Origin of the sequence: Bifidobacterium pullorum subsp. gallinarum, from assembly GCF_000741215.1 — a bacterium.
Classification (GTDB): Bacteria; Actinomycetota; Actinomycetes; order Actinomycetales; family Bifidobacteriaceae; genus Bifidobacterium; species Bifidobacterium pullorum_B.
This window is the reverse complement of record NZ_JGYX01000005.1, coordinates 170251-227921: the sequence shown is the minus strand read 5'-3', so window position 1 is coordinate 227921 and position 57671 is coordinate 170251. Positions and strand designations below refer to the sequence as shown.

Sequence of the window (57671 nt, the reverse complement as noted above, 5' to 3'; positions counted from 1 at the left end):
TTGCCGCCGGCCGCAGGGCCGCCGAACCCGGGGATGCCACCCATGCCGGCCTTGTTGGACATGCGCTTCATCATCTTGGCGGCCTGCTCGAAGCGCTGCAGCAGCGCGTTGACCTGCGAGACCGTCACACCCGAACCGTAGGCGATGCGGGCGCGGCGCGAGCCGTCGATGATCTTCGGATTCCGTCGCTCGGCCGGGGTCATCGAACGGATGATCGCCTCGGTGCGGTCGATCTCACGCTCGTCGAACTGCTCCAGCGCCTGACGATGCTGCGCCATACCCGGAATCATGCCGAGCAGGCTCTTCATCGACCCCAGCTTGCGCACCTGCTGCAGCTGCTCAAGGAAGTCGTCCAGACCGAACTCGCCCTCGGCCATCTTCTGGGCGGCCTTGCGGGCCTCCTCCTCGTCGAACTGCTTCTGCGCCTGCTCGATCAGGGTCAGGATATCGCCCATATCCAGGATGCGCGAAGCCATACGGTCCGGATGGAAGACCTCGAAATCCTTCAACCCCTCGCCGGTCGAGGCGAACAGGATCGGCTTGCCGGTCACGCTCGCCACCGACAACGCGGCACCGCCACGGGCGTCGCCATCCAGCTTGGAGAGCACCACGCCGGTGAAATCCACGCCCTCGTCGAAGGCCTTGGCGGTACGCACCGCATCCTGGCCGATCATCGCATCGATCACGAACAGGATCTCATCGGGCTGCACGGCGTCACGGATATCGCGAGCCTGCTGCATCAGCACCTCGTCCACACCCAGACGGCCGGCGGTATCGATGATAACCGTGTCATACAGCTTCTGCTTGGCCAACGCAATCGAATCGCGGGCCACCTTCACCGGATCACCGGTGGTCAGGCCGGGGGCGGAGACCTCGTCGCCGCCATCCGACTGCACGCCCTTCTCCGGCGCATACACCGGCACGCCGGCGCGCTCGCCGACCACCTGCAGCTGCGTCACCGCGTTCGGACGCTGCAGATCGGCCGCCACCAGCAGCGGCGTATGACCGGCATCCTTGAGCCAATAGCCGAGCTTGCCGGCCAACGTGGTCTTACCGGCACCCTGCAGACCGGCGAGCATGATGATCGTCGGCGGGTTCTTGGCGAAGTTCAACGGACGGTCCACACCCTGACCGAGCACGCCGGTCAGCTCGTCGTAGACGATCTTGACGACCTGCTGGGCCGGGTTGAGCGCCTCGGACACCTCGGTGCCCAGCGCGCGCTCGCGGATACGGCCGGTGAAGGAGCGCACCACCTCAAGCGCCACGTCGGCGTCGAGCAGGGCGCGGCGAATCTCGCGGATGGTGCCGTCGATGTCCGCCTCGGAAAGCTTGCCTTTGCTCTTCAAGTGCTTGAACGCATTCGAGAGCCTGTCTGTCAAAGAACTAAACGCTGCCATAATGTCCCCCAGTCTAGCCGTGCATAGGGAGAAGCGGGCGCGCGGTGTTGGCCGGTGCGCTCGCCGGATGGACCGTCAGCCGCCGGCATAATCCGGGCGTGTCGCATCTGGTACAATGGGAAGGCCAGTTTTTCAGGAGAATCCCTGGACACCCCTATCGCAGACATGCCATGCGCGCGGCCACAGTCTCATGAACAAGACGGGCACAATCCGGGCCCGGCAACACGGACCGAACCAACGGCGGTGCGACGCGTGACTGCCATGCAATACGGAAGGACCATCGATGCAGCATAAGCAAATCGAACGCAAAGCCCTTGGCGTGGGCATCATCATCAACATCCTCATGGTCGTCGCCGGTGCGATCGTGTTCTTCATGACCGGTCTGAAGGCCATGTTCCTCGATACCACCTTCACTGTGATCTCCGTGGTCTCGGGCCTGGTGGCCACCTATCTCTCCTCGCGCACCGTGCGCACCACCGAACGGTTCCCCAACGGCATGTTCGCGCTGGAGCCGATCTACGCGATCTGCAAGGCGATCTTCACCCTCTCACTGCTCGTGTTCTCGTTCCTGGACGTGGCGCAGGTGGCCTGGGACTACTTCGTGCTCGGTGTGGGGGAGCGCGCATCCTTCGGCCCCGTGGTGATCTACCAGATCCTGACCGTGGCCACCTGTTTCGGCCTGCTTATGTACTACCGCCGCCAGAACGCCCGCATCGGCGATTCGAGCATGATGCTGCGTGCGGAGGCGCAGAGCACCCTGGTGGACGGCATGATCTCGTTCGGCATCGGCCTGGCCGCGGTGGTGCTGGTGCTGCTGCCGGCCGGCGGGCCGCTCGACTTCCTGCACTACACCGGCGACTTCTTCATCACCACGGTGATCGTGATCCTGGCCGTCAAGGAACCGGTCGAGGTGCTGCGCGACGCGTTCGTGGAACTCGTCGGCGGCGTGCATGACGACGACGAGACCAATACCTTCGTGGAACAGGCTGCGCAGCGGCATCTGCCGGCCAACACCGAATACGAGAAGACGATGATCTTCAAAACCGGCATGAACTACACGGTAGACGTGTACCTCGCCGGCACCGGCGAATCGATCGACGTGGCCGACCTGGTCGAATGCAAGCGATCGCTGGAGCGGGAACTGAAACACAGGCTGCACATCGTGGATGTCGATCTCGTGTTCGACTGAGCATGCGCCCGCCCCGTTCGGTAGTCGATCGGCACCCGTGCGTAATGGGAGGGGCAGGACACGGCCGGGTGGTTCGCCGGTGACGGCTCCCTCCCTTGAGGGAGCCGTCACGCTGTGTGCGCTACTTCAGCGACCAGGTGGAACCCTGCGGGGTGTCCTCGATGATGATGCCGGCCTCGCCCAATGCATCGCGAATCGCATCCGCGGTATTAAAGTCGCGGGCCTTGCGCGCCTCGGCGCGACGGGCCAGCTGTCCGGACACCAGGGCGTCGAGCGCCGCGTGCTCGGGGGACGCCTCCCCATCGGCCGCACCCGCCGCGCCGCCATTGACCCACGGTTCGGCCAGCGGGTCGAGACCGAGCGTGTCCAGCATCGCACGCACCGCAACCAGGACGCGGCGCAGCATCGCCTTCACGTCGTCGGACGTCGCCGCGGCGTCGCCCGCACCCCAAGCGGCCGTGACCGCGGCGGGCAGATCCGCGCAACGGCCGGTGCCCACGGCCTCGACCAACGTGTTGCCCTCGCGGATCGCGGTGAAGATCGCGGCAGTGGCCCCGGAAACGTTGAAATCGTCGTTCATCGCGCCCACGAACGCGGCGGGCAGATCGTCGGCGCCCACGGCCTCGATCTCGTCGCGCGTCGGCTGCTCGCCGATCGCCGCGGCGGCGCGTTCGATGAAATTCGTCACGCGATCGTACGCGGCTGCGGCCTCAGCCAGCGTCTGATCCGACCATTCCAGCATCGAACGGTACTGCACCGAACCCAGCGCATACCGCACCACCCACGCCGGGTGCTCGGCAAGCACCGCCGGCACCGACAGGCCGTTGCCCAGCGACTTGGACATCTTCTCGCCCTTGGCCGTGACCCATGCCGAGTGCATCCAGTGGCGCGCGAACCCCCATCCGGCGGCGCGCGACTGCGCCATCTCGTTCTCATGGTGGGGGAAGCGCAGATCCAGACCGCCGCCGTGGATGTCGAACTCGTCGCCCAGGTAGCGGTGGCTCATCGCCGAGCATTCCAGATGCCAGCCGGGACGGCCCACGCCGAACGGCGTCGACCAGCGTGCGGTCGGCGGGTCGGTCGGCTTCGGGCGCTTCCACAGCGCGAAGTCGCGCGGATCGTGCTTGTCGGGCGAGGCGTCGGCGGGGTCGACCGGATTGTATTTGTCGTCGCCCGTGTTATCCACGCTCGGACCCATGCGGTCGGCCACGGCGGCGGCCTCATCACCGGTTTCGGCGCCGGCCACGGTCTGCTTCTGGTGGGTCAGCTCGCCGTACCGCGGCCAGCTGGGCACATCGAAGTACACGTCGCCGGTCGGGTTGCCGGCCTCATCGAGCACCATATAGCCGTGGCCGTTGTCCAGGATGCGCCGGATCAGGTCGATCATGTCCAGCATGTGGCCTGTGGCGCGCGGCTCGTAGGTGGGCGGCAGCACGCCCAGCGCGTCGTACGCCTCGGTGAACTCGCGCTCGTAGATGTAGGCGCGCTCCCACCACTGCTGGCCGGCGGCCGCGGCCTTGTCCAGGATCTTGTCGTCGATGTCGGTCACGTTGCGCACGAACGTGACCGTATAGCCCAGACGCAGCAGCCAGCGGCGCACCACGTCGAACGCCACGGCCGCGCGGATATGGCCGATATGCGGCGAGCTCTGCACGGTCGCGCCGCACACGTAGATGCCCACATGGCCCGGCTGGACCGGGACGAACGGTTCGACCGCATGCGAGGCGGTGTCGTACAGCTTGAGGTTCGCGGCGGCGTCGGACAGCATGCGGCCATCCGCGTCGACGGTGGGATTCGTGGTGTCGGTCATAGTTCGAGCGTATTCGCTTTGCCAGACAAGGTCGGGTGGCGCAAACCGCGCTTTTTCCGCGCCTTTTGCCGTGGTGCGGCGTGCTTTCTACGGTGCCGGTGCAACAATGGAATCTATGACGTCACCGCAAGTGCTTATTCTGCAGCACGTCCCGTGGGAGAAACCGGGGCGGATTCTGGCGAATCTTGAGGATCTGGGTCTGGAGACGCTCACGCTCAACGTGGCCAGGAAAAAGAAACCGGACATGCCGGATTTCGACGAGCTGGCCGGCGTGGTGATCATGGGCGGGCCGATGGGGGCCGCCGACTACGACCAATACCCGGGGCTGAAGGCGGAGGCCAAGCTGGCCAAGGCCGCGATCAGCGTGGGCAAGCCGGTGCTGGGCATCTGCCTGGGGCATCAGATCATCGCCACGGCGTTGGGGGCCAAGCTGTGCAAGGGCGAGGAGCCGGAGATCGGCGTGGGGCCGATCAAGCGCGTGGACAGGCACGATTACTTCTCGATGTGGGGCAAGCAGCTGGACGTGCTGCACTGGCACTGCGACACGGTGGGCCTGCCCGACGGCGCGCAGTTGTTGGCGCGTTCGCCGCAGACCAAGGTGCAGGCGTTCCGGTTCGGTTCGGCGCTGGGGTTGCAGTTCCATTTGGAGGTGACCGCCGCCATGCTGGAGGAGTGGCTGGAGGAGCCCTCGATGGTCAAGGAGCTCAAGGCCGCCGGCGGTTCGAAGTCCAAGCTGCGGGAGGCGTTCGCGCAGGCCGATGCGCAGATCCAGCCGCTGGGCGAGCAGGTGTTCTCCAGCTTCGCCGCCCGGTGCAGCACCTACGCCAAGACCCTGAACTAACCGTCCCTTCCCCATCCCGGGTCCTTTTCCCGTCCCGGGTCCATCCGGCGCGTCTCCCGCCACGCCCGGATTCTCCGGACTCTGACATATTCGTGACTCTGACACAATTCAAGAACCTTGTAAAATCAACGATTTTGGAGATGGATCACGGTCACGATGCATCAGAGTCCGGAGAAGCCGGGCGTGGCGGGGCGGGTGGTAGATTAAGGGATTATGCCGATTTACGATATTGGGTTGGAACAGGTGTCGCTTGCGTTCGCGACCAAGACGATCTTCACCGACGTGACGCAGGGTGTGTTCGAGGGCGACCGCATCGGCATCGTCGGCCGCAACGGCGACGGCAAATCCACGCTGCTGCACCTGTTCAACGGCACGCAGGAGCCCGATTCGGGCCGCGTGACCAAGCGCGGGGGATTGAGCTTCGGCATGCTCGACCAGCGTGACCCGCTCGACGACAACGCCACCGTCCGCCAGGCCGCGCTGGAGGGACGCGAGGACTACGAGTGGGCGTCGGAGACGCGCTCGCGCGAGATCGTGGAGGCGCTGCTCGGCGGCATCAGTCTGGACGCGCGCATCGGCTCGCTGTCCGGCGGCCAGCGCCGCCGCGCCGATCTGGCCCGCCTGTTGCTCAAGGACTGGGACATCCTGGCGCTGGACGAGCCGACCAATCATCTGGACGTGGTCACGATCCACTGGCTGGCCGAACACCTGAAAACCCGCTGGGGCAAGGGGCAGGGCGCGTTGCTGCTGGTGACGCACGACCGCTGGTTCCTGGACGAGGTGTGCGAGTCGATGTGGGAGGTGCACGACGGCACGATCGACCCGTTCGAGGGCGGTTACAGCGCGTACATGCTGCAGCGTGTGGAACGCGACCGGCAGGCCGACGTGCGCGAGGCCCGCCGCCGCAACCTGGCGCGCAAGGAGCTGGCATGGCTGAGCCGTGGCGCCCGCGCGCGCTCCACCAAGCAGAAGTTCCACGTCAAGCAGGCACGCGAGCTGATCGCCGACGTGCCGCCGCTGCGCAACACGCTGGAACTGAAGCAGATGGCGACCTCCCGTCTGGGCAAACAGGTGGTGGACCTGATCGACGTGACGCAGGTGTTCGCCGCCGAGAACGGCGTGACCGTAGACGGCACGCCGCATCCCGATGCCGTGCGGCCGGCGTTCATGGGCGACGCCGACACTGCCGGTGCCGCCGCGATCGACCCGGATGTGGCCGAGATGGCGGCCTCCGCGTCCCGCGTGGACGTGGTGCGTCCGATGTATGCGGAGCCGCAGGCGTACGGTGCCGTGGAGTTGGCAGTTGACGACCTGTCAACCGACCCGCGCCTGCGCGATGCCGGTGTCGCCTTTGCCCCGACTGTCACCTCCGACTCTTCCGCAGAGAGACCCGACGCCCCGAGTGTGACCGGGGGAGAGCCCTCTGCTCGCTCCGCCTCTTCTGGCGAGGGGGCTACCCTCCAGGACGCGACCGGGGAAGCGACAACGCTCCCCGCCACCTCCGCCGCGCACAAGGTCTCCGTCACCGGCCGCAAGGTGCTGGACGACGTGACTTGGCTGATCGGTCCCGGCGACCGTTTCGGCATCGTCGGCGCGAACGGCGCCGGCAAGTCCACGCTGCTGAAGATTCTCGACGGGTCGATCACCCCGACCGCCGGCCATGTGAACATCGGCAAGACGGTTCGTTTCGCGGTGCTCTCGCAGCGGCTGGACGAGCTGGAGGCGCTCGGCAAGTACAAGGTCAAGGAGGTGCTGAGCCGGTACAAGCCCAGCTACATCGTGGACGGCAAGGAGGTGACCCCGGGGCAGCTGATGGAACGGCTCGGCTTCGAGGCCGCGCAGCTGATGACCCCGATCCGCGACCTGTCCGGCGGACAGAAGCGCCGCATGCAGCTGCTGCTGATCCTGCTGGATGAGCCGAATGTGCTGATCATGGACGAGCCCGGCAACGATCTGGACACCGACATGCTGGCCGTGATGGAGGATCTGCTCGACACCTGGCCGGGCACGCTGATCGTGGTCAGCCACGACCGCTACCTGCTGGAGCGCGTGACCGACCAGCAGTTCGCGCTGATCGGCGGCAAGATCCGCCACCTGCCGGGCGGCGTGGACGATTATCTGGCGATGACGGAGGCGATCAAAGCCGGCCGCGACCCGTTCGCCGGCGATGCCGCGTCGAATCGGAGGAAGGGCTCTGCGGGGGCGACCGGCACTGCGACGCCCGCGGACGACGCGGCCGGCATCGCGGATGACGCCGCTGCTCCGGAACACGGGACACAGTCCGGGAACGGCGGGGCGACCGGTACCGCGACCGTCGGGGGGACGCCGAAGCTGACGGGCAAGGCGTTCCACGAGGCATCCAAGCGCGTCTCTCAGATCGAGCGGAAGCTGGCCAAGCTGGAGGAGGAGAAATCCGAGCTTGAGACCCGGATGGCCGAACACGACCCGAGCGACTACGCCGGTCTCAACGAGATGAACGTGCGCCTGCAGGCCATCGCCGAGGAGGCCGAACCCCTCGAACTCGAATGGATGGAGCTTTCCGAGCAGTTGGAGTAGCCGTCACCCCTCCCACGGGTTGAACAGCTTGACGCCGGTGTGCTCGAAATCCTTGACGTTGCGTGTGGCCAGCGTGGCATCGCAGGCCAGTGCAATGGCGGCGATCATCGCATCCTGAGGGGTGACGGGTCGTCCTGCGGCGCGGCGTTGGGCGTAGACGGCGGCATAATGTGGTGCCGCAGCTGCGTCAAACGGCAAGGTGCGAGGAAGGTAGAGGTTTATGAACTGCTGCACGGAGTCGCCAAGCCGCCGCTTCCGTGTTCCTTCGGGCAGCAGGGCTATACCCGTCAGCAATTCGGCCGTGGTGACGGATGTCGTGTAGGCTTCATTCAGCGGAACATGGATGAACCAGTCGACGACACGGCGGTCGGCGTGGTCCTTCTTGAGAATCTCGCTGATGACGTTGGTGTCGAGGATGATCATCGTCGTCACCCCAGTTCAATCGGACGGGCGTCGTCGGTACGCGGGGGAGCGAGCTCTTCGTCGGACTGAAGGGATTCGTCTCCGAGCAGGTCCCACATCTCCTGCACCAAGTCAGAGTTGGACATGATGTCATGCGCCAGAACGCCAGCGGTGAAATCCTCGATGAGCGAGCGTGCCTGGGCCTCCGCCGAACGGTTGTTCTTCTTGGCGATGCGCTTGAAATCCTCGACGACCTTGTCGTCAAGCTTGCGGATGGTAAGCGTTGCCATGATGTGCCCCCTTTGATTGATGATTCAATGATAGCACAATGCTAGCATATCTTCCGCTGTCAGACTGTGCGTGTCTTCGTTCTAGGAAGGAAGGGGAGAGAGGGTGCACGATACCCCTTGTGTAACCTCATATGTGATTGGTTGCGAATCCGCAACTAAACACATAGTGCGCAACCATGCACGATGGGTCGGCCGGTCAGGACGAATCATACGCTAAACCGGGAGAGTTCTAACGGAACGGGTTCCCGTCGTCATGGTGCGCCTGACACCCCCCCGGGAGAAGAGAACAAGAAAGGGGCGGCACTTGTGTGCCACCCCTGCAATGGATACCGATGTTGCGTCGCCGCAACGCACGGTGCACGGTTCCCGGAGGCTCAGCGCCCCTTGATCTCGGAGCCGATGACCTTCTCGCTCAGCGCCTTCGGGCCGCGGGTCAGCGCCACGGAGCCCGAGCGCACGATCTCGATGATGCCGTAGTCCTCAAGCAGCGCCAGCATCGAATCCAGCTTCGCGCCGGCACCGGTGGCCTCGATGACCAACGATTCGGGATGCATATCGACCACGCGCACGCGGAAGGTCTGCACGATCTCCAGCACGTCGGACCGGGTCTTGGCGTCGGCCGCCACCTTGACGAGCACGAGCTCGCGGTTCACGGTGTTCTCATCGTCCAGATCCACGATCTTCAGCACGTGGAGCAGCTTGTTGAGCTGCTTGATGATCTGCTCAAGCGGCACGTCCTCCACGTCCGCGGTCACCGTGATGCGCGAGATGTCCGGACGCTCGGTGGGGGAGACGGACAGCGAGTTGATGTTGAACGCACGACGTGCGAACAGGCCGGCGATGCGGGACAGCACGCCCGGGCGGTTCTCGACGAGCACCGACAGCGTATGGCGCTGCGATGTGGGCCGTGATGCGGGATACAAAGCCATGATTATCGCTCCTCTTGCCTGAAATTCCGTCAGTTCTCAGCGTCCGCGGCGGCGTCCGCGCCGTCCGTGTCCTCGTCCGGATCCATGTCGGCGTTATGCCCCTTGAGCGGCTGGATGCCGGGCATGTAGACCACGTTGTTGTTGGACTCGCCGGCGGCGACCATCGGCCACACCATCGCATCCTTCCACACGCGGAAGTCGATGAGCACCGGACGGTCGTTGATCTCGTTCGCCTTGCGGATGCACTCGACGGCCTGCTCCTTGGTGAACGCGCGCATGCCGACGCAGCCGTAGGCCTCCGCCAGCTTGACGAAGTCCGGCACGTCGAAGAACCCGTCCGTCGGTTGCCCGTCGTTCGCGTAGTCCTCGGCCTTGCCGTCGCCGTCGTGCAAGTTGGTGGCCGAATAGTGGTGGTCATAGAACAGCGTCTGCCACTGGCGCACCATGCCGAGGGCCGAGTTGTTCAGGATCGCGATCTTGACCGGCGCATGCTCCAGGAACGCGGCCGTCATCTCCTCGCTGGTCATCTGGAAGCTGCCGTCGCCGTCGATCAGCCACACCGGCTTCTTGTCATCGAAGAAACGCTGCGCGCCGATTGAGGCGCCAATGGCGGCGGGCAGGCCGAAGCCCATCGTGCCCAGACCGGAGGAGGACAGCCACGAGTGCGCGTTCTCGAAGTTCAGGAACTGCGAGGCCCACATCTGGTGCTGGCCGACGTCGGTGACCCAGATGGTGGACGGGTCGGCGTACTTGCCGAGCTGCTGCACCACCCACTGCGGTGCGAGCGTGCCGTCGGTCGGCTCGGCGTACGTCATCGGGTACTTGTTGCGCCAACGGTCGATCGCGGCCCACCACGGCTTCAAATCCGGCTTGCCGTGCTCGGCCTGCAGCTTCTCGATCTGCGGGATCAGGTCGTCCAGCACCGTGGCCACATCGCCGACAATCGGCACGTCGGCCACGCGGTTCTTGCCGATCTCCGCCGGGTCGATATCGATGTGGATGACGCGCGCGGTCGGCGCGAACGCGTCGAGTTTGCCGGTGACACGGTCGTCGAAGCGAGCGCCGATGGCGACGAGTAGGTCGGAACGCTGGATGGCGCCGGTGGCGGCGATGGTGCCGTGCATGCCCGGCATGCCGAGATTCTGCGGATGTGAATCGGGGATGATGCCGCGGGCGGGCAGCGTGGTCACGACCGGTGCGCCGGTGACTTCGGCGAGCTTTTCGACCTGCTTGCGGGCGTCGGAACGCACGGCGCCGCCGCCGACATACAGCACCGGTCGGTACGAACGCTCGAACAGGCGGGCGGCGTCGGTCAGGACGCGGCCATGCGCCTTCATGGTGGGGTTGTAGCCGGGCAGGATCATGCGCTGCGGCCACGAGTAGTACATCTCACCGACCTGCGCGGTCTTCGTCAGATCGACGAGCACCGGGCCGGGACGGCCGGAGTTGGCGATGTAGTAGGCCTCGGTGAGCACGCGCGGGATGTCCTGCGCGTCGGTCACCAGATACGAATGCTTGACCACCGGGTAGGTGGCGCCCACAATGTCGGCCTCCTGGAAGGCGTCGGTGCCGATGGCGTCGGTGCCGACCTGGCCGGTGATGACCACCATCGGCACGGAATCCATATTCGCGTCGGCGATCGGGGTCAGCATATTGGTTGCGCCCGGGCCGGAGGTCACGATGCACACGCCCACGCGGCCGGTGGCTACGGCGTATCCCTCGGCGGCGTGTCCGGCGGCCTGCTCATGGCGCATCAGCAGGAAACGGAACTTCGAATCGTCCTTGATCGCGTGGTAGACGGGCAGAATCGCGCCGCCCGGGATGCCGAACACATCCTGGACCCCCAGATCCTCCAGAGAACGGACCAGCGCTTCGGCGCCGGTCATCTTCTCGCCGTCTGCAATGGTCTGTTTGTCGGTGCCGGCAGCGGCCTTGGGCACGCTGCTGAACGCCTGCAGAGGTGTCGGTAGTACCATGATTCCTCTCTCAATCGTCGTGTGCTCGGGTAGGTTCGCGGTCCACGGGGCGCATCGGTGGGCGCCGCGGGGCGCGACGTCGCGCCGGGGCCGGCTGCCGCTGATGGCGGCATGGCAACGGCGCATACTGCCACCATCGTAGTAGCAAAATATCGCGGAGTGCTAGCCGCGCCCACATACTGGCGTACCGCCGGTGTCCAGCGCATGCCATGCGGCTTCGGCCGCGGCCAGCTGCGCCTTGCGCTTGCTGGATCCGGTGCCGGTGCCGATCACCGTGCCCGCGTCACCGAGTATGGCCCGGGCCGTGAACACCTGCGCATACTCCGGGCCGGACACCTCCATGCGGTACCGCGGTTCCTCCAACCCCAACTCATGCGCCTTGACCACCAGCGAGGTCTTCCAATCCAGCGCGGGGCCTTCGGTGGCCACCTCGCGCAGCGTGTCGTCGATCAGACGGTGCACGACCTCGCGCGCCGTCTCGATGCCATGCTCCACGAACGTGGCGCCGATCAGCGCCTCCACAATGTCGCACAGGATCGAGCTCTTGTCGGCGCCGCCGTCGTCGGATTCGCCGCGGCCGAGCAGGATGTACGGGCCCGCGTGCAGCCTGTTCCGGGCTATGGCGGACAGCGACTCCTCGGAAACGGCCTTGGCCCGCATCTTGGCGAGCTGGCCTTCGGTCATATCCGGGTGCGCCGCGAACAGGGTTTCGGTGACGACCAGTTCGAGCACCGCATCCCCCAGGAACTCCAGCCGCTCGTAGTTCGCCGTGCCCGGGTGCTCGTGCGCGAACGAGCGGTGGGTCAGCGCCTCCACCAGCAGATCCGGGGTGATGGTGGTGCCAAGCGCCTCCAACAACGCTCCGGACGGCACCGGCAATGGCGCCGATGCGGTGTCGGTGTGCTGCGGCGTGGCGAATTCGCCCGATCGTGTGCCGTGATGATGACTCATATCACCGCTTCCCTCGTGGTCGTGTTGACCGGCTGCGCTGGCGCCCCGCCCTGCGTGGCCGGTCCGTATGATTCGCCGTCCCATTGTAGTCCGACGCCTCGGCGGGAACCGATGGCGTGGGCTGTGACGCGGAGAAGGGGATAAACAAAGAACCCTGCCGTCCGTCGACGGCAGGGTTCTCGGAATGCCTATGCAATCAGCGACTCACTTGGTGTGGGCCGGCTGGATGGCGCTGCGGTAGGTGCGGCCGCGGAAGGAACCGCAGCTCGGGCAGGCCATGTGAGGCAGGGTCGGGGCGCCGCAGTTCGCGCAGGTCACGGTCTGCGCGGCGGTCGCCTTCCAGTTCGCGCGACGCGAATGCGTGTTGGCGCGCGAGGTCTTGTACTTAGGCAGTGCCATTGTTGTATCCTCTGTTTCGTTCGAACAATTGAGCTTAAGCGTTCAGTATCCTAGCGCAACCGTGGTACAAAGTCACATCGGCGCGCTCAGCCCCGACGTTCCTCCGCTTCCAGACGGGCTTTGAACTGCTCAAGCGCGGCGAACCGGATATCGGTGACGTCATGGTGGTGGTCGGGGTCCTCGTTGAGATCCACGCCGCACTGCGGGCACAGTCCGAGGCAGTCCTCCTTGCACAGCGGCTGCAACGGCAGCGCCTCCACCAGCGTGTCGCGCAGCGGCGATTCCATGTCGGCGAACGCGCCGTCCGAGCTCAGCGGGTAGACGTCCTCGGCCTCGTCCTCGCCGGCGATGATCTCGACCTCCCCGGTGCCCCGTCCGTCGTCGGCTCCGGGCGCGTCATACGGGAAGAAGAGGGTCACGTTCACGGTCCAGTCGGGGTCGATCGGCTTCAGGCAGCGGGTGCACTCGGCGGTCAGCGGGGCTTCGATCCGTCCGGTGAACACCAGTCCGTCCACAATCGAGTCGAACGAGCCGACCACACGTACATCGGCACCCTCCCTGACGCCGACGATGTCGTCACCGATGCCGCTGGGCGCGGGGAATACGGTGTCGATCGGCTTGCTCTGGCCGGGCCTGGACGCGACCTGCGCCACGGATACGGCCCACTGGGAATCTTCGGGACGGGGCATCGGCTCACTCCTCCGTAGTGGTTTGGGGACGGTTCATGTTCTGCGCCGCGGTGTGCTGGCGATCATACAGTACGTTCAGCCCGGCTTTGACGTCATGGTCGAGCTTGGTGATCTGCTGCTGCAGGCCTTCCATCACCGTGATGCAGTACTGGTCGGCACCGCGGGTGAGACGGTCGGCCTTGGCCTGGGCCTGATCCATGATCTCGCGCGCCTTCTGCTTGGCCAGCGCGGTCACGTTCTCCTGCCCGGCCAGGAACTGCGCCTGCTCCTCGGCCTCGCGGATCGTGTCGGCGGCGCGGCTCTGCGCCGAGGCCACGATGGCGTTGGCCTGCGTCTGGGCGTTCTCCAGGCGGCGCTCGGCCTCGCGCATCAACGCGGACGCGCGTTCGAGCTGAACCGGCAGCATCTTCTTCAATGTGGCCAGGTGATCGGCGAACTCATCGCGATCCACCTTGATCAGCCCCGGTGCGAACAGGGCGCCCTTGGCCTGGTCGAGCGACTGCTCCATCTGATCGATGACGTCATAGACCGTGGTGAATTCCTCGCGGCTGCGCGCCTCCTCATCATCGGTCGCATCCTGGCGTAGGTCGGGCAGCGGGAACAACGGCTTGACCTGGGGCGCGACCTCGTGCTCGTCGGTCACGTCGTTCATGTTCTGGGTTTCGTCGGCCATCATCGACTCTTTTCTTGCTGCAGTGCCTCCACAAGCATCGGCGCCACGCAATCCGGCACCATGCCGGTCACATCGCCGCCGTGCCGGGCAACGTCCTTGACAATGGAGCTGGAGATGTGCTCCAGCACGGGGTCCGCGGGCAGGAACAACGTCTCGACCCCGGAGAGTTTGCGGTTGACCAGCGCCATGCCGAGCTCGGCCTCATAGTCGCCGTTCTGGCGCAGCCCCTTGACGATGACGGTGGCGCCCACCTGCTTGCAATAATCGGTGATCAGCCCATCGGTCGATGCCACCTTGACGTCGGTGAACCCGTCCTTGTCCAGGGCGCGGCGGATCACGTCCACGCGGGTGTCGGGGGAGAACATCGGCTGCTTCGCCGAATTCACCGCCACCACCACATGCACGTCATCGAAGAATCGGGCGCACCGTTCGATGACGTCCAGGTGCCCTGCGGTAACGGGATCGTAGGATCCCGGACATACTGCGATAGTCATGCCTCAAGAGTACCGCGTGCCCGGCCGGCGTGTGTCCAATGCGCCGCGGTGTCGCGGCCGCGCGCGGGTGGACGTTGCCGTTTCGCCGCTTTCGGCTCTATGATGGTGGGCAACCGCAGGCAGTGATATATGAGGTGTAGGGAGTTTCGATGATGACCGATGCGATGTGGAACGACGCCGACCCGGTTTCCCCGCTGTCGAGCCCCGACGAGGGGACCGGCACCGCGGTGCTGGAGCGGCCGGAGACCCGCGAACAGTCCGACATGACCGACAACGGCGATGCCGACCGGTTCGCGCATTACGTGTCCAAGGACCGCATCCAGGAATCGAAGCTGACGGGCCGTCCGGTGGTGGCCCTGTGCGGCAAGGTGTGGGTGCCCAAGCATGACCCGTCGCAGTATCCGGTGTGCCCGGACTGCAAGCGCATCTACGACGAGATGCGCAACTGGTGACGGGCGGCGTGCTCGTTCATTGATCGCCGTGCGCGGAACCATGTCGTAAAAAGAGCCGGTGACAGGCGGAGTACGGATAGAGTCATCTGTACTCCGCCTGTCACCGGTTTGAAACGAGTCCCAGGCCATCGGACACGGTACCGATGGCGGTAGTGTGCTCGGACTTGGGCTTGCTCGAATCAGGCCAGTGAGATGAACTTGATGACGCTGAGTTCGCGGTCGGTGAACTCGGTATTCTCCAGTGCCTTGAGGTTGGCGAGGAGCTGCTCCGGCTTGGAGGCGCCGACCAGCACCGAGGTCACCGCGTCGTCGTGCAGCAGCCAGGCCAGCGCCATCTCGGCCAGCGTCTGGCCGCGCATGGCCGCGATGTTGTTCAGGTCGTGGATCTGCTTGAGCTTGTCCTCGGTCAACGCGCCGGCATGCAGGAATCGGCCGTCGGTGGCGATACGGCTGTCGGTGGGGATGACGCCGTCGAGATAGCGGTCGGTCAGCAGGCCCTGGTCGAGCGGGGAGAAGGTGATCAGCCCCAGACCCAGGCGCTGCGATGTCTCCTTGAGCCCGTTGCGCTCCACGGTGCGGTCGAAGATGTTGTAGCGGTTCTGGTTGATGATGAACGGCACATGCATCTCATTAAGGATGGCGGCGGCCTTCTCCAGCGTCGGCCCGTCGTAGTTCGACAGTCCCACGTACAGCGCCTTGCCGCTGGCCACAATCTGGGCGAGTGCCCCCATCGTCTCCTCAAGCGGCGTCTCCGGATCCATGCGGTGATGGTAGAAGATGTCCACATAGTCCAGTCCAAGCCGCTTCAGGCTCTGGTCCAGCGAAGCGATCAGATACTTGCGGCTGCCGAGGTCGCCGTACGGGCCGGGCCACATCTCATAGCCGGCCTTGGTGCTGATGATCAGCTCGTCGCGATGCGCGGCGAAATCCGTGCGCAGCAGCTGACCCACGTTGCGCTCGGCGGAACCGGGTTCCGGCCCGTAGTTGTTGGCCAGGTCGAAGTGGGTGATGCCGTGGTCGAACGCGGTCCGGGTCAGCTGGCGCATGGTCTCGAACGGCGTGTGGTCGCCGAAGTTGTGCCAGCAGCCCAACGAGATGGCCGGCAGCTTCAGCCCGCTGCTGCCGCAGCGGTTGTAGGTCATCGCGTCGTAGCGCGTGGGCGAGGGCGTGTAGGCGGAGGTCGGTTCCATCATGGTGGTTCTCCTTCGAACATCAGGTGTCGGTCATCGGTCCGCGGGCCTGGCGGACGGTGCCGTCCGGGCCTTCCGGGGTCATCGTCCGACGCGGTGTCCCCGAACGGCCCGTCGGACCGGGCCCTGCGGGCTCACAGCACGGTGGTTTCGGTCGGGATCACCGGCTCGCCGCGCATCAGGCTCTGCGCGGTGATGGGCAGCTCGGCCAGGGCCTGCGCACGGTAGTCGTGGGCGGCCATGATCGCGTCATGCCCCTGCCAGGTGGCGTCGATCTGGCCGTGGTCCACGAAGTCGACCAGCAGGTCCTTCCACCCCTCTTCGGGGCGGAAGGCGGCCAGCTGATCCTCCGAGCCGGAGATGACGTGCTCGCAGTCGGCCAGGTTGTATTCATAGGAGCGGAACGCCAGCTTGCGGCCCGGCACGGTGGCCTTGTCCTTCGACTTCTTGGCCACCGGCTGCATCACGCCGTCGGCGTTCTCACGCTCGGTGAGCTTGTAGACCATCGCGCAGGTGGGAGCGCCCGAGCCGGTGACCAGCCGGGTGCCCACGCCGTACGAATCCACCGGAGCGGTCTGCAGGGCGGCCAGCGCGTACTCGTCAAGGTCGTTGGTCACGGTGATCTTGGTGTTCGTGGCGCCCAACGCATCCAGCTGGTTGCGCACGCGCTGGGCGAGCGCGGCCAGATCGCCTGAATCGATGCGCACGCCGCCGAGTTCCGGTCCGGCGACCTCCACGGCGGTCTTCACGGCCTCCTCGATGTTGTAGGTGTCCACCAGCAGCGTGGTGTTCCTGCCGAGCGCATCGATCTGCGAGATGAAGGCGTCGCGCTCGGAATCATGGACGAGCGTGAAGCAGTGCGCGGCCGTGCCGATGGCCTTGAGCCCGTACAGCTGCGCGGCCAGCAGGTTGGCGGTGCCCTGGAAACCGCCCACCACGGCGGCGCGGGAAGCCGCCACGGCCGACCACTCGTTGGTGCGCCGGCCGCCCATGTCCATGCACGGGCGGTCCTTGGCGGCGGTCACCATGCGGGAGGCCGCGGAGGCGACCGCGCAGTCGTAGTTGAGGATCGACAGCAGCAGCGTCTCCAGCAGCGTGCACTCGCCGAACGTGCCCTCCACCTGCAGCACCGGCGAATTCGGGAAGAACATCTCGCCCTCGCGATAGCCCTTGATCGATCCGGAGAAGTGGAAACGCTCCAGCCACGCGATGGTTTCGGCGCTCACGATCTTGCGGTCGGAGAGGAAGCGCAGATCATCGTCGTCCAAGTGGAAACGCTCGAGCGCGTCAAGGATGCGACCGGTGCCGGCCACCACCCCATACCGGCGGCCCTCGGGCAGATGCCTGGTGAAGATCTCGAAGACGCATTTGCGGTTGGCGGTGCCGTCCTTGAGCGCGGCGTCCAGCATCGTGTATTCATACATGTCGGTCATCATGGCCGGCGAATAATCAACCATCGTTGCCCCTCCTTCGGTGAGGAATATTACCCAGAAGCGTAGTGAATCGGGGCGACGGCCCCGCAACCCGCGAATCGGCAGCCGCGCAGGCGCGGTCGGGGCGTCCGTTGGCGTCCGGGACGGCGAACGGGTCGGGGCCGCACCTGCATCCGGAGCTATGCCCCAGGTGCTAGGTTGGGTGGCATGGCTGAAATCAAGGATCTGCTGAACAATGTGGTGCTGCGTCCGGATGGGCGTGCGGCCGACGAGCTGCGCCCGGTGCGCATCACCCGCAACTTCACCGACGCCCCGGAAGGCTCGGTCCTGATCGAATGCGGCTCGACGCGCGTGATGTGCACGGCCACGTTCACCACCGGGGTGCCGCGATGGCGCAAGGACTCCGGGCTGGGGTGGGTCACCGCCGAATACGCCATGCTGCCGCGCGCCACCGCCGAACGCACCGACCGGGAGTCGGTGCGCGGCAAGATCGGCGGCCGCACGCATGAGATCAGCCGCCTGATCGGGCGCTGCCTGCGCGGCGTGGTGGATATGAAGGCCCTGGGCGAGAACCAGATCCAGCTGGACTGCGACGTCCTGCAGGCCGACGGCGGCACCCGCACGGCATCGATCACCGGCGCGTATGTGGCGCTGGTCGACGCCCTGCGCTGGGCCGAACGCAACCGCAAGATCAAGCGCGCTGACAAGGTGCTCAAGGACTGTGTGTCCGCCGTGTCTGTGGGTGTGATCAACGGCACGCCGATGCTGGACCTGCCGTATATCGAGGACAGCCAGGCCATGACCGATATGAACGTGGCCATGACCGGATCGGGGCAGTTCATCGAGATCCAGGGCACGGCCGAGCATCGTCCGTTCAGCCGCGACGAGCTGAACCAGTTGCTGGATCTGGCCGAAAAGGGCAACAAGGAGCTTCAGGCCGCCCAGCGCGCGGCGCTGGCCGAATGATGAGGTTCGCACTACCTCGGGGTTCCGAATGAGAACGGTTGGAAATGGCCGCCTCGGAATCCGAAAGGCGAGGTAGTGCGAACCACCGAAAGGAACGACTCATGACCACCACTGACCTGACGATCGTCGTCGCCACGCATAACGAGGGCAAACTGGCCGAGATGCGCCAGATCCTTGAGGAGTGCCTGGGGGAGCGCGCCGCCGGCGTGCGACTGGTGTCCGCCGGTTCGATGAATCTGCCGGACCCGGTTGAGGACGGCGTGACCTTTGAGGAGAACTCGCTGCTCAAGGCCCGCGATGTGGCCGAACGCACCGGACTGCCGGCCGTGGCCGACGACTCCGGCCTGATCGTGGACGTGATGGGCGGCGCCCCCGGCATCCTGTCGGCCCGCTGGTGCGGCCGCCACGGTGATGATGCGGCGAACAACGCATTGCTGCTCGCCCAGATCGAGGACATCCCGGACGCCAAGCGTACCGCCCGGTTCTGCTGCGCCGCCGCCCTGGTGGTGCCGGCTGCCGAGGCGGATGGCAACGGACGCCATCGCATCGCCCGGGAGATCGTCCGTACTGGCGAGATGCCGGGCGTCATCCTGCGCGCCGCCCGGGGCGAGCACGGCTTCGGCTACGATCCGCTGTTCGTGCCCGACGACCAGCCCGGCCGTACGAACGCCGACGGCGAGCCGCTTACCAGCGCCGAGATGACCCCCGAGGAGAAGAACGCCATCTCCCACCGCGGCAAGGCCCTGCGCGCCCTGATGCCCGAGCTGGCCGCCGCACTCCTTTGAGCCCAACCTTGCCGTCTTCGTCCCCCGTTCTCGGACTCTGATCTATTCCCCTCGTCGGCCGTGGGGTAAATCGTTGAAATACCGCGGTTCTGTGAGATGGATCAGGGTCACGATAGATCAGAGTCCGTAAACGGGGACCGGGTTGGAGGGGCGTCAGGACAGCAGGAGGTGGGCGCCGGTCATCAGCGCCATCGCAATGACCGCGCTCAGTGACAGCGTGAACCCCGCCAGCCGCGCGTTGCCCAGCACCTTGTCGGTGTACAGCGTGGCGAAGATCGCCGTCGGCGCCAGGCAGCACAACGCCACGGCCTCGCGCGTGACGGCATCGAATGGCAGCAGGAACCATGCCGCCGCGGCGAAGAGCACTGCGAACGGCACGCGCCAGCCCAGAATCTCCAGCACGTCGCGCACATCGTGGCGCGAGGCGGGCAGATCCATCAGCATGCCGACCATCAGCATCGAACAGAACGCGTTCGCATTGGAGAACGGCTGGCAGAACGTGCCCAACCATTCCGGCAGCGTCACGCCGGCGATCATCAGCACGATCATCAGCACATAGGTGTCGAACGACGGCGATGAAGCGAACCCCTTGACCACGTTGCGCAGCAGGGCGCGGCGTGCCAGACGTCGGGCGTCGCGGTCGGCGGGTCGGGTGTACGGCAGCGTCGGCGCCTCGCCGGCCCCCTGCTCGGCCAGCGTGCGGCCGGGCTGGATGTGCAGCAGCGTCTGCGTCATCACATTGGTGCCCGCCGAGACCATCACGCAGTTGCCGACGTCGAACATGGCGGCCGGCACCAGCGCCGCCGGGCCGATCAACGACTGCAGGACCGGGAAGCAGAAGCAACCCACGTTGTACCCCGACCCGTTGAGCATCAGGAACGCGCGGTCGGCCACGGGTCTGCGCCACGAGTAGACGTACATGACCAGCGTGGGCACCAGCGCCGCCACGAACGCGAAGGCCGACACGACGAGCAGGCTCACGTCGTGCGGGTTCGTGGCGAAGGAGTAGATGATCGCGCCCGGCAGGATCAGGTTGAACTCGGCCTTCTGGATCACCCGGTAGTCGCGGTCGCCGAACAGTCCGAAGCGTTTGAACAGGTAGCCGGCGGCGATGATGAGCAACAAGGTGATCGGCTGGATGAGTGCGGACATGGAAACGCTCCCGGTTGGCCTGTGGCGTTGACGAGGTTTGACAACGGATGGCAACGAATGACGAAGGATGTGGTGCGCGAGATGGGACTCGAACCCACACGTCCGAAGACACAGGAACCTAAATCCTGCGCGGCTACCATTACGCCACTCGCGCGCATTGCCGGCCGCGGACGGAACCGAAACCGCCGGTTATGCAAAACCCTAGGCCGCGGATGCGCCGCGCCTAGGGCTGTGGAGCCACTTGACAGAATCGAACTGTCGACCTGCTCATTACGAGTGAGCCGCTCTACCGACTGAGCTAAAGTGGCGTGGTCGTGCGGGCAGCATACGCGACCCGCGCACGAGAAATAGATTGTAGCGCAAGGTGGCGATTTGTCCAATTCGCCGTGTCACCGTGGTCGGTGCATGACGCGGTATGCTGTGAGGCATTGGTGTCGGACCGGCGGTATGGAGAGCGAGGGGTTGCCGATGGCGAACGCAGATAGTGGCCGAGCCAACAGCCGTCGCATGGCGGATGTCGGGGCCGACGGCGTGTCCCGCGACGGCAACCTGCGCGCCGCACATACCGCGCGCGCCGCACACACCCCGCGCGCCGTGCGCAACGTGCGTGTCGAGGCGATGCGTTTGGCGGCCATCGTCGGCATCTCCCTATTCCATACGATGATGCCGTGGACGGCCCAGGCGCTGTGTGATCCGGCGGCCGGCTGCAGTCAGATCGGCGACATGCTGGGGTCGGACCCCACGGTGTTGGCCGTGCTGGGCATCATCGCGCTGATGGGCGCATGGGGCAATCATGTGTTCTTCATGATCTCGGGGTTCTATCTGATCCCCTCGCTGGCGCGCCGGTCCAAGCAGGCGGGGTATTGGCACGACGCGTTGCGGGGCACCGTACGCCGTGTGCTGGTGATTGCCGTGTCGGTGGTGTTGGTGGCGGTGGTCGCGCTCGCATTCGACGCGTGGGTCATGCCGTTGGTGAATGTGCATCTGGTGTGGCAGTGGACGTTGGGGATTGAATTCGTGTGGCTGTACGCCGCGTTCGTGGCGGTGGCGCCGGTGCTGGCCTGCCTGTTGCGGCGTGTGCCGGCGCGGATCCGCGTGGCGGTCGCCTGCATGCTGGTGGTCGCTCTGGTGATGGTGAACGGGTACGTCGCGTTCGTCTCTCCGGGCGACGCCGCCACGCGCGGGTTGACCGACTGGCGTAAATGGATGAGTGCGATCACGTATGCGGTGTCCTTCGCGATCGCCGGTGTGGCCGGCATGTCCGGGGCGCCGCGGCCCGCTGATCTGCCACGATGGCGGCACCGTTGGATGAAGGCGTTGGTGGCGGTCGCCGCGGTGGTGCTGACGGTGGAGGCGGTGGCCGCGATACGCAGGGATGTGACGCTGATCGCCCAGCTGTCGTACAAGTCGACGTCCGCGGCGTCGATGGCGTTGGCGTTCCTGCTGGTGATGGTATGCGCGTCGGGGTCGGGCGGCGGGAGCGTGGACCTGGCTCGTGCCTCGCGCGAGGCGGGGGCGTCCGGTTCCGTGGCGGCGCGGGCCGTGGCGTGGCTGGCCTCCGGCATCCTGGGGTTCTACATCGTGCAGTCGGTGTTCGGCACGGTGGCGATGGATATCGTGATTCAGGGGCTGCTGGCCGACGTGACGCGATGGGCCGCGTCCGGCGGCGGCGCTGCGGGGCTGTGGCTGCTGGCCGAGGGGACGGCGGTTTCGGTGGGGTATGTGGTGGTCGTGGCCGTGCTGGATGGGCTGATCCGCCGTCCGGTGCTGCGGATGCTGCGATTGGGGCGATAGCGAACCGCCGCGGCGGTTCTGCGAACGTTTGCAGAATAAGTGGCGGCGGATGCGCGTCGCGCTGCGGGTCTGTCCAATTTCGTGGGTACCGTGGTGCTTGAAGAGCAACGGCGCGGAGCGACTTCCGTGCCGCTTCATTCGGAAAAGGAAAGGACCTGTTCACTATGGCCATCAATCCTCCTGTTGACGCCACCCAGACCCCGGAGTGGGCCGCGCTGCAGAAGCACTACGACGAGCTGCAGAGCGAGGGCGTCAGCCTCAAGCAGTGGTTCGCCGACGATCCCGAGCGCGTCGAGAAGCTGAGCTTCGACGCCGGCGACCTGCACTTCGACCTGTCCAAGAACCTCATCAAGCCGGAGACCCTCAAGCTGTTCGCCGACCTCGCCAAGGCCGTCAAGCTCGACGAGCGCACCAAGGCCATGTACACCGGCGTGCACATCAACAACACCGAGGACCGCGCCGTGCTGCACACCGCGCTGCGCCGCCCGGTCGAGGACGAGGGCAAGTACATCGTCGACGGCCAGGACACCGTCAAGGACGTGCGTGAGGTGCTCGGCCGCATCTACGCCTTCGCCGACAAGGTCCGCTCCGGCGAGTGGACCGGCGTGACCGGCAAGAAGATCGAGACCGTCGTCAACATCGGCATCGGCGGCTCCGACCTGGGGCCGGTCATGGTGTACGAGGCGCTCAAGCCGTACGCCGACGCCGGCATCTCGGCCCGCTACATCTCCAACATCGACCCGAACGACCTGGCCGAGAAGACCAAGGGCCTCGATCCGGAGACCACGCTGTTCATCATCGTCTCCAAGACCTTCACCACGCTGGAGACCCTGACCAACGCCCGCGGCGCCCGCACCTGGCTGCTTGAGGAGCTCAAGGCCTCCGGCGCCATCGACGGTTCCGAGGAGAAGAAGGCCAAGGCCATCCGCAAGCACTTCGTCGCCGTCTCCACCAACCTGGAGAAGGTCGCCGAGTTCGGCATCGACCCGGAGAACGCCTTCGGCTTCTGGAACTGGGTCGGCGGCCGCTACTCCGTGGACTCCGCCGTCGGCACCTCGCTCGCCGTGGTCTTCGGCCCGGCCCGCTTCGAGGAGTTCCTGCACGGCTTCCACGAGATCGACGAGTACTTCGCCAACACCCCGTTCGAGCAGAACGCCGTGGTGCTGATGGGCATGCTCAACGTGTGGTACCGCAACTTCTTCAAGGTCGCCTCGCACGCCGTGCTGCCGTACGACCAGTACCTGCATCGCTTCCCGGCCTACCTGCAGCAGCTGACCATGGAGTCCAACGGCAAGTCCGTGCGTTGGGACGGCACCCCGGTCACCTCCGAGACCGGCGAGATCTTCTGGGGCGAGCCGGGCACCAACGGCCAGCACGCCTTCTACCAGCTGATCCACCAGGGCACCCAGCTGATCCCGGCCGACTTCATCGCGTTCGTGAACACCCCGAACCCGCTGAAGGACGGCGATCAGGACGTGCACGAGCTGTTCCTGGGCAACTACTTCGCGCAGACCAAGGCGCTCGCGTTCGGCAAGACCGCCGACGAGGTGCGCGCCGAGGGCACGCCGGAGGAGATTGTGCCGGCCCGCGTGTTCACCGGCAACCGTCCGACCACCTCGATCCTGGGTGTGGCGCTGACCCCGTTCGCCGTCGGCGAGCTGATCGCGCTGTACGAGCACATCACCTTCGTCGAGGGCACCGTGTGGGGTCTGGACTCCTACGACCAGTGGGGCGTCGAGCTTGGCAAGCAGCTGGCCAAGGAGATCACCCCGGCCATCTCGCAGGACGACGAGGCGCTGGCCGCGCAGGATGCGTCGACCCAGTCGCTGATCCGTTTCTACCGCGAGCACAGGGAGTTCTGAGCTTCGCTCAGAACGCTGTGCCCAGCGCGGGCATGCAATACGGCATGCCCGGCTACGAACAGTCCACCGGACTGTTCGTCATGGGAGTTCTGAGCTTCGCTTGGAATGCTGTTGAAGACCCCGGCTACGGCCGGGGTCTTCCCATACCTGGAAGCTATGGAATCCAGTATGCCGCCGCATTGGTGATGCGTTCGCATCCGGCGTATTGTCATATCGCTGGCGGTATCGTGAGCATATACAGCCAATATCGCAAGGAGGCAGCATATGGTGACGACCTATCAGACCGACTCGCCCACCGCATCGGTGGTCTACATGACCCGGGACATCAGCCCCGCCGGACTGATGAAGGCCTACGAGGCGCTCGGCGTCAAGCCGAAGGGCAAGGTGGCTGTCAAGCTGAGCACCGGCGAAGGCGGCAACACCCATTACCTGCAGCCGGCGCTGATCAAGGACCTCGTACAGCGTCTTGACGGCACGATCGTCGAATGCAACACCGCATACGCCGGCACCCGCAACGAATCCTCGAAGCATTGGGAGACCATCAAGGAACACGGCTTCATGGAGATCGCCCCGGTGGACCTCCAGGATGAGGAGGGCGAGATCGAGATTCCGATCGAGGGTGGCAAGCGCCTGACCAGCGACACCGTGGGCTCACACTTCCCGAACTACGACTACTATGTGGTCCTCTCCCACTTCAAGGGCCATGTGATGGGCGGCTTCGGCGGGGCCCTGAAGAACATCTCGATCGGCATCGCCTCCTCACACGGCAAGGAACGCATCCATTCCGGCCAGGACGAGGCGCTGCCCAACGCGTTCGACGGCGACCACGACTCCTTCCTGGAGGCCATGGCCGAGGCCGCGACCGGCGTGTTCAACGCGCTGCACGGCAACATGCTGTTCATCAACGTGATGAACAACCTCTCGGTCGATTGCGACTGCGACGGCAACCCGCACGCCCCGCAGATGAACGACATCGGCATCCTCGCCTCGCTCGACCCGGTGGCCGTGGACCAGGCCTGCGTGGACCAGGTGTACCTGTCGGACGACAACAACGGCCCGCTCATCGAGCGCATGGAGTCGCGCCACGCGATCCACACGGTCGAACACGCCGTCGAGATGGGCCTGGGCAACCGCAACTACCGTCTCATCGACCTCGACGCCTGATCCGCGTCCGGAATCGAGCTTGCATAGAAGGGAAACAGATATGGCAACAACAATGAGCATCAGCCGCACGCGCGAACTGCCGTCCGTCAAGGTCCAGGCGCTCGCCACGCTCGCGGCCATCGTCGGCGCGGTTGCGATCCCGCAGATCTTCCACGTCGTCGGCGCGATCTCCGGCCTGGGCACCGGGCTGGGTGAGGCCTTCCTGCCGATGCATCTGCCGATCATCCTCGTCGGCCTGTTGGCGGGCCCGTATGCCGGCGCGATCGCCGGTGCGTTCGGCCCGCTGGTCAGCTTCGCGCTGTCCGGCATGCCGGGACTGGCGATGCTGCCGTTCATGGTGATCGAGCTGGCCGCCTACGGTCTGATCGCCGGTCTGCTGCGCACCGCCAACATGCCGACCATCGCCAAGGTGCTGCTGGTGCAGGTCGGAGGCCGCGTGGTGCGTGCCGCCGCGATTCTGTTCGCCGTGGGCGTGCTCGGCAACACGACGGTGGCCGTCGCCACGATCTGGATGAGCGTGCTCGCCGGTCTGCCCGGTCTGATCCTGCAGTGGGGCCTGATCCCGCTGATCATGTTCTGGGTCGAGCATCGCGCCGCCAAGGAGTGACGCCTGTCGATACGGTCTGATGATTGATTGAAAGCCGCTTCTGTCCGTCGCATGCACGGGCGGGGCGGCTTTCAAACGTAAGGGTGCGGTCGTGTCGATTGGGACCGTCCGTCTGGCGTCCCCGTGGGCGGACGGTCGTAAGACAGACGTAAAGGAGAACAATGTAATGACTATGAACGATGACTGGCTGCGCGCGCAACGCGAACTCAGCGCCCATGATGAGCTCGGCTGTGTCGCCTGCCGTGGCGGCGAGACTCTCACCGGTACCGGCCGCGGTGTCAAACCGCTGCTGGCTTGGCTGGCCGCGGGGCAACGGCTCGACGGATTCTCCGCCTCCGACCGGGTGATCGGCAAGGCCGCCGCCATGCTGTACATCCAACTGGGCGCGGTGGCCGTGCGCGGCCATGTGATGAGCGAGGCGGGCCTGGCCATGCTACAGTCCCATCACGTCGAGGCCGCCTATGACGAACTGGTGCCGATGATCCGCAACCGTGCGAACACCGGTATGTGCCCGATCGAACAGTCGGTGCGGGACATCGACGATCCGGCGCAGGCCGAGGCGCCGATCCGGGCCGCGGTCGCCCAGCTCATGGCCGCCCGGTCCTGACCCTACCTGTCTCTCTTTGGATCGCCGGTGTCCGAATGCGCGGCTAAAATGGAAAGCCGCTGTGCCGGGAGATTGGTCGCCGCATGAACCGCTCTCCTCACCAGGGTCCAGCCGGTCGGCCGCAAGGCTTGGCATCCGGCGGATTGGCAGGCTTCCCGCGGGCAGACCCAAAGGAATGACGACCCCGGGCGGGCTGAACGCCGCGCCCCGAACCGAGGCGCTGACATGCGGCAGCGTTGGAGGAAACCATCATGGTGAATGCTATCGAGGCATTTGACGCCAAGCACATGAAGCCGGCCGAGGAGATCCCGGACTTCCGTCCCGGTGACACCGTTGACGTGAACGTCAAGATCAAGGAAGGCAACAACTCCCGTATCCAGACCTTCACCGGCGTGGTGATCGCCCGTCAGGGCGCTGGCGTGCGTGAGACCTTCGTCGTGCGCAAGATCAGCTTCGGCACCGGTGTGGAGCGCCGCTTCCCGCTGCACTCCCCGTCCATCGACTCGATCAAGCTGGTCCGTCGCGGCCGCGTGCGTCGTGCGAAGCTGTACTACCTGCGCGCTCTGCGCGGCAAGGCCGCTCGTATCGTCGAGCGTCGCGACAACAAGGCCACCAAGGCCTGAGTCGTACGCCGACATCGTAAACGCGAATGCAACCCGGTGCGCCGCAAGGCCTCCGGGTTGTTTCATATGACCAGTCGCTATGATGGAACGCGACGCCGCCAACCGGAGACGCCGCCGACGCAAGGAGGACACGCGGATGCAAGCATCGCCCAATCCCGATGACGAACGGGACCTGCGCACCATGGTCGTGGCCGACCACGGCGTGGATCCCTCCCCCGTGCCCCGTCATAAGGCGCCGGCGCGTCAAACCGCGGGCATGGGCTTGCGCGACACCCTGATCTGGTGCGGCATACCGGTACTGGTCATCCTGCTGCTGCGCGTGTTCGTATTCGGCATGTACGCCATCCCCAGCGGATCGATGGAGAACACCATCATGCCCGGCGACCGCGTGCTGACCCTGTCCCTGGCACCCAAGGCCGTGGACCTGCGCCGCGGCGACATCGTGGTGTTCAAGGACCCCGCCAACTGGCTGCGCAACGAGCAGAGCAACGGTGTCTTCGGCAAGGACAGGCTCATCAAACGACTGATCGGACTGCCCGGAGACGTGGTCGAATGCGCGGGCGAGGGCAGCCCCGTGACCATCAACGGCGTGGCCGTCGACGAATCCTCATACATCCGTGAGGGCGTCTCTCCCAGCAGCTTCCCGTTCCGCGTGGAGGTCACGGAGGGACATGTGTTCGTCATGGGCGACAATCGTTCCAATTCCGCCGATTCCCGGTACCATCAGGACGATGAGGAGAACGGTCTGGTGCCGTTGGAGGACATCGAGGGCGTGGCGTTGGCCACATACTGGCCGTTGCGGCGCATCGGCGTGCTGGACGCGCATCACGACGTGTTCGCCGACGTGCCGGGCAGGCAGTCGGTCGGACTGTGATCCATCCGGGCGGTGATTGCGGGATGCGGGAAGCGCATTCTTTCCGGACTGTGATCTATTCGGCATCGTGGACATCAACTACTACCGCGGTGGGAGCGAGATATGGTGCATGAGAGTCCGACGCTGGAGTTGGAACGGGAACTGGCCGCACAGGGGTATGGTCTGATTGTGGGGTTCGACGAGGTCGGACGCGGTGCACTGGCCGGTCCGGTGATGGTCGGCGCCGCGGCGATACGCGCCTGCGACCTGCCGGAGCTGGCGGTTCCGGACGGTGTCGCCGATTCCAAGATGCTGACGGAACGACGCCGCGAGACGCTGTTCGAACCGCTGCAGGCGTGGTGTGCGGCGAGCGCGGTCGGACAGGCCAGCAACAGTGAGATCGACGAGTGGGGCATCAGTCATGCACTCGGCATCGCGGCCCTGCGCGCGCTCAACGCCGTGGAACGGCAGCTGGGGCTTATGTCGCCTGCCGGCGGTGGGCGGGCCGTGTCTGCTGCCCAGGACGCGGCGACGATGCGGGTCGGGGCGATTCTCGACGGGCCCAACGATTACATCACCAAAGCGCTCGACACCTTCGACGCGCCGGACGTGCCGGTTCCCGCACACGTCGTCACCCAGGTCAAGGGCGACCGCCACTGCGCCACGGTGGCCGCGGCGGCCGTCATCGCCAAGGTGACCAGGGACAGGCTCATGGTGGACATCGCCCGCGGCAATCCGCGGTACGCGCCGTATGAGTGGGACCGCAACAAGGGGTACGGTTCCGCCGCGCATCGCCGCGCCATCGCCGAACTCGGCCCCACCCCGCTGCACCGCACCAGCTGGCACCTGACCGGCGAATGACCGGCACTGACTCCTCCCTTACGGCGACACCGCCTAATCCGCAAGGATGAGCCCGGCCGGCACCGTCACGCGGAATCGTCCGTCGGCCCGATGCCGTGCGCGTGGCCGCGGCCGTAGCCTCAAGGTATGAGAAGCAAGAACCCCACAGCATTCACCGCGAATCCCGATATCGAGCGGACCGGCGCCATGCGACCGGACTACGCGTCCGGCGTTCCCGCCTCCGCGATTCTGAACGCCTCCGACCTGGTCATGGACTACGGCGCCGCCAACGTCCGCGCCGCCGCCGACCACGGCACCGCCGGCACAGGCCCCGCATCCGTGCATACGCTCGCACTCAACCACGTCGACTTCACCCTACGCGAGGGCGAATCGGTCGCCGTCATGGGCCCCTCGGGCTCCGGCAAATCCACCCTGCTGCACGCGCTGGCCGGCATCATCCGGCCGACCGCGGGCACCGTGACCTTCCGTGGCGCGAACCTGACCGCCATGCCGGACGCGGCGCGCACCAAGCTGCGCCGCAGCGCCTTCGGCTTCGTCTTCCAGTCCGGCCAGCTGCTGCCCGAACTGCCGGCGGTCGAGAACATCGCGTTGCCGATGATGCTGGGCGGCGTGGATTACCGCCGCGCCACCGATGCGGCGATCCTGTGGCTGGAACGACTCGGCTTGCGCGCGCTCGCAGGCCAGCGTCCGGGGGAGATGAGCGGCGGGCAGATGCAGCGCGTGGCCATCGCCCGCGCCCTGTGCGTGCAGCCGGCCGTGGTGTTCGCCGACGAACCGACCGGTGCACTCGACCAGACCACCGGGCGCGAGGTCATGTCGATCCTGATGGAGGCGAGCCGCGCGAACGGCGCCGCCGTGGTGGTGGTCACGCACGACCCGAACGTCGCCGCCTTCTGCGACCGCACCATCACCATGCAGGACGGGCGTCTGGCGGATCTGCCCGGTGCCGCCGGCGGGCATGACGAACGCGTGGTGTCGGCCCCCAGCTGGCAGGGGCGAACCCCGGCCGCGGGAACCGAGGTGGCCCGATGAGCACCTTCGCACTCTGGCGTCTGTTCCACCGCCCCGGCCGCAGCGACACGACCGCGCACACCTCAGCGCTCGCCATCATCGCGTTTGCCGCCGCCACCGCGATCTTCCTGACCGTGCTCGGCGGCCTGCACGGTTTCGTCTGGCGCGCCTCCGCCGACCATACCATCGGTTGCCTGTTCAGTCCCGACGCCTGCGCGCCCGGCACCTACGAGGCGTTCTCCCGCCGGCTCGCGGACGACCAGATGACGCAGATGGCCTCGACCTACGTGGTGCTGGCCATCTTCGCCTGCGTCCTGCTGGTCGTGCCGTTCGCCGCGCTCGCCGGTTCGGCCGCGCGGTTGGCGGCCTCCCGCCGTGACACCCGTCTGGCCGCGTTGCGTTTGGCGGGCGCCACCACCGGCCAGGTGGTGCGACTGACCGCGCTCGACGCGGCCGGCCAGGCGTTGGTCGGTTCACTGATTGGCATCATTGGATACTTTGCGATCATGCCGTTGATCATGCTGCTGAACTTCCAGAATCAGCGGTTCACGTTCGAACAGCTGTGGGTGGGGTCGATCGCGCTGGTGGCCGTGGTGGCGGGCGTGACCGTGCTGGCGCTGGTCTCGGCGCTGATCACGCTGCGCCGCGTGGCGATCACCCCGCTGGGCGTGATGTCCCGCGCCGCCGAACCGCTGCCCGCCAAGTGGCGTGTACTGATCTTCCTGGTCGTGGTGGCCGCCGCATACCTGGTGTTCTCGAACCCGACCATGCTGACCGGCCTGGGCGATGCGATGATCTACGCGGTGGTCATCGGGTTCTTCTTCCTGGTGTTCGCGGTGGTGAACCTGGTGGGTGTATGGGTGGTGGCCGCCCGCGCCCGCGTCAAGGCCCGTCATCCGAAGGACGCCGCCACGATGATCGCGATGCGCCGCATCCTCGACAACCCGAAGCGCGCCTGGCGCAACGTCTCCGGTGTGGCGTTGGCGGTGTTCGTCGCCGGCATCACCTCGATCTGCGGATACCTGTCGACCAGCGCGTGGACCTCGGGCGGCGCCGTGCCGCCGGCCGACGACCCGGGCGTGACGATGATGCGCGATATCGGCACCGGCGGTCTGCTGACGCTGGGATTCGCCGCCGTGCTGGCCGCGGTCAGCTGCGGTGTGATGCAGGCGGGCTCGGTGTACGACCAGGCGGCCGAATACCGGATGCTGGTGTTGGAGGGCACCGACGTGAAGACGCTGAACCGTGCGCGGTTCAAGGAGGTGCTGACGCCGCTGACCACCGTGGTTGTGGTGGCGGGCGGCTGCTCGCTGCTGCTCATGTTCCCGCTGTTCGCGGCCTCGATGACGCAGCCGGCCACGATCCTGAGCTTCGTCGGCGGCGTGGCGCTGTGCTTCGCGCTGGTGTCGGTGGGTGCGTTCGCGTCCAACCGCGTGGCCGCCAGCCTGAACCTGACCGACTACCGCGCCGACGACTGATCGGGTCGGGTATCAGCCCAGCAGCACGGCGACCAGGGCGATGACGACGGGGCTGGTCATCGTGCTCAGCAGGATGCCGTCGCGTGCGAAGGTGGTGCCGACGTTGTAGCGCGCCGCGTAGTTGTACACGTTCTGTCCGGTCGGCAGGGCGGCGAGCACCACGCAGGCGTACAGCGTCGGCCCGCGGAATCCCATTACGAAGTAGGAGAGCAGGAACGCCACCAGCGGCATAACGAGGTTCTTGAGCACGGTGACGGTGACGGTGGCCTGGCGCGCGGTCCTGTCCTGCATCGGCCTGGTGCCGTGCAGGGACATGCCGAAGGCCATCAGGATCATCGGCACCGCGGCGTCGCCGATCATGTCGATCGGGTCGTAGAGGAAATCGGGGATGACGAACCAGCCGGTCTGTGCCGAGACCACCGACACCGCGATGCCGAGCAGCGAGGCGATGAGCATCGGCTGATGGAAGGGCTGCTTCAGCACCTCCTTGGCCGACACGCGGCCGGTGGTGGCCATATCGAGCACGGTCAGCCCGACCGGTGTGAACAGCGCCTGCTGCATGACCAGGATCGGCGCCACCAGCGCCGGATCGTCGAGGATGTAGGTGGCAATCGGCAGGCCGATGTTGTTGGAGTTCAGATACAGCGAGTTCAACGCACCGATGGTGGCGTGGGCCGCATCCATGTGGAAGTGCAGGCGGTTGACGATCAGGAAGATCACGCCCACCGCCATGGCGGAGGCGAACGCCACCACAATCGACGAATGGAAGATGTCGAAGATCGGCTCCTTGGAGAGGATGGCGAACATCAGGCAGGGGCTGCACACGAAGAAGCTGAAACGATTGAGCACCATCTGCGCGCTCGACCCGCCGATGCGCAGCCGGGCCGCGATGTATCCGGCAAGGATCACGATGCCGATGACGCAGAATCCCTGCAACGCGTTCAGCAGTCCCATATCGTCTCCTTGCCTGTGCCATGATCACGCTCGTGCGTGGCGTTTCGGATATGGTTACCAGTGTGTCATCGGCGTGCGGCCGTCACCGTTCCCGTCTCACATCGCGCCGCACGACACTCCCGGCCTTGTTCGGACCGTGCGACATCGTGACTGTGGGAGGAGTTGGAGCGTTGGCGAAATATCAACGTTTTGGGGACTTGTATCACAGTCACGATGTCGCAGAGTCCGTAATAATCCGGGAGCGTCGATTATCGGGATGGGAGCGGGTAGGCTGGGGGACATGAGTGATGAGATGATGCAGGCCGCGGCGATCGAGACGCCGGCGGAGATCGGGTTCGCGCCGGATGCCACGATGGAAGAGGCGTTGGCCGCGCTGATGGAACAGATCATGGCCGTGTATTCGGTGAGCGACGACGAGGGGCCGTTGACCGACATGGTGGAGCGGTTCCTGCGCCGCCAGCCGCATCTGACGGTCCGCAGGCACGGCGATACGCTGGTGGCCTCGACCGATCTGGGCCGCGAGCGCAGGGTGATCCTGTGCGGGCATCTGGATACGGTGCCGGTGATCGACAACTTCCCGCCGCGCTGGCTGGAGTCCGGCGATCCGGCGATCCGCGGGGAGATCGCCGCCGCGCATCCGGACGAGCGTGTGATGTGGGGGCGCGGCGCCACCGATATGAAGGCTTCCGACGCGGCGTTGCTGTATCTGGCGGCCACACTGACCGAACCGAAGGTCGATCTGACCTACGTGTTCTACGACCATGAGGAGGTTGTGGCCGAGAAGAACGGCCTGCGCAAGGTGGTTCAGGCACACCCTGAATGGATCCAGGGTGATTTCGCGATCATCGGCGAGCCGACGAACTGCGGCATCGAGGGCGGCTGCAACGGCACGATGCGCTTCGACGTGGTGTCTCACGGCGTGGCCGCGCACTCGGCACGCGCGTGGATGGGGGAGAACGCCATCCACAAGGCCGGCGAGGCGCTCGCGCGTCTCAACGCCTATGAGCCGCAGGCCATCACCGTGGACGGTCTGGAATACCGCGAGGGCCTGAACGCCACGCTGATCTCCGGCGGCAACGGCACGAACGTGATCCCGGACGAGTGCCGCATCCATGTGAACTACCGTTTCGCCCCGGACAAGGACATCCGCCAGGCCAAGGCGCTGATGATGGGCGCGGACGCCGGCGCGGAGCTGAACAACGGCGAGCATACGGCCACCGGCGGCGTGTTCGAGGGCTTCGGCATCGAGATGAAGGACGAATCGCCGTCCGCCCGCCCCGGCCTGGACGATCCGCTGGCCCAGTCGCTGGTCGGCCTGGTCCGGGAACGTACCGGCCGCGAACCGGTGGCCAAGCTCGGTTGGACCGATGTGGCCCGTTTCGCCGCGCTCGGCATCCCCGCCGTCAACATGGGCGCCGGCGACCCGCTGCTCGCGCACAAGCACGACGAGCAGGTGCCGGAAAGCGACCTGACGCTGATGGCCGGCATCCTGCGCGACTGGCTCGGCTGATCGCATCAGGCGCGTCGGATTGGGGGCCGACGCGCCTGAAAACCAATGCGGGGTAAACGGTCGGCAAAAAGTGTGTCATACTTATGGATGGTGGTTCTGCACACCACCACCGAAGCCTGGAGATGGCGTCGATCCCCTCGCGTGAGTGTTCCGCGAGCGCCGGTGTCCGCCATCGAGCAGCAGAGACTTTTGCAGGATGAGCCTGTGCGGTGCGCGATTGCGCGCGACCACGGTGAGAGCGTGGGGTGACAGCCGCGGCGGGCCGGACTAAGGCGACGTGGTGCAGCGCGTCGTGAGGAGCATTGTGCCCAGAGCGAACCGTGAGGGTTTCGACGAGAACGAAACCGTTGATCAGTCATTGTCGGAAACATCGGCATCCGAAGCGCCGTCCGAACCGGCGACCCCGCCGCGCCGCCGTCGCGGACGCCGCGTCACCCGTGAGGTGGGTGCGGCCGGCGCCACCGTGGCGCTGCAGGTGCAGGATCATTCGATGCCGCTGTTCGAGGAGCCGCATCTGCCGAGCCACCAGGAGCCCAAGCCGGAGCCTGCGCCGTCCCATGACGAGGAGGAGCAGGTGGCGCCGCGTCGTCGTTCGCGCCGTGCCGCCGGTACTGCCGAGCGCCGCGGGACCGAGCGCGTCTTCCAATCGCCGTTCGACGACCCGTCCGGCGACGCCCGTGCGCTCGACGCGGTCGAGTCGTTGCCGGAGGGCCATGAGTCGCGTCGCCATCCGCGTCCGATGACGTCGTTGCTGTTCCAGGAGCCGGTGCTGCCGGAGCTGCGCCCGCGCCCCGTCGAGCGTGACGATGACGACCGTGAGGAGGACGAGGACGAGCGTCCCGCCTCTCGCCGTACCCGTTCGCGCCGCGCCCGCAGCCGTGAGGATGAGCGTGACGCGCGCCGCGACGAGGCCGAGGAGCGTGAGGAGGACGAGCCGCGCCTGTCGCGTCGGCGTCGTTCCCGCAGCCGCGAGGAGGAGCCCGATACGCGCCGCGATCGCGAGGAACCGCGTGCCGAGGAGCGGGAGGGCGCCGATGCCGCCGACGAGGAGCCGACGCGTTCGTCGCGTCGTTCGCGCCGTCTGAACGCCCAGGAGCGTCGCGCCGCGGCCGAGGTCGAGCAGATCGAGGAGGACCTCGAACTCGACGAGATCACGTATCTGCCGATCGACGAGGAGCGCCCCGCCAAATCCGACGACGAGGAGGAGGGGACGACGCGTCGTCGCCGTCGCCGCTCGCGCGGCGGCAACCGCGAGGATCGTGCGAACGACGAGCGGTCGCGCGAGGAGCATGAGGAGCATCCCCGTGAGTCCTCCCGCGAGGATGAGGATGACGAGGAGCAGACCGTCACGCGCCGTCGCCGCCGTCGCCGCGGGGCCAAGTCCTCGGACGAGCAGGAGCAGCCGCTGACCCGCCGTTCGCGCAAGCAGCAGTACATCGACGAGATCACCGATGTGGAGGGTTCGACCCGTCTGGAGGCCAAGAAGCAGCGCCGCCGCGACAACCGCCGCGAGCGCAGCCGCCAGAACCAGCTGATGGAGCAGGATTTCCTGGCCCGCCGCGAGAACGTGGAACGCCTGATGGTGGTGCGCGAGCGCGAGCGTCATACGCAGATCTCGGTGATCGAGGACAACGTGCTGGTCGAGCATTACGTCTCCGACATCCAGGAGGTGGCGACCGTCGGCAACATCTATCTCGGCCGCGTGCAGAACGTGCTGCCGAGCATGGAGGCCGCGTTCGTGGACATCGGCCAGGCCCGCAACGGCGTGCTGTACGCCGGCGAGGTGAACTGGGACTCCACGCGTCTGGAGGGCCAGCCGCGCCGCATCGAGCTGGCGTTCAAGTCCGGCGACCCGGTGCTGGTGCAGGTCACCAAGGATCCGATTGGCCACAAGGGCGCGCGCCTGACCTCGCAGGTCACGCTGGCCGGCCGCTTCCTGGTGCTGGTGCCTTCCGGCGGTATGACCGGCGTCAGCCGCAAGCTGTCCGAGCGCGAGCGCAGCCGTCTCAAGGGCATCGTCTCGAAGATCGCCCCGAAGGATATGGGCGTGATCATCCGTACCGCGGCCGAGGGCGCCTCCGAGGAGGCGATCGTCAAGGACCTCGAGAACCTCGTGCACCAGTGGGAGCGCATCACCGCCAAGCGCGACGAGTTCCTGCACGGCAAGCGCCCCAAGCTCCTGCAGGGCGAGCCGGATGTGGCGATCCGCGTCGTGCGCGACATCTTCAACGACGACTTCAGCAAGATGATCGTCGAGGGCGACAAGGTGTACGCGCGCATCGAGGAGTACCTGGACACGATGGCCCCCGACCTGAAGGGCAAGCTGGAGAAGTGGGACCCGGCCGAGCACGAGGGCAAGGACGTGTTCGACAAGTGGCAGATCGACTCCCAGCTCCGCAAGGGAATGGAGCGTCAGGTCTACCTGCCGTCGGGCGGTTCGATCGTCATCGACCGCACCGAGGCCATGACCACGATCGACGTGAACACCGGCCGGTTCATCGGCCGCGGCAAGAGCCTGGAGGAGACGGTCACCCGTTGCAACCTGGAGGCGTCCGAGGAGATCGCCCGCCAGCTGCGCCTGCGTGATATCGGCGGCATGGTCATGATCGACTACGTGGATATGGTCATGCCCGCGAACCGCGACCTGGTGCTGCGCCGGCTGGTCGAATGCCTGGCGCGCGACCGCACCAAGCACCAGGTGGCCGAGGTCACCTCGCTGGGTCTGGTGCAGATGACGCGCAAGCGCATCGGCCAGGGTCTGGTGGAGGCCTTCTCCGAGGAGTGCCCGACCTGCAAGGGCCGCGGCTTCATCCTGCATGACGAGCCGACCGTGTCCGCGGACTTCGACGACCCGTACGCCCTGAAGGGCGGCGACCCGTTCGTCAAGACGAACAAGCACGGCCAGGGCACGCAGGTGCAGATGCCGCAGGGTTCCTCGCCGGACGTCAAGGCCAAGCTCGCCCAGATCGCCGCGGCCGCCGTGGCGGCCAGCACGGAGGAGTGACGGCGTGTCGAGTTGACACGCACGACTCGTCTGCTTGCGCTCGTACATGGGTCGGTGTAGATTAGATAGTCGGTGTCTGGCTGAGACGCTTTGCCGTGCCGGACAGAACAGCTTCCAAAAAACTAGCAAGGAACGGATTATGTACGCGATTGTGAAGGCCGGTGGCCATCAGGAGAAGGTCGAGGTCGGTGACGTCATCGTGGTGAACCGTCTCGATGCGAAGGTCGGCGATACCGTGGAGTTCCCGGTCGCCCTCGTGGTTGACGGTGCCAAGGTCACCCTCGGTGCCAAGGATCTCGCCAAGATCTCCGTCAAGGCGGAAGTGGTCAACGACTCTGCCAAGGGTCCGAAGATCAACATCATGAAGTACAAGAACAAGACTGGCGTCACCCGTCGCAAGGGCCATCGTCAGCAGCAGACCATCGTCAAGATCACGGCTATCGCCTGATCCGCTGACAGGTCAGAACCGAAAGGAACAGACATGGCACATAAGAAGGGCGCTTCCAGCTCGCGCAACGGTCGCGACTCGAACCCGCAGTACCTCGGCGTCAAGAAGTTCGGCGGCGAGTCGGTTATCGCCGGCAACATCATCGTTCGCCAGCGTGGCACCAACTTCCACCCGGGCCAGAACGTCGGCATGGGCAAGGATCACACCCTGTTCGCCCTGACCGACGGCAACGTGCGCTTCGGCGTGCGTCGTGACCGCAAGGTCGTCGACGTGGTGTCCGCCTGAGATTCCAGGCGCGCTATTTCGTTTGAGGCCGCATCCCGCGTTCACGGGATGCGGTTTTTCGTATCCTCGGCCGCGGGCAGGGGCACACGGTAAGGTAGGCAGCTATGAGTGATTTTGTGGATCGTGTGGTCGTCCATGTCAAGGGCGGCGACGGCGGTAACGGTTCGGCCGGCATCCGCCGTGAGAAGTACAAGCCGTTGGCCGGCCCGAACGGCGGCAATGGCGGCGACGGCGGTTCCGTCGTCTTCGTGGCCGACCAGAACGCCAACAGCCTGTTGGACTACCGGTTCATGCCGCACCGCTCGGCGGGCAACGGTACGATGGGCATGGGGGATAACAAGGACGGGTCCAAGGGGGATGACCTGATCCTGCCGGTGCCGGTGGGCACGGTGATCTTCGAGGCGCGCGGGGCCCAGGGCTCGCCGAAGAGGCCCGGCGAACAACTGGCCGACCTGCGCCATGACGGCGACCGGTTCGTGGCCGCGGCGGGCGGCGCCGGCGGTCTGGGCAACATCGCCCTGGCCAACAAGACGCGCCGCGCCCCGGGCTTCGCGCTGCTCGGCGAACCGGGCGAGGAACGCGACGTGATCCTGGAACTCAAGTCCATCGCCGACGTGGCGCTGGTGGGGTTCCCGAGCGCCGGCAAGTCGAGCCTGGTGGCCGCCATGAGCGCCGCCAAGCCGAAGATCGCGGACTACCCGTTCACCACGCTGGTGCCGAACCTGGGCGTGGTCATGGCCGGCGACCGCCGCTACACGATCGCGGACGTGCCCGGCCTGATCCCGGGCGCCTCCGAGGGCAAGGGCCTGGGCTTGGAGTTCCTGCGCCACATCGAGCGCACCGAGATCATCGCCCACGTCATCGACTGCGCCACGCTGGAGCCGGACCGCGACCCGATCTCCGACTACGAGGCGCTTGAGCACGAGCTGGCCGAATACGCCGACAAGCTGGAGCTGCCGCTGGGCGCGATCCCGATCCCGGAACGCCCCCGCATCATCATCCTCAACAAGGTGGATGTGCCGGAGGCCAAGGAGCTCGCCGAGTTCGTCCGCCCGGAGTTCGAGGCGATGGGCCTGAAGGTGTTCCCGATCTCCACGGCCTCGCATGCGGGCTTGAAGGAGCTGAACTTCGCGCTGGCCGATATGGTGGCGCGGATGCGCGAGCAGGTCGCCAAACGCGAGCAGGCGCAGGAGGCCGAGCGTGTGGTCATCAGGCCGCTGGAACAGCCGGCCCGCCGCCGGCGCGGCCAGGACGCCTCCGGCCCCGGCATCGACTTCACCGTGGAACGCCAGGAGGACGCCAACGGCGATTTCTGGTACACGGTCAGCGGCGCCAAGCCGGAACGCTGGGTGACGCAGACGAACTTCGACAACGACGAGGCCGTCGGCTACCTGGCCGATCGTCTGGCCAAGCTGGGCGTGGAGGATGAGCTGCGCCGGCAGGGCGCCAAGCCGGGCGACGAGGTGCGCATCGGCCGCGGCAGCCGGGCCGTGGCATTCGACTGGGACCCGACCATCGCCGCCGGCGCGGAGATGCTCGACGGCGCCCAGCTGGGCGCGCGCGGCAAGGACCTGCGTCTGGAGGAGAACGACAACCGCACCCGCCGCCGCACGAACGCCGAACGCCGCCGCCAGTACCACGAGATGATGGACGCACGCCAGGCCGTGCGCGAGGCGATGATGGCGGAACGCGCCGCCGGGCACTGGGCCGATCCGAGCGTCAACGACGATCCCCACGACGAGCAGAGCCTGTTCGGCCGTGGCGAGGATGTCGAGGACATCGACGAGTAGCCGCGTGAGCAACGCTAAGGAGTGATGGTGTCCACACCGAGTCAGGCACAGGTACGCCGGTCCGTCGCGCAGGCGCAGACGATGGTGGTCAAGGTCGGGTCCAGTTCGCTGACGCGGCCGTCCGGCCATCTGGACGCCGCCAAGCTGGAGGCCCTGGTGGCGTCCGTGGCGGCCAACGTGTTGTCGGGCGCGCGCATCGTGCTGGTCTCCTCGGGCGCCATCGCGGCCGGATTCGGCCCGCTCGGCTTCGCCGAACGCCCGCGCGACGTGGCCACCCAGCAGGCCGCCGCCTCGGTGGGTCAGGGGCTGCTGATGGCGCGCTACGAGACCGCGTTCGCGCGGTACGGCATCCGCGTGGGCCAGATTCTCATCACCGCGGAGGACACAATCCGCGCCGCGCAGTACCGCAACGCCCGGCGCACGCTCGAACGGTTGCTGGACCTCGGCGTCGTGCCGATCGTCAACGAGAACGACGCGCTGGCCAGCAACGAGATCCGGTTCGGCGACAACGACCGCCTTTCCGCGCTGGTGGCCAACATCGTGCGCGCCGACGCGCTCGTCCTGCTCACCGACGTGGACGCGCTGTACACCGCGCCGCCCGGTCGTCCGGACGCGCGACGCATCGGGTACGTGCCCGACGTGATCGCGGCCCTGCGGGACGTGACCGTGGGCGGCAGCACCTCCGGCGTCGGCACCGGCGGCATGGTCACCAAGCTGGAGGCGGCGCGGATCGCCGCGGTCTCCGGCGTGCCCGTCGTACTGACCAGCGCCGCGAACGCGGGGCCGGCGATGATGGGCGACCCGGTCGGCACCGTGTTCGCCCCGGTGCACGACCGCGGCTCCTCGCGTCGGCTGTGGATTGGATTCGCGGCGGAACCCCGAGGGACGATCGTGGTCGACGACGGCGCCGCACGCGCCGTACGCGGCGGACGGGCCAGCCTACTGGCGGCCGGCGCATTGGAGGCGCGCGGGGAGTTCTCCGCCGGCGACCCGGTGTGGGTGGACGCCGAGGACGGCACGCATCTGGCGCGTGGATTGTCCGGATACGATTCCGAGGAGATTCCGCAGATGCTGGGGCGCAATACGGACCAGCTGCGGCGATTCCTCGGCGAGGCGTACGCGCATCCGCTGATCCACCGCGACAATCTGGTGCTCGTATAGCGGCGGTTCTCTGCGCGTGGGGCTAGCATGGGAGCCATGACTATGGCAGACTGGCAGACCCTGAGCGATCGTATCAACAATGTGGCGCCGAGCGCCACGCTGGCCGTGGATTCCAAGGCCAAGGCCATGAAGGCGGCGGGCGTCGACGTCATCGGCTTCGGCGCCGGCGAGCCGAACTTCCCGACCCCGGACTATGTGGTCGAGGCCGCCGCCGAGGCGTGCCGCGACCCGCGTAACCACCGGTACACGCCGACCCCGGGCCTGCCCGAGCTGCGTGAGGCCATCGCCCGCAAGATGCTGCGCGACTCCGGCTACGAGGTGACCCCCGAACAGGTGGTGGTGACCAACGGCGGCAAGCAGGCCGTCTACGAGGCGTTCCAGATCCTGCTCAATGACGGCGACGAGGTGATCATCCCCACGCCGTACTGGACCAGCTACCCCGAGGCCGTCAAACTGGCCGGCGGCGTACCGGTCGAGGTGTTCGCCGGCGCCGACCGCTCCTTCGAGCCGGATATCGACGCCATCGAGGCGGCCCGCACCGCCCGGACCCGCGCCATCATCGTCACCTCCCCGTCGAACCCGACCGGCGCCGTGTGGAGCCGTGAGACCATCGAGGCGATCGGGCGGTGGGCCGTGGAGCACCATGTGTGGGTGGTCTCCGACGAGATCTACGAGCACCTCAACTATGACGGTGCCCGGACCTCGTATATCGGCCAGGTGGTGCCCGAGGTGCGCGACCAGCTGATCGTGCTCAACGGCGTGGCCAAGACCTACGCCATGACCGGCTGGCGCGTCGGCTGGCTGGTGGCCCCCGAGCCGGTGGCCAAGGCCGCCGCCAAGCTGCAGGGGCATATGACCTCCAACGTGGCGAATGTGTCGCAGCGCGCCGCCATCGCCGCCGTGGGCGGTGATTTGGACGCCGTCTACGCCATGCGTGAGGCCTTCGACGTGCGCCGCAAGGCCATCGTGGCCGCATTGAACGCCATCGACGGCGTGCATTGCCCGACGCCGACCGGCGCGTTCTACGCGTTCGCCGATGTCTCCGGCCTGCTGAACCGACCGCTCGGTGTCAACGGTTCGGTGGCCACGAGCTCGGCCGAGCTGGCCGCCATGCTGCTGGATGAGGCCCATGTGGCGGCGGTGCCCGGCGAGGCGTTCGGCGCCCCCGGCTACCTGCGCTTCTCCTACGCGCTGGCGGACGACCAGCTGGCCGAGGGCATGCGCCGGTTCCAGGCCTGGGTGGGCTGAGAGGACACACCGGAGCAAACGGCGGAAAATAGCGGTTTATCGGCGAGCGAACACCGGTGGGTGGACGAAATCGACGGGAACCGCTATTATTGCGTTTTGGCGGTTTTGCCCGCTGGTCGGCAGGTATTTGCTACCATGGGCAGAGTTCACCTAGGGATGTGGCGCAATTGGTAGCGCAACGGTCTCCAAAACCGTAGGTTGTGGGTTCGAGTCCCGCCGTCCCTGCCAAGATTTCCACTGCAAGCCGAAGACGAAGGACGGATATGGCGAAGAAAAGCATCAGCGCACAAGCCAAGAAGCCGAATGTCTTCATGCGCATCGGCATGTTCATCAAGCAGATCGTCGATGAGATGCGCAAGGTGGTGACCCCGACCAGCAAGGAGCTGTTCTTCTGGGCTCTGGCCGTGCTGGTGTTCGTGCTCTTCCTGATGGCAATCGTGACCGGTATGGATCTCGGCCTGGGCAAGCTCATGCTGTGGATGTTCGGCTGATTGATCCCGATCTGAAGGTGAATGCATGACTGACGAAGTGAATCTCGACAATCTCGACGAGCTGCCCGACGTTCCCGAAACCGGCGAGGAGTCGGTCCAGGACGCCGAGCCGCAGCCCGTGGAGGCGGCACCTGTTGAGGAGGCTGCCGAGGACGCCGGCGAATCCGCCGACGAGGAGCTCGACCCCGGCGCCAAGGCCGTTGAGGAGTTCTCCAAGAGCCTGCGCACGCTGGAAGGCAAGTGGTATGTGCTGCATACCTACTCCGGCTATGAGAAGCGCGTGAAGACCAATGTGGAGTCCCGTGTGGCCAGCTTCGGGCTGGAGGACAAGATCTTCCAGGTCGAGGTGCCGATGGAGGAGGTCGAGAAGCACACCGACAAGGGCAAGAAGGTCATCACCCGCGTGCGTGTGCCCGGATACGTGCTGATTCGCATGTGGCCGGATGAGGACGCCCGCCGCATCGTGCGCGAGACCGAGGGCGTGACCGGCTTCGTCGGACCGACCAAGGATCCGGCGCCGCTGAGTCGCAAGGAAGTCGTGGCGATGATGGCCCCGATGATCGCCTCCGAGGCGCTGAAGAAGGCCGGCGACAAGCCCGCCGCCGCCAAGAAGCGCACGGTCGAGGTCTCGTATGTCGTGGGCGACCAGGTCACCGTCACCGACGGCCCGTTCGCCACTATGGCCGCCGTGGTGTCCGACGTGGAGCCGACCACGCAGAAGCTCACCGTGCTCGTGTCCATCTTCGGGCGCGATACGCCGGTCGAGCTGGGCTTCGACCAGGTCGAGAAGCTCAACTGACATTCGTGATGAGAAAACCCCGCTCCGGCGGGGTTTTCCCGTATTCAAGCCCTCCCGCAACCCTCCTTCCCGGCCGCCTTCCTTCCCGGACTCTTCTTTCGTTCCGGACTCTGATGCATCGTGACTCTGATCCAAGTCGAAGAACGGCGGAATTCCAAGGATTGTGATCATGCATCACGGTCACGATGGATCAGAGTCCGGGAAGGGGAGAGGACGTGGGGAATGTCCGACAGGGGCGGCATAATGGGAAAGCTTGTGTCTGGAGGGGAGACCCGCTAGCACAGCACAGCAATACCCGTTGCGGGAGGAAGCGGCCATGAGGCCGTTGCCGTTTGCACCGCTTCACAGAAAGAAGAACCATTTATGGCTCCCAAGAAGAAGGTCTCAGCGCTGATCAAGCTCGAGATTCAGGCCGGCAAGGCCAACCCGGCCCCGCCGCTCGGCCCGGCCCTGGGCTCGCACGGCGTCAACATCATGGACTTCTGCAAGGCCTACAACGCGGCCACGCAGGACAAGATGGGCCAGATCGTCCCGGTTGAGATCACCGTCTATGAGGATCGCTCCTTCACCTTCGTTCTCAAGACCCCGCCGGCCGCGGCGCTGCTCAAGCAGGCCGCCGGTATCCAGAAGGGCACCGAGAACCCGCTGACCCACAAGGTCGGCTCCGTCACCAAGGCTCAGATCCGCGAGATCGCGGAGACCAAGATGCCTGATCTGTCCGCTCGCGACGTCGAGGCCGGCATGAAGATCATCGAGGGTACCGCCCGTTCCATGGGCATCACGGTGACCGACTGAGAGGAGAAGGACAGATGGCTAAGCATTCCAAGAAGTACCGCGAAGCGGCCGAGAAGATCGATCGCAACAACCTGTACACCGGCGCCGAGGCTATCGCTCTGCTCAAGAGCATGCCGTCGTACAAGTTCGACCAGACGGTCGAGGCTGTGCTGCGTCTGAACGTTGACCCGCGCAAGGCCGACCAGCTGGTCCGCGGCACCGTCAACCTGCCTCACGGCACCGGTAAGACCGCCAAGGTCCTGGTGTTCGCCCGCGGCCCGAAGGCCACCGAGGCCACCGAGGCCGGCGCCGACATCGTCGGCGATGACGAGCTCATCGAGAAGGTGGCCGGCGGTTTCCTCGACTTCGACGCCGTGGTCGCCACCCCGGACATGATGGGCAAGGTCGGCCGTCTGGGCCGTGTGCTCGGTCCGCGTGGCCTGATGCCGAACCCGAAGACCGGCACCGTGACCATGGATGTGGCCAAGGCCGTCGCCGACATCAAGGGCGGCAAGATCGAGTTCCGTGTCGACCGTCACGGCAACCTGAGCTTCTTGATCGGCAAGCTCTCGTTCGATGAGAACGCCCTGGTCGAGAACTTCAAGGCCGTGGCCGAAGAGGTCAAGCGTCTGAAGCCGTCCACCGTCAAGGGCCGTTACGTCACGAAGGTGACGATCACCTCCACGATGGCCCCGGGTGTCCCGGTCGACCCGATGTCGCTGGTCTGATTCATCGGACATTCCCGCTGAGGAATCGATGAACCCCCGCATCCGCTTCGGCGGATCGCGGGGGTTTGTCATATCCGGGGCGTCCGGGAGCCGTACGGCCGTCGTTCAGCTCTGGGCGGCGTCCTTCATCAGGCCCAACGCGATGGCGGTCTGCAGTACGTAGCCCTCGCGCGGGTCGGTGGCGTCCCAGCCGGTGGTTTCGGCGGCCCGCTTGAGCCGGTACCGTACCGTGTTGGGGTGCACGTTCAGCTCCTTGGCCGTGGTCTCCAATGAATTGCCGGATTTCAGGAAGGTCGAGACCGTGGCCAGTGTGGGGTCGTCGGCATTGTCCCCCCGCAGGGAACGGTAGACCTCGTTCACCAACTCGTTGCGCGCGTCCTCGTCGCCCAGCAACGCCCGCTCGGGCAACACGTCATCGGCCCTCATCGGCCGCGGCAGCGCGGGCACCGCGGCGGCCGCCGCCAGCGCCGCCAGCACGCTGCGCACGCTGCGTTGCGCCCCCTCCACCCGGTGATGCACCGGCCCCAGGCACAACGGCAGCTGCGCGTGGAACGCGTCGGCCATGGCGGTGCAGGCCACCTCCGGCGTGACCGCGCTCTGCATCTCCACCAAGGCCACGCACCAGGTGCCGCGTACGCCGATGATGCAGTTGCTCCCGCCGAGATTTCGGATGGCCTCACGGATCAGCCGGGAGGAATCGCCGATACCCTTGGCCGGCGTACCGGCCACGGTGAAGCAGGTGAAATCGTCTCGCCAACCCAGCACGCGCAGCAATGACATGACGCGCTCGTCGGCCAGGCCATCCGCCAGGCATTCGAACGCCACCGATTCCACACGCGCGTCGAGGGTGTCGCCCTCCCCGCCCCGCAGTAGCGCCAGCATATCGTCCGAGGCACCCTGACGGTGTTCGGACGAACGGCGATGCTGCGATAACGGCCAGACGGAAGGAGTCATGCTTCCACTGTATCCGGATTCGGCGAATTCGGCGGCATGCCGTCCGCCGTGTGGCGCGACGCCAGGGACTCCCGCCAGAACGTCAGACACAGGAATCCGAAGCAGAACGCCACGGGCAGCATATGCCGCTCGAAGTTGTTGGCCGGCGCGGTAATCATGACCCCCATCAGCAACGCCAGGGGAATATGCCAGGCGAGCGTGCGCCAACGCCGCAGCACCACTTCGGCCGCTCCGATCAGCAGCGTCAACGACACATACAGATTGCCGTGCGTCAGCCATCCGAGCACCGGCACGGCACCCCAATCCCGCGCGAACTGGGCGACCGACGCCCGCCAGTCGTGGCACCAGTCCTTGATCCACTCGGTCTGGTTCTGCACGTAGATGCTGTCCACGTAGTAGTCCATCGAGGTGTACGGGCTGGCGGTCACATCGAAATAGCCGTAGCACTTGGCCAGCAACGCGTCGAGCGCGATCACCGGGTTGGCGGCCACGATCTGGGCCCACGCGGTGTTGAACTGCGCCATATCCTCCTCGGTCACCGTGCGCCACTTATAGCTGACCTTCTTGGACTGGATGCCGGAGGACTTGACCGGGTCGGCGTCATCCTGACGGTATGCGTCCGCCATCTGGTCCAGGTTGAAGATCGGCTCCAGCAACTCCGCGGCGGAATCCGGGATGCCTTCGGGGTTGAGCTTGGCCACGCGCGCGATCTGCTGGAGCTGGATGCCGCGGCTCTCGATCGGATCTCCGTTGATGATCAGGCCGGATTGGATCATCAGCACCACGCCGCCGTGGATCAGCACGGTCGGCAGCAGCAGCGCGGTCACATAGACATGCCAGCGGCGGCGGTCGGCGATCAGCGCCAGCAGGATCTGCAGCACGATGATGTACCAGGCGTACTTGGCGGAGATCAGCATCACGCAGGATGCCGCGGCGAACGCCATCCAGGATCGGGTGTTCAACCGACGCGCCTTGCCGTCCGGCATCAGCTCGCCACGGGTCATGTGCAGCTCGTACCACACGCCGAACCACCAGACGAACGAGAACGCGAACAGCGGCGACTTGGTCAGCGAGATCGTGGCGAACACCGCCAACGGGCAGACCAGGAAGAACAGGAGGATCACGAACCGTTGGAGCGCCCCCGCCGGTCGCGCCAGCCCCGTTTCATGCAGTGCGTCGATACGTTCACCGCCGTCGGCCGGCCGCAGGAACGGCAGGTTGAAGAACCGGTTGGCGGTGGCCGCGCAGCAGAACGCGGCGAACACGAACTGGATCGCCGACAGCGCCACGAACCCGGCGTCGTTCGAACCGGTGAGATACCGGGAGACGGCCGTGGCGGCGCCGTAGCATACGGTGAGCACGATGTTGTGCTGGTCGGTCAGATACGTCGGATCCTCCGGCCACAGGTAATGCGCGGTCGGATAGATGTCCATCGGCACGAACGAGAAGAACCCGATGTACGGCTGGTCCACGCCCAGCCACTGGTTCAACGCCCAGCTGAACTCGCGCGCCTGCGACCGCACGTCGGCGCCGAACGCGCTCAGCAGCGTCGTCGGCACCCACAGCCAGCCGATGAGCAGGATCAGGAACAGTTTCCACCAGCGGTCGGTGCCGTGCAGGATCATCCGCCGGCACCAGTCGCCGGCACGCGCCATGGCTTGCATCGGCGCGGTCAGGGCCAGATGCACGAGCCGTCGTTTTGTGGCGACGGGCAGCGGCGGCAGGATCCGCCGGCGCCTGGCCCAGCGGACCAGCAGGATCACGATGCCCAGATACGCGGCGAAGGAGATGAGGAAATAGGCGGTGTTGGCCCATGACCAGTCGGCAATCGACCCCTCGACCCAGTACAGCGGCCCCACGGCTGTGCACAGCGCCATCCACAGGCAGGCGAATCCCGCCAATCCCCAGCGGGCTCCGGCGGCGAGCCCGGTCAGCCGGGTGCGGCGGGGGCGTATGGCCACGGTTTCGACGGTGGCTCCGGCGGCGGCATCCCCCGAAGGAGTAGTGTGAGCGCTCCCAGCTGTGGATACAAGGTGTCGGCCGTCGTCGGCATGCATCATATCCACACTGGAAGGCTCGGTCATGGATGGCAATTGTACAATGCGCGGATGATTGCCGGGTGCGGATCCGCCGTACCCTCGCAAAAGCTTCGACGCGTGCCGCGCGGGTCGAAGCGCCGACGATGCCGACCAGATCGACGTCTGCCGGCTTCGACGTGCGCGCGTGGGTCGGAGGGCAGTGGCGATAGGGTGGAATCATGAATGTGAACGAGTCTGAAGCGATGCGGCGTCTGCCGCGTACCTGCCGCGCCGCCGACTGGGTGCTGTGGTTCGACGAGGTGGATTCGACGAATACGGTGGCTCGCCGGCTGCTGTCCGAAGCGTGGCAGCCGGTTGATGCCGCGGGCCCGGATGTTGCCGGGACCGCGACCGTCACGGCGTGTGCCGGTGCTGCGGGAGTGTTTGGCGACGGGATTGCGGATGCCGTCGCCGAGCCGCCCATCGCTGTGATTGTGGCCGATAGTCAGACCGCCGGCCATGGCAGGCTCGGACGGCAGTGGGTGAGCCGGCCGGGGGAGTCGTCGATGGTGTCGTTCGCCACGGTGCTGCCGCAGTCGCTGGTGATCGATTCCCGTGTCAATGGCTGGCTGCAGATGATCGCCGGACTGGCCGCGGTGGAGGCCATCGACGATGTCTGCGCACAGGTGGGGGCGACGTGCACGCACGCATCGCCGGACATGCCGGGCGCGTCGCCGGATGCGCCGGACTGCTCGCAGGACGGTTCCGCGGACGTCGCCGGCACGCACAGCGCCGCCGGCGGACAGGGCGTATGCAGTCTCAGGTTGAAATGGCCGAACGACGTGTTCCTGCACGACCACAAGCTTGGCGGGATCCTGCTGGAACTGGTGCTGCCTCACGGCGGTGCGGCATCCGCCGTGTCAGATGCGGCTGCCGGGACTGGGACGCGACCATGCCCGTCGGTTCCCGATGACAGGCGGATGGTCGGACTGGTCATCGGTATCGGCCTGAATCTGGCGATTCCCGCCGACCGTCTGCCGACCGAACTGTCGACCTCGCTGCAGCTGCATCGTGCGCCATTGCCTGATCCGATGCGGCTGCGCGACCTGATTGCCGGCCGTATGACGGCGGCGTTGCGTGATCGTCTGCGGGCGTTCATGGTGGATCCGACGGGATACGCTGCCGCGTTGCGTGATGAGATGGAACCGCTGTGCTGGACGTTGGGGCGACCGGTGGAGGCGCGACTGGTCGACGGCGGCGCGGTCCGGGGTACCGCGCTGCGGCTGAACCCCGACGCATCGCTGGCGATACGCGACGTCGCCGGTGACGACCATACGGTCACCACCGGCGACGTCGGCGTGCTCTGAACCGAAGCGGTCCTACAGGCGGCTGATGCCGGCGGCAGCCAGCGCGGCAACGGCGGCCTTGACCAGATCGCCGATGATGAAGCCGGCGGAGGCCAGGGCCACGGCGACGAACGGCACGCCGGTCATCACCGACTGCATCGTGATGCCGAACGCGTAGACCACCACAACGCAGCCGGCCAGGCAGGCGGCGAAGTAGCGCAGCGCGGTCAGCCGGCCCTTGGCGGCGCCCTTGAGCAGCGCGGCCACCACCACGCCGGGCAGGAATCCGATCAGGAAGCCGCCGGACGGGCTGACCAGGGAGGCGGTGGCCATGCCGCCGGCGAACACCGGCAGACCGGCCGCGCCGGCGCCCAGATACAGGCATACGGATGCGGCGGCCTGGGCCGGGGTGAGCATCAGACCGGCCAGCATGACCACGAAGGTCTGCAGCGTGATCGGCACCGGGGTGCCCGGAATCGGCACGGCGCCGGCGGCGGCCGATGCCCACATCAGTACGGAGAACAGCACCGGCAGGGCCACGGGCTTGGCGTGGGCGGCCGTGGTGCGGGCGATTGCGGCGATGCGGTTGGACATGGGAACCTCCATTTCATAATGGGTCGTGCCCTCCGCGGCGCATGCGGCCGATGGCCATCGGACCGGTGGGGAAGGGCTGTGATGCCGCCATTGTAGGGACGGGTGTCCGGTGCGGGGCGCTGTGGGAGCCCACAAAAAAGCGGGTGCGGCGTTGTACCGGTGGATACGCGCCCGTAGGTTACGGCGGCGTTTGTGGAACCGTACAAAAGCGGACGCGATGTTTTGTAGATTCCTGGCTGACCGCGCGGGGCCGCACCGGCATAAGTTTGGATATTATGGGCAAACGTATCGAAAAAGTGTTGGTCGCCAATCGCGGCGAGATCGCCCTGCGGGTGGTGCGCACCCTCAAGGAGATGGGTATCGCGAGCGTGGCCGTCTACGCCGAACAGGACCGTGAATCGCAGTATGTGAGCATGGCCGACGAGGCGTACCTGCTCTCGGGTGACACCTACAAGGACACCTACCTCAACGAGGAGCTCATGCTGGAGATCCTCCGGCGGTCCGGCGCCGATGCCGTGCATCCGGGGTACGGGTTCCTCTCCGAAGTCGCCTCCTTCGCCGAGAAGGTCGCCGCGGCCGGCGCGGTCTGGATCGGCCCCTCCCCGAAGGCCCTGACCGACCTGGGCGACAAGATTACCGCCCGCCGCGTGGCCACCCGTGCCAAGGTGCCGCCGGTTCCGGGCCTGTCCGAATCGGCCACCGACATCCACGCGCTGTTCGACTTCGCGCACACGCACGGCTTCCCGATCATGATGAAGCGCACCGACGGCGGTGGCGGCCATGGCATCACGATCGTGCGCAACGACGACGAGCTGCGCGGCTTCTACCTGAACCACGATTCGCTGCAGGGCGGCGACCTGAAGGAATACTTCATCGAGCGCTTCATCGACAAGGCCCGCCACGTCGAAACCCAGTGCGGCCGCGACAGCCACGGCAACTTCACCGTGTACTCCACGCGCGACTGCACGGTGCAGCGCCGTAACCAGAAGCTCATCGAGGAGGCGCCGGCGCCGTTCCTGGACGAGTCCGTGATCCGCCAGCTCACCCAGTACTCCGGCAACCTGTTCCAGGCGGTCGACTACGTGGGCCTGGGCACCTGCGAGTTCATGGTCACCCCGCAGAACAAGGTGTACTTCCTGGAGGTCAACCCGCGTCTGCAGGTCGAGCACACGGTCAGCGAGGAGGTGTGCGGGCTGGACCTGGTGCGCGAGCAGATCACCATCGCCGAAGGCGGCGAGCTGACCCAAGCCCCCGAACCGCGCGGCCACAGCTTCGAGCTGCGCATCACCTGCGAGGACCCCGCCACCAATCTGACCCCGAGCTCGGGCACGCTGACCCGCATCGCCTGGCCGTCCGGCGCCGGCATCCGCGTGGACTCCGGCGTCAAGGAGGGCGATACCGTCTCCCCGAAGTTCGATTCGATGATGGGCAAGCTCATCGTCACCGCGCAGGACCGCGCCGCCGCCGTGGCGCGCGTGCGCCGCGCGCTGGGCGAGCTGGTCATCGAGGGCGTGCCCACCCCGGCCAGCCTGTTCGAGCAGATCTTCAACGACCCGGATTTCACCGCCGAGAACGGCCACGCCTTCGACATCTCCACCAAGTGGCTCGAACGCACCTACCTGAACCGCGAGCCCGGCTCGCTGAGCGCCGGCCAGCCCGCCTCGCTGAGCGCGGGAGCCGCGGAGACGCCGAAGACCGCCACCGAGTCCTTCGTCATCGAAATCGACAACCGCCGCGTCACGCTCACCGTGCCGCAGGACATCGTCGACAACCTGACCGGTTCCGCCCGTGCCCGCGGCGCCAAACTGCCGACCCAGCCGCTGCGCGGCCAGGGCCTGCACAACGTGGCCGCCAAGGCCGCGGCCGACGAGGGACAGTCCGGCGTCATCGCCTCGCCGATGCAGGCCGTCGTCACGCGCATCAACGTGGCGGAGGGCCAGCAGGTCTCCAAGGGCGACCTGCTGGTGGTGCTCGAATCGATGAAGATGGAGAACTACGTGTACTCGCCGGTGGCGGGCACCGTCACCAAGATCTTCGTGGGACCGGCCGCCGGCGTGGAGGCCGGCGAGACGCTGGTCACGCTCGACATCAACGGCGCGTCCAAGCCCGAGCAGGAGGAGGGTGAAGCCAAGTGACCGATATCATGACAGCCCCCGCCGTCGTCAAGGCCATGGAGAACGGCGGATCCTCCGACAAGCAGCCGATCCGCGCGGCCATCGTGCGTGCGGCCGAGCTCGCACGTGACGCCGAGGAGCACGCCCGCACGCGTCAGCACGCCAAGGGCAAGCACACCGCCCGCGAGCGTCTGGACCTGCTGTTCGACACCGGCTCCTTCCAGGAGATCGGCCGCTTCGCCGGCGGCGACATCAACGGCGGCAAGGCCGGCTCGGCCGTCATCACCGGCTTCGGCGAGATCTACGGGCGCAAGGTCGGCGTGTACGCGCAAGACTTCTCCGTGCAGGGCGGCACGCTCGGCGCGGCCGAAGGCGCGAAGATCTGCCATCTGATGGACATGGCCCTGGAACTCAAGGTGCCGGTCGTGGCCCTGATCGACTCGGGCGGCGCCCGCATCCAGGAAGGGGTGGCCGCGCTCACCCAGTACGGCCGCATCTTCCGCAAGACCTGCGAGGCCAGCGGCTTCATCCCGCAGATCTCGATCATCCTCGGCCCCTGCGCCGGCGGCGCCGTCTACTGCCCGGCCCTGACCGACCTGATCATCATGACCCGTGAGAACTCCAGCATGTTCGTCACCGGACCGGATGTGGTCAAGGCCGCCACCGGCGAGACGATCAGCATGGACGACCTCGGCGGCGGCCTGGTGCACAACGCCACCTCCGGCGTGGCCCACTACCTGGGCGAGGACGAGGCCGACGCCATCGACTACGCGCGCACCGTGCTGGCCTACCTGCCGTCCAGCTCGGACGACAACCCGCCGACCTTCGCCTACGCGGCCACCCGCGGCGATCGCGCCGTGGCCGAGCGCCTCGGCACGATCGTGCCGGAGAACGACCGCCAGCCCTACGACGTGCTCGACGTGATCCGCTGCATCGTGGACTACGGCGAGTTCGTGCAGGTGCAGGAGCTGTTCGCACCCTCGGCGGTCGTCGGCCTGGCCTGCGTGGAGGGTCATCCGGTCGGCATCGTGGCCAACCAGCCGAACGTGAACGCCGGCGTGCTCGACGTGGACGCCTCCGAGAAGGTGGCCCGCTTCGTGCGCCTGTGCGACGCGTTCAACCTGCCGGTGATCACCCTGGTGGACACCCCGGGCTACAAGCCGGGCGCCGAACAGGAGCACGCGGGCATCATCCGCCGCGGCGCCAAGGTCATCTACGCCTACGCCAACGCCCAGGTGCCGATGGTCACCGTCATCCTGCGCAAGGCCTTCGGCGGCGCGTACATCGTCATGGGCTCCAAGTCCATCGGCGCGGACATGAACTTCGCGTGGCCGTCCAGCCAGATCGCGGTGCTCGGCGCGAAGGGCGCCGTCAACATCATCCATCGCAAGGAGCTGCAGAAGGCCAAGGAGATGGGCAAGGACGTCGAGGCGCTGCGCACCAAGCTCGCCGACGACTACGAGGCCACCACCGTCAACGCGAACCTGTCTCTGGAGATGGGCGAGATCGACGCCATGATCGACCCCGAACAGACCCGCGAGGCCATCGCCGAATCGCTGCGCCTGCTGGCCGGCAAGAAGCGTGTCCGCCGCACCACCAAGCACCACGGCAACCAGCCGCTGTGACCGACGACCCGAACAGACTTGAACCAAACAGAAGAAAAGGAACAGCAATGACCGATACCATGTTCTTCCTCAACCGTCTGGCGGCCGAGCCCCACGCGCTCGCCTTCGGCGGGCAGTCCACGCCGTGGACTGTTGCCTTGGCCGACCAGACCACCGACCCGATGCTGGAGACGTCGCTCAAGGAGCATATGGCCGCCGCCAACCGGCTGCTCACCCCGGTGAGCGCCGACCTGCTGGCCGCCAACGGCCGCCCGGTGGACCTGTTCGGCTTCGACGCGAATCCGGCCAAGCTCGGCCCCGCCGCCGACGCCGCGGCCTCCGTGCCCGGCATCGCGCTGGCGCAGCTGGGCGCGCTGCTGGACATGGCCGGCCTGGGCTATGACCCGGCCGCCGCCAAGCCCGCCGCTGTGCTCGGCCACTCCCAGGGCGTGCTCGCCGTGCACATGGTGCAGGCCGCCATGGCCGCCGGTTCGATTGAGGCCGCCGCCGAGCAGATCGACGAGATCCTGGCCATCGCCCAGCTCATCGGCGTGGCCGGCGCCCGCCAGACCAAGCTCATCGCGCTGAACGCCAAGGTCGGCGAGGCCACCCCGATGCTGTCGGTCAAGGGTGCCACCGTCAAGCAGGTCGAGGCGCTGATCGAGCGCGTCGCCATGCCGCGAGGCCCGATCTCCATCGCCGTCACCAACGCCGCCGACAACCAGGTGCTCTCCGGCTACCCGGAGGATCTGGCGTCGTTCGTCACCGAAGCCGAGAAGGAGCACAAGCACCAGGCCAAGCTGCGCGAGGAGAAGGTCCGCGGCGGCTCGGTGTTCAACCCGGTGCTCGAATACCTTGAGGTCACCCTGCCGTTCCACTCCCCGCTGATGGCCGACGCGGTCGAGCAGACCGTGGCCTGGGCGCAGGCCTGCGGCCTGGACGGCGACCGTGCCCGCGCGCTCGCCGACGAGGTGCTGGTCAACCATGTGGACTGGGCCGCCCGCGTCCACGACTTGATCGACGCCACCGACCCGACCAAGCTGTGGGTGGTGGATATGGGCCCCGGCGCGACCGCCGGCAAGCTGATCTCCGCCAACGTGCAGGGCACCGGCGTCGGCATCGTGGAGGCCACCACCGGCACCGAACGCGCCGCGCTGGCCACGCTGGACGGCGACCCGGAGCGCACCCAGAACTGGAAGGATTTCGCCCCGAGCGTCATCCACACGCCCGCCGGAGACAAGATTCGTACCAAGTTCAGCGAGTTGACCGGCAAGGCGCCGGTGCTGCTTGCCGGCATGACGCCGACCACCGTGGACCCGGAGATCGTGGCCGCGGCCGCGAACGCCGGCTACTGGGCGGAGATCGGCGGCGGCGGCCAGGTGACCGCCGACGTGTTCGACCGCAACGTGGCCAAGCTTGAGGAACAGCTCGAAGAGGGCCGCACCGTTGAATTCAACGCCATGTTCATGGACCGTTACCTGTGGAACCTGCAGTTCGGCTCCCAGCGCATCGTGCCGAAGAAGCGCGCTTCGGGCACCCCGATCGACGGCGTCGTCGTCTCCGCCGGAATCCCCGAGCTCGATGAGGCCAAGGCGCTGGTCGCCTCGCTGAACGCCGACGGCATCCCGTACGTGGCCTTCAAGCCGGGCACCGTGGACCAGATCCGTCAGGTGGTGCGCATCGCCAAGGCCGTGGCCCCGACCACGATTATCGTGGAGGTCGAGGGCGGCGTGGCCGGCGGCCACCACTCCTGGGAGTCGCTGGACGACCTGCTGCTCAACACCTACGCCGACGTGCGCGCCTGCCAGAACCTGGTGCTGGTGGCCGGCGGCGGCATCGGCACCCCGGAACGCGCCGCGGACTACATCTCCGGCCAGTGGGCGCGCGCCTACGACATGCCCGACATGCCGGTGGACGGCGTGCTGGTCGGCACGGCGGCCATGACCGCCAAGGAGGCCCATACCAGCCCGCAGGTCAAGAAGATGCTGGTCGAGACCCCGGGCATCACCGACTTCACCCCGGACCCGGACCCGTTCGCGCCGCGCGGCGAGAAGTGGGTGCCGTCCGGCAAGGCCGTCGGCGGCGTGACCTCCGGTCTGAGCCATCTGCATGCCGACATCTACGAGCTGGAGAACTCCTCCGCCCGCTGCGGCCGCCTGCTGGTGCGCGTCATGAAGCACCCGGAGGAGCTGGACGCCCGCCGCGGCGAGATCATCGAGGCCCTGAACACCACCGCCAAGCCGTACTTCGGCGACCTCAAGGATATGACCTACCTCGAGTGGGCCGAGCGCTTCGCCGAGCTGTCGTTCCCGTGGGCCGACTGGACCTACGCCGAGCGCTTCCTGCACTTGCTGCAGCGCATCGAGGCCCGCGTCTGCTCGCAGGAGTCCGGCGAGCTGGATTCGCTGTTCGCCGACCGCGCCGCCGTGGAATCCGACCCGCAGGCCGCCATCGCCAAGCTGCGCGCCGCCTATCCGCAGGCCGCCGAGCTGAAGGTGACCGCCGCCGACGTGGCCTGGTTCCCGACCCTGGTGCGCGAGTTCCCCAAGCCGATGCCGTTCGTGCCGGTCATCGACAACGACCTGCTGCGCTGGTGGGGCCAGGATCAGCTGTGGCAGTCCGAGGACGCCCGCTACTCCGCCGATTCCGTGCGCATCATCCCCGGCCCGATCTCCGTGGCCGGCATCACCACGATGGACGAGCCGATCGCCGACATCCTCGGCCGCTTCGAGCACGCCGCCGTGGAGCGCGTCAAGGAGGCCAACAACGGCGAGACCACCGAGGCCTTCGCCGAGCTGGGCGCCTGCGCGGACGCCGAGGCGTTCATCCGCAGCTGCCCGAACATCTCCTGGGTCGGCCACCTGATGGCCAACCCCGCCTACGGCACTGCCAACGGCGACGCGAACTACGAGATCCGCCACGTCGGCACCGGCGAGGACGGCGAGCTGTTCGATCTGGACATCCATCTGGACACCTACTGGGACAACGATCCGGACGGCGGCCTGTCCAAGCACGCCGTGCGCGACATCGTCATCCCGCTGGTCGTCAACGGCGCCGAGTCCGGCCTGTTCCCGGTCGTGGACCGCGACCGCCTGCCCGAGCACGTCTACGCGATGCTCGCCGCCACCGCCGGCATCGGCAACACCGCCATCACCGGCGACGAGCTGACCGCCATGCCGGTCATCGAGAAGAGCGCCGACAAGGCCGCCCGTCCGTTCGGCGAGGCGCACGCCACCTACACCCTGTCCGCCAACCTCGGATTCGACCACGAGGCCGCCACCGCCGGCACCCTGCCGCAGAACCTCAAGGCCTCGCGCATCGCTCCCGACGCGCTGGTCGGCCCGGCCTGGCCCGCCATCTACGCGGCGCTCGGCTCCGTGTACGTCAACGGCTTCCCGGTCATCGAAGGCCTGCTCAACGCCGTGCACCTCGACCACCTCATCGAGCTCGAGGTCACCGAGGAGGAGCTGCTCGCCCATACCGGCGAGACCATCAGCATGACCAGCTGGGCCGAGGACTACTTCGAGTCCGCCTCCGGCCGCGTGGTGACCATCCATGTGGACCACGCCGCCGCCGACGGCACCGTGCTCGCCCACGAGACCGAGCGCTTCGCGATCCGCGGCCGCGCCTATTCCGACGCGCTGCCCGCCGAGGCCCCCGACTACGGCGACTACCTGAACTTCCACCGCGGCGAGCTCGCCGCCAAGGAGACGATGTTCGCCCTCGACGGCATGGACGCGAACGAGTCGCTCACCGATTCGACCCCGCGTCGCCTGCTGCGCCGCGTCAAGGTCACCGCCCCGCACGAGATGACCGCGTTCGCGCGCACCTCGGGCGACTTCAACCCGATCCATACCTCGCACCGCGGCGCCGCCATCTCCGGACTGAGCGCCCCGCTCGTGCACGGCATGTGGCTGTCCGCCACCGCCCAGCACGTGGCCCAGGCCACCGACGACAAGGGCGCCCACTATGAGATCGCCGGCTGGACCTACAACATGTACGGCATGGTGCAGCTGGACGACGAGGTGGAGATCTCCGTCGAGCGCGTCGGCAAGGTCCGCCACGGCGGCATGCTGCTGGAGGTGACCTGCCGCATCGACGGCGCGATCGTCTCGCGCGGCACCGCGGTCACTCGCGCCCCGAAGGCCGCGTTCGTGTACCCCGGCCAGGGAATCCAGCAGCAGGGCATGGAACTCGACGCCCGCGCCAAGTCCCCGGCCGCGCGTGAGGTCTGGGAGCGTGCCGACCGGATCACCCGCGAGCAGCTCGGCTTCTCGATCATCGCCGTCGTGCGCGATAACCCGAAGGAGCTCGTGGCCAACGGCGTGCGCTACTACCATCCGGATGGCCTGCTCAACCTGACCCAGTTCACCCAGGTGGCGCTCGCCACCGTGGCGTTCGTGCAGACCGCGCGC

The 57671-nt window shown here is 66.7% G+C and carries 48 protein-coding genes, 3 tRNA genes and 1 pseudogene (2 of these 52 only partly in view); 32 read left to right on the top strand and 20 right to left on the bottom strand.

Translation table 11 applies throughout. The features are described from left to right. A protein-coding gene (ffh, locus tag BIGA_RS06735) for a signal recognition particle protein (protein ID WP_033505397.1) crosses the window boundary here: on the bottom strand, positions 1-1397 show its 5' portion. The gene continues 253 nt to the left of window position 1, outside the view; the window shows 1397 of its 1650 coding nt (coding positions 1-1397); the start codon lies at positions 1395-1397; its stop codon lies off the left edge, out of view. 283 nt (positions 1398-1680) lie between these two features. Here ffh and BIGA_RS06730 point away from each other — a divergent pair, with 283 nt between their 5' ends. Next, complete coding sequence (locus tag BIGA_RS06730) at positions 1681-2586, top strand: cation transporter (RefSeq protein ID WP_033505395.1); 906 nt, start codon at positions 1681-1683, stop codon at positions 2584-2586. A 121-nt stretch (positions 2587-2707) separates the two neighbouring features. On the opposite strand, the gene cysS is transcribed toward BIGA_RS06730, so the two are convergent. Continuing rightward, positions 2708-4396 carry a cysteine--tRNA ligase gene (gene cysS, locus BIGA_RS06725; protein WP_033505394.1) on the bottom strand — a complete coding sequence of 563 codons (1689 nt, stop codon included), beginning with the start codon at positions 4394-4396 and terminating at the stop codon, positions 2708-2710. A 115-nt stretch (positions 4397-4511) separates the two neighbouring features. Between cysS and BIGA_RS06720 the strand changes: the two genes are divergently transcribed. Both BIGA_RS06720 and BIGA_RS06715 read left to right on the top strand, forming a co-directional pair. After that, positions 4512-5237, top strand: coding sequence for a type 1 glutamine amidotransferase (locus BIGA_RS06720; protein WP_033505392.1), 726 nt, complete (start codon positions 4512-4514; stop codon positions 5235-5237). A 213-nt stretch (positions 5238-5450) separates the two neighbouring features. Then, complete coding sequence (locus BIGA_RS06715; RefSeq protein WP_033505390.1) at positions 5451-7793, top strand: ABC-F family ATP-binding cassette domain-containing protein; 2343 nt, start codon at positions 5451-5453, stop codon at positions 7791-7793. A gap of 3 nt (positions 7794-7796) precedes the next feature. On the opposite strand, the gene BIGA_RS06710 is transcribed toward BIGA_RS06715, so the two are convergent. From BIGA_RS06710 to coaD, 9 genes are all read right to left on the bottom strand, one after another. Further along, positions 7797-8216, bottom strand: coding sequence for a type II toxin-antitoxin system VapC family toxin (locus BIGA_RS06710; protein ID WP_033505533.1), 420 nt, complete (start codon positions 8214-8216; stop codon positions 7797-7799). Between the two features lie 5 nt (positions 8217-8221). Then, positions 8222-8485, bottom strand: coding sequence for a FitA-like ribbon-helix-helix domain-containing protein (locus BIGA_RS06705; RefSeq protein WP_033505389.1), 264 nt, complete (start codon positions 8483-8485; stop codon positions 8222-8224). A 374-nt stretch (positions 8486-8859) separates the two neighbouring features. After that, positions 8860-9414: an acetolactate synthase small subunit gene (gene ilvN / locus BIGA_RS06700; protein WP_033505388.1), complete on the bottom strand. Its 555-nt coding sequence runs from the start codon at positions 9412-9414 to the stop codon at positions 8860-8862. Between the two features lie 29 nt (positions 9415-9443). Next, on the bottom strand, positions 9444-11390 hold the full coding sequence (locus BIGA_RS06695) for an acetolactate synthase large subunit (protein ID WP_051915835.1): 1947 nt from the start codon (positions 11388-11390) through the stop codon (positions 9444-9446). 162 nt (positions 11391-11552) lie between these two features. Then, a complete protein-coding gene (gene rnc / locus BIGA_RS06690) occupies positions 11553-12341 on the bottom strand; it encodes a ribonuclease III (protein WP_081929547.1) in 789 nt (262 codons plus the stop codon). Positions 12342-12545: 204 nt separating this feature from the next. Beyond that, on the bottom strand, positions 12546-12740 hold the full coding sequence (gene rpmF, locus BIGA_RS06685; protein ID WP_033505387.1) for a 50S ribosomal protein L32: 195 nt from the start codon (positions 12738-12740) through the stop codon (positions 12546-12548). 86 nt (positions 12741-12826) lie between these two features. Continuing rightward, a complete protein-coding gene (locus BIGA_RS06680; protein ID WP_033505386.1) occupies positions 12827-13429 on the bottom strand; it encodes a YceD family protein in 603 nt (200 codons plus the stop codon). Between the two features lie 4 nt (positions 13430-13433). Next, positions 13434-14105: a cell division protein gene (locus tag BIGA_RS06675; protein WP_033505385.1), complete on the bottom strand. Its 672-nt coding sequence runs from the start codon at positions 14103-14105 to the stop codon at positions 13434-13436. Continuing rightward, positions 14102-14596, bottom strand: a complete 495-nt coding sequence (coaD, locus tag BIGA_RS06670) for a pantetheine-phosphate adenylyltransferase (protein ID WP_033505384.1) — start codon at positions 14594-14596, stop codon at positions 14102-14104. Before coaD ends, BIGA_RS06675 begins: the two co-directional genes overlap by 4 nt. Before the next feature lie 149 nt (positions 14597-14745). Between coaD and BIGA_RS06665 the strand changes: the two genes are divergently transcribed. Continuing rightward, on the top strand, positions 14746-15048 hold the full coding sequence (locus BIGA_RS06665; RefSeq protein ID WP_129238074.1) for a DUF3039 domain-containing protein: 303 nt from the start codon (positions 14746-14748) through the stop codon (positions 15046-15048). 179 nt (positions 15049-15227) lie between these two features. On the opposite strand, the gene BIGA_RS06660 is transcribed toward BIGA_RS06665, so the two are convergent. Together BIGA_RS06660 and BIGA_RS06655 are read right to left on the bottom strand one after the other, a co-directional pair. After that, the gene (locus BIGA_RS06660) at positions 15228-16241 is read right to left on the bottom strand and encodes an aldo/keto reductase (RefSeq protein ID WP_033505383.1); all 1014 of its coding nucleotides are present in this window, start codon (positions 16239-16241) and stop codon (positions 15228-15230) included. 131 nt (positions 16242-16372) lie between these two features. Beyond that, positions 16373-17695: a nicotinate phosphoribosyltransferase gene (locus tag BIGA_RS06655; RefSeq protein WP_033505382.1), complete on the bottom strand. Its 1323-nt coding sequence runs from the start codon at positions 17693-17695 to the stop codon at positions 16373-16375. A 183-nt stretch (positions 17696-17878) separates the two neighbouring features. On the opposite strand from BIGA_RS06655, the gene rph reads away from it, so the two are divergent. After that, positions 17879-18637, top strand: coding sequence for a ribonuclease PH (gene rph / locus BIGA_RS06650; protein WP_033505380.1), 759 nt, complete (start codon positions 17879-17881; stop codon positions 18635-18637). Between the two features lie 116 nt (positions 18638-18753). Beyond that, a complete protein-coding gene (locus tag BIGA_RS06645; RefSeq protein WP_033505525.1) occupies positions 18754-19422 on the top strand; it encodes a non-canonical purine NTP pyrophosphatase in 669 nt (222 codons plus the stop codon). A gap of 153 nt (positions 19423-19575) precedes the next feature. Here the strand turns inward: BIGA_RS06645 and BIGA_RS06640 are convergent, their stop codons facing one another. The 3 genes from BIGA_RS06640 to BIGA_RS06630 form a co-directional block, all read right to left on the bottom strand. Beyond that, on the bottom strand, positions 19576-20574 hold the full coding sequence (locus BIGA_RS06640; protein ID WP_033505378.1) for an AEC family transporter: 999 nt from the start codon (positions 20572-20574) through the stop codon (positions 19576-19578). Positions 20575-20644: 70 nt separating this feature from the next. Beyond that, positions 20645-20728, bottom strand: a tRNA-Leu gene (locus BIGA_RS06635). Between the two features lie 78 nt (positions 20729-20806). Continuing rightward, positions 20807-20882: transfer RNA gene (locus BIGA_RS06630), tRNA-Thr, on the bottom strand. A gap of 160 nt (positions 20883-21042) precedes the next feature. Between BIGA_RS06630 and BIGA_RS06625 the strand changes: the two genes are divergently transcribed. The 10 genes from BIGA_RS06625 (at position 21043) to BIGA_RS06580 (ending at position 31434) form a co-directional block, all read left to right on the top strand. After that, positions 21043-22368, top strand: coding sequence for an acyltransferase family protein (locus BIGA_RS06625; RefSeq protein WP_237744071.1), 1326 nt, complete (start codon positions 21043-21045; stop codon positions 22366-22368). 164 nt (positions 22369-22532) lie between these two features. Continuing rightward, a complete protein-coding gene (gene pgi, locus BIGA_RS06620; protein WP_033505375.1) occupies positions 22533-24230 on the top strand; it encodes a glucose-6-phosphate isomerase in 1698 nt (565 codons plus the stop codon). 264 nt (positions 24231-24494) lie between these two features. Beyond that, positions 24495-25394, top strand: a complete 900-nt coding sequence (locus BIGA_RS06615; RefSeq protein ID WP_051917148.1) for a DUF362 domain-containing protein — start codon at positions 24495-24497, stop codon at positions 25392-25394. A 40-nt stretch (positions 25395-25434) separates the two neighbouring features. After that, positions 25435-26001 carry an ECF transporter S component family protein gene (locus BIGA_RS06610; RefSeq protein WP_033505373.1) on the top strand — a complete coding sequence of 189 codons (567 nt, stop codon included), beginning with the start codon at positions 25435-25437 and terminating at the stop codon, positions 25999-26001. Positions 26002-26167: 166 nt separating this feature from the next. Continuing rightward, a complete protein-coding gene (locus BIGA_RS06605) occupies positions 26168-26608 on the top strand; it encodes a DUF1893 domain-containing protein (protein WP_081929543.1) in 441 nt (146 codons plus the stop codon). A 251-nt stretch (positions 26609-26859) separates the two neighbouring features. After that, on the top strand, positions 26860-27231 hold the full coding sequence (rplS, locus tag BIGA_RS06600; protein ID WP_033505372.1) for a 50S ribosomal protein L19: 372 nt from the start codon (positions 26860-26862) through the stop codon (positions 27229-27231). A 136-nt stretch (positions 27232-27367) separates the two neighbouring features. After that, positions 27368-28105, top strand: coding sequence for a signal peptidase I (gene lepB / locus BIGA_RS06595; protein ID WP_081929572.1), 738 nt, complete (start codon positions 27368-27370; stop codon positions 28103-28105). Between the two features lie 102 nt (positions 28106-28207). Next, positions 28208-28945, top strand: a complete 738-nt coding sequence (locus BIGA_RS06590; RefSeq protein WP_033505370.1) for a ribonuclease HII — start codon at positions 28208-28210, stop codon at positions 28943-28945. Between the two features lie 186 nt (positions 28946-29131). After that, complete coding sequence (locus BIGA_RS06585; protein WP_051917146.1) at positions 29132-29977, top strand: ABC transporter ATP-binding protein; 846 nt, start codon at positions 29132-29134, stop codon at positions 29975-29977. Beyond that, entirely contained in the window at positions 29974-31434 is a 1461-nt protein-coding gene (locus BIGA_RS06580; RefSeq protein ID WP_033505368.1) for an FtsX-like permease family protein, read from the top strand. The genes BIGA_RS06585 and BIGA_RS06580 overlap by 4 nt, the downstream gene beginning before the upstream one ends. Positions 31435-31446: 12 nt before the next feature. On the opposite strand, the gene BIGA_RS06575 is transcribed toward BIGA_RS06580, so the two are convergent. Then, entirely contained in the window at positions 31447-32388 is a 942-nt protein-coding gene (locus BIGA_RS06575; RefSeq protein WP_033505366.1) for an AEC family transporter, read from the bottom strand. A 352-nt stretch (positions 32389-32740) separates the two neighbouring features. On the opposite strand from BIGA_RS06575, the gene dapE reads away from it, so the two are divergent. The 12 genes from dapE to rplA all read left to right on the top strand — a co-directional run bounded on the left by dapE (position 32741) and on the right by rplA (position 44626). Then, positions 32741-33898: a succinyl-diaminopimelate desuccinylase gene (gene dapE, locus BIGA_RS06570; RefSeq protein WP_237744086.1), complete on the top strand. Its 1158-nt coding sequence runs from the start codon at positions 32741-32743 to the stop codon at positions 33896-33898. Between the two features lie 304 nt (positions 33899-34202). Next, positions 34203-36902: an Rne/Rng family ribonuclease gene (locus BIGA_RS06565; RefSeq protein ID WP_033505514.1), complete on the top strand. Its 2700-nt coding sequence runs from the start codon at positions 34203-34205 to the stop codon at positions 36900-36902. A 139-nt stretch (positions 36903-37041) separates the two neighbouring features. After that, positions 37042-37350: a 50S ribosomal protein L21 gene (gene rplU / locus BIGA_RS06560; protein ID WP_033505364.1), complete on the top strand. Its 309-nt coding sequence runs from the start codon at positions 37042-37044 to the stop codon at positions 37348-37350. A gap of 33 nt (positions 37351-37383) precedes the next feature. Then, complete coding sequence (gene rpmA / locus BIGA_RS06555) at positions 37384-37635, top strand: 50S ribosomal protein L27 (protein ID WP_033505362.1); 252 nt, start codon at positions 37384-37386, stop codon at positions 37633-37635. A 104-nt stretch (positions 37636-37739) separates the two neighbouring features. Further along, complete coding sequence (gene obgE, locus BIGA_RS06550) at positions 37740-39425, top strand: GTPase ObgE (protein ID WP_033505360.1); 1686 nt, start codon at positions 37740-37742, stop codon at positions 39423-39425. A gap of 27 nt (positions 39426-39452) precedes the next feature. Beyond that, positions 39453-40586 (top strand): glutamate 5-kinase, encoded by a 1134-nt coding sequence (gene proB, locus BIGA_RS06545; protein ID WP_033505512.1) that lies wholly within the window; start codon positions 39453-39455, stop codon positions 40584-40586. Between the two features lie 42 nt (positions 40587-40628). Continuing rightward, a complete protein-coding gene (locus tag BIGA_RS06540; RefSeq protein WP_033505358.1) occupies positions 40629-41834 on the top strand; it encodes a pyridoxal phosphate-dependent aminotransferase in 1206 nt (401 codons plus the stop codon). Between the two features lie 152 nt (positions 41835-41986). Next, positions 41987-42062 (top strand) — tRNA-Trp (locus tag BIGA_RS06535). A 35-nt stretch (positions 42063-42097) separates the two neighbouring features. After that, entirely contained in the window at positions 42098-42325 is a 228-nt protein-coding gene (gene secE / locus BIGA_RS06530) for a preprotein translocase subunit SecE (protein WP_033505357.1), read from the top strand. Positions 42326-42350: 25 nt separating this feature from the next. Continuing rightward, positions 42351-43124 carry a transcription termination/antitermination protein NusG gene (gene nusG, locus BIGA_RS06525; protein ID WP_033505355.1) on the top strand — a complete coding sequence of 258 codons (774 nt, stop codon included), beginning with the start codon at positions 42351-42353 and terminating at the stop codon, positions 43122-43124. Between the two features lie 363 nt (positions 43125-43487). Further along, on the top strand, positions 43488-43919 hold the full coding sequence (rplK, locus tag BIGA_RS06520; protein ID WP_033505350.1) for a 50S ribosomal protein L11: 432 nt from the start codon (positions 43488-43490) through the stop codon (positions 43917-43919). Positions 43920-43933: 14 nt separating this feature from the next. Further along, entirely contained in the window at positions 43934-44626 is a 693-nt protein-coding gene (gene rplA / locus BIGA_RS06515) for a 50S ribosomal protein L1 (protein WP_033505348.1), read from the top strand. A gap of 105 nt (positions 44627-44731) precedes the next feature. Here the strand turns inward: rplA and BIGA_RS06510 are convergent, their stop codons facing one another. Together BIGA_RS06510 and BIGA_RS06505 are read right to left on the bottom strand one after the other, a co-directional pair. Beyond that, the gene (locus tag BIGA_RS06510; RefSeq protein ID WP_033505510.1) at positions 44732-45508 is read right to left on the bottom strand and encodes a PucR family transcriptional regulator; all 777 of its coding nucleotides are present in this window, start codon (positions 45506-45508) and stop codon (positions 44732-44734) included. A 68-nt stretch (positions 45509-45576) separates the two neighbouring features. Continuing rightward, complete coding sequence (locus BIGA_RS06505) at positions 45577-47637, bottom strand: DUF6020 family protein (protein WP_394295747.1); 2061 nt, start codon at positions 47635-47637, stop codon at positions 45577-45579. Between the two features lie 200 nt (positions 47638-47837). Between BIGA_RS06505 and BIGA_RS06500 the strand changes: the two genes are divergently transcribed. Further along, positions 47838-48965, top strand: coding sequence for a biotin--[acetyl-CoA-carboxylase] ligase (locus BIGA_RS06500; RefSeq protein WP_034259820.1), 1128 nt, complete (start codon positions 47838-47840; stop codon positions 48963-48965). Positions 48966-48977: 12 nt separating this feature from the next. Here the strand turns inward: BIGA_RS06500 and BIGA_RS06495 are convergent, their stop codons facing one another. Then, positions 48978-49538 (bottom strand): biotin transporter BioY, encoded by a 561-nt coding sequence (locus BIGA_RS06495; protein WP_033505346.1) that lies wholly within the window; start codon positions 49536-49538, stop codon positions 48978-48980. 275 nt (positions 49539-49813) lie between these two features. Between BIGA_RS06495 and BIGA_RS06490 the strand changes: the two genes are divergently transcribed. The 3 genes and pseudogenes from BIGA_RS06490 to BIGA_RS10155 form a co-directional block, all read left to right on the top strand. Beyond that, positions 49814-51673 (top strand): acetyl/propionyl/methylcrotonyl-CoA carboxylase subunit alpha, encoded by a 1860-nt coding sequence (locus BIGA_RS06490; RefSeq protein ID WP_033505344.1) that lies wholly within the window; start codon positions 49814-49816, stop codon positions 51671-51673. Beyond that, on the top strand, positions 51670-53277 hold the full coding sequence (locus BIGA_RS06485) for an acyl-CoA carboxylase subunit beta (protein WP_033505342.1): 1608 nt from the start codon (positions 51670-51672) through the stop codon (positions 53275-53277). Before BIGA_RS06490 ends, BIGA_RS06485 begins: the two co-directional genes overlap by 4 nt. Positions 53278-53324: 47 nt before the next feature. Further along, positions 53325-57671: pseudogene (locus BIGA_RS10155) on the top strand (fatty acid synthase subunit beta domain-containing protein); its annotated part runs 1027 nt beyond the window's last position; the annotation flags it as partial.

Excerpts from the sequence above, each read along its gene's own strand:
- BIGA_RS06675 (WP_033505385.1), bottom strand. The coding sequence starts at position 14,105 with ATGATGGCCGACGAAACCCAGAACATGAACGACGTGACCGACGAGCAC.
- coaD (WP_033505384.1), bottom strand. The coding sequence starts at position 14,596 with ATGACTATCGCAGTATGTCCGGGATCCTACGATCCCGTTACCGCAGGG.
- BIGA_RS06655 (WP_033505382.1), bottom strand. The coding sequence starts at position 17,695 with ATGGTTGATTATTCGCCGGCCATGATGACCGACATGTATGAATACACG.
- BIGA_RS06680 (WP_033505386.1), bottom strand. The coding sequence starts at position 13,429 with ATGCCCCGTCCCGAAGATTCCCAGTGGGCCGTATCCGTGGCGCAGGTC.
- BIGA_RS06730 (WP_033505395.1), top strand. The coding sequence starts at position 1,681 with ATGCAGCATAAGCAAATCGAACGCAAAGCCCTTGGCGTGGGCATCATC.
- rph (WP_033505380.1), top strand. The coding sequence starts at position 17,879 with ATGGCTGAAATCAAGGATCTGCTGAACAATGTGGTGCTGCGTCCGGAT.
- BIGA_RS06720 (WP_033505392.1), top strand. The coding sequence starts at position 4,512 with ATGACGTCACCGCAAGTGCTTATTCTGCAGCACGTCCCGTGGGAGAAA.
- rpmA (WP_033505362.1), top strand. The coding sequence starts at position 37,384 with ATGGCACATAAGAAGGGCGCTTCCAGCTCGCGCAACGGTCGCGACTCG.
- BIGA_RS06710 (WP_033505533.1), bottom strand. The coding sequence starts at position 8,216 with ATGATCATCCTCGACACCAACGTCATCAGCGAGATTCTCAAGAAGGAC.
- BIGA_RS06580 (WP_033505368.1), top strand. The coding sequence starts at position 29,974 with ATGAGCACCTTCGCACTCTGGCGTCTGTTCCACCGCCCCGGCCGCAGC.
- BIGA_RS06605 (WP_081929543.1), top strand. The coding sequence starts at position 26,168 with ATGACTATGAACGATGACTGGCTGCGCGCGCAACGCGAACTCAGCGCC.
- ilvN (WP_033505388.1), bottom strand. The coding sequence starts at position 9,414 with ATGGCTTTGTATCCCGCATCACGGCCCACATCGCAGCGCCATACGCTG.
- BIGA_RS06640 (WP_033505378.1), bottom strand. The coding sequence starts at position 20,574 with ATGTCCGCACTCATCCAGCCGATCACCTTGTTGCTCATCATCGCCGCC.
- rpmF (WP_033505387.1), bottom strand. The coding sequence starts at position 12,740 with ATGGCACTGCCTAAGTACAAGACCTCGCGCGCCAACACGCATTCGCGT.
- BIGA_RS06500 (WP_034259820.1), top strand. The coding sequence starts at position 47,838 with ATGAATGTGAACGAGTCTGAAGCGATGCGGCGTCTGCCGCGTACCTGC.
- BIGA_RS06625 (WP_237744071.1), top strand. The coding sequence starts at position 21,043 with ATGGCGAACGCAGATAGTGGCCGAGCCAACAGCCGTCGCATGGCGGAT.
- dapE (WP_237744086.1), top strand. The coding sequence starts at position 32,741 with ATGGAAGAGGCGTTGGCCGCGCTGATGGAACAGATCATGGCCGTGTAT.
- obgE (WP_033505360.1), top strand. The coding sequence starts at position 37,740 with ATGAGTGATTTTGTGGATCGTGTGGTCGTCCATGTCAAGGGCGGCGAC.
- lepB (WP_081929572.1), top strand. The coding sequence starts at position 27,368 with ATGCAAGCATCGCCCAATCCCGATGACGAACGGGACCTGCGCACCATG.
- BIGA_RS06590 (WP_033505370.1), top strand. The coding sequence starts at position 28,208 with ATGGTGCATGAGAGTCCGACGCTGGAGTTGGAACGGGAACTGGCCGCA.
- BIGA_RS06575 (WP_033505366.1), bottom strand. The coding sequence starts at position 32,388 with ATGGGACTGCTGAACGCGTTGCAGGGATTCTGCGTCATCGGCATCGTG.
- rnc (WP_081929547.1), bottom strand. The coding sequence starts at position 12,341 with ATGAGTCATCATCACGGCACACGATCGGGCGAATTCGCCACGCCGCAG.
- cysS (WP_033505394.1), bottom strand. The coding sequence starts at position 4,396 with ATGACCGACACCACGAATCCCACCGTCGACGCGGATGGCCGCATGCTG.
- pgi (WP_033505375.1), top strand. The coding sequence starts at position 22,533 with ATGGCCATCAATCCTCCTGTTGACGCCACCCAGACCCCGGAGTGGGCC.
- rplU (WP_033505364.1), top strand. The coding sequence starts at position 37,042 with ATGTACGCGATTGTGAAGGCCGGTGGCCATCAGGAGAAGGTCGAGGTC.
- secE (WP_033505357.1), top strand. The coding sequence starts at position 42,098 with ATGGCGAAGAAAAGCATCAGCGCACAAGCCAAGAAGCCGAATGTCTTC.
- BIGA_RS06505 (WP_394295747.1), bottom strand. The coding sequence starts at position 47,637 with ATGCATGCCGACGACGGCCGACACCTTGTATCCACAGCTGGGAGCGCT.
- BIGA_RS06715 (WP_033505390.1), top strand. The coding sequence starts at position 5,451 with ATGCCGATTTACGATATTGGGTTGGAACAGGTGTCGCTTGCGTTCGCG.
- BIGA_RS06695 (WP_051915835.1), bottom strand. The coding sequence starts at position 11,390 with ATGGTACTACCGACACCTCTGCAGGCGTTCAGCAGCGTGCCCAAGGCC.
- BIGA_RS06585 (WP_051917146.1), top strand. The coding sequence starts at position 29,132 with ATGCGACCGGACTACGCGTCCGGCGTTCCCGCCTCCGCGATTCTGAAC.
- BIGA_RS06705 (WP_033505389.1), bottom strand. The coding sequence starts at position 8,485 with ATGGCAACGCTTACCATCCGCAAGCTTGACGACAAGGTCGTCGAGGAT.
- BIGA_RS06615 (WP_051917148.1), top strand. The coding sequence starts at position 24,495 with ATGGTGACGACCTATCAGACCGACTCGCCCACCGCATCGGTGGTCTAC.
- rplK (WP_033505350.1), top strand. The coding sequence starts at position 43,488 with ATGGCTCCCAAGAAGAAGGTCTCAGCGCTGATCAAGCTCGAGATTCAG.
- BIGA_RS06510 (WP_033505510.1), bottom strand. The coding sequence starts at position 45,508 with ATGCTGGCGCTACTGCGGGGCGGGGAGGGCGACACCCTCGACGCGCGT.
- BIGA_RS06540 (WP_033505358.1), top strand. The coding sequence starts at position 40,629 with ATGGCAGACTGGCAGACCCTGAGCGATCGTATCAACAATGTGGCGCCG.
- rplS (WP_033505372.1), top strand. The coding sequence starts at position 26,860 with ATGGTGAATGCTATCGAGGCATTTGACGCCAAGCACATGAAGCCGGCC.
- BIGA_RS06495 (WP_033505346.1), bottom strand. The coding sequence starts at position 49,538 with ATGTCCAACCGCATCGCCGCAATCGCCCGCACCACGGCCGCCCACGCC.
- BIGA_RS06610 (WP_033505373.1), top strand. The coding sequence starts at position 25,435 with ATGGCAACAACAATGAGCATCAGCCGCACGCGCGAACTGCCGTCCGTC.
- BIGA_RS06665 (WP_129238074.1), top strand. The coding sequence starts at position 14,746 with ATGATGACCGATGCGATGTGGAACGACGCCGACCCGGTTTCCCCGCTG.
- BIGA_RS06660 (WP_033505383.1), bottom strand. The coding sequence starts at position 16,241 with ATGATGGAACCGACCTCCGCCTACACGCCCTCGCCCACGCGCTACGAC.
- BIGA_RS06490 (WP_033505344.1), top strand. The coding sequence starts at position 49,814 with ATGGGCAAACGTATCGAAAAAGTGTTGGTCGCCAATCGCGGCGAGATC.
- nusG (WP_033505355.1), top strand. The coding sequence starts at position 42,351 with ATGACTGACGAAGTGAATCTCGACAATCTCGACGAGCTGCCCGACGTT.
- rplA (WP_033505348.1), top strand. The coding sequence starts at position 43,934 with ATGGCTAAGCATTCCAAGAAGTACCGCGAAGCGGCCGAGAAGATCGAT.